Source organism: uncultured Polaribacter sp., from assembly GCF_947495205.1.
In the GTDB taxonomy this organism is placed as follows: domain Bacteria; phylum Bacteroidota; class Bacteroidia; order Flavobacteriales; family Flavobacteriaceae; genus Polaribacter.
The window spans coordinates 1-57,671 of record NZ_CANLXV010000004.1 but is presented as its reverse complement, the minus strand read 5'-3'; the positions used below and the strand labels follow the sequence as shown (position 1 = coordinate 57,671).

At 28.9% G+C, this 57,671-nt stretch carries 56 protein-coding genes and 2 tRNA genes; 37 read left to right on the top strand and 21 right to left on the bottom strand.

The window, feature by feature from the left end; all coding sequences use genetic code 11:
* Positions 1–14: 14 nt before the first annotated feature.
* Positions 15–482, top strand: a complete 468-nt coding sequence (locus tag Q0762_RS04845) for a DUF6495 family protein (RefSeq protein ID WP_298764267.1) — start codon at positions 15–17, stop codon at positions 480–482.
* Positions 483–577: 95 nt separating this feature from the next.
* Here the strand turns inward: Q0762_RS04845 and Q0762_RS04840 are convergent, their stop codons facing one another.
* Positions 578–1,258 (bottom strand): NAD-dependent deacylase, encoded by a 681-nt coding sequence (locus Q0762_RS04840; RefSeq protein ID WP_298764265.1) that lies wholly within the window; start codon positions 1,256–1,258, stop codon positions 578–580.
* Between the two features lie 55 nt (positions 1,259–1,313).
* Here Q0762_RS04840 and Q0762_RS04835 point away from each other — a divergent pair, with 55 nt between their 5' ends.
* The gene (locus Q0762_RS04835; protein WP_298764263.1) at positions 1,314–1,991 is read left to right on the top strand and encodes an RNA methyltransferase; all 678 of its coding nucleotides are present in this window, start codon (positions 1,314–1,316) and stop codon (positions 1,989–1,991) included.
* A 158-nt stretch (positions 1,992–2,149) separates the two neighbouring features.
* On the opposite strand, the gene Q0762_RS04830 is transcribed toward Q0762_RS04835, so the two are convergent.
* The 3 genes from Q0762_RS04830 to tsaE form a co-directional block, all read right to left on the bottom strand.
* On the bottom strand, positions 2,150–2,518 hold the full coding sequence (locus tag Q0762_RS04830; RefSeq protein WP_298764261.1) for a DUF4258 domain-containing protein: 369 nt from the start codon (positions 2,516–2,518) through the stop codon (positions 2,150–2,152).
* Positions 2,519–2,621: 103 nt separating this feature from the next.
* Positions 2,622–3,818: an alanine dehydrogenase gene (locus Q0762_RS04825; RefSeq protein ID WP_298764259.1), complete on the bottom strand. Its 1,197-nt coding sequence runs from the start codon at positions 3,816–3,818 to the stop codon at positions 2,622–2,624.
* Between the two features lie 7 nt (positions 3,819–3,825).
* Positions 3,826–4,233: a tRNA (adenosine(37)-N6)-threonylcarbamoyltransferase complex ATPase subunit type 1 TsaE gene (gene tsaE, locus Q0762_RS04820; protein ID WP_298764257.1), complete on the bottom strand. Its 408-nt coding sequence runs from the start codon at positions 4,231–4,233 to the stop codon at positions 3,826–3,828.
* A gap of 123 nt (positions 4,234–4,356) precedes the next feature.
* On the opposite strand from tsaE, the gene Q0762_RS04815 reads away from it, so the two are divergent.
* The 5 genes from Q0762_RS04815 to Q0762_RS04795 all read left to right on the top strand — a co-directional run bounded on the left by Q0762_RS04815 (position 4,357) and on the right by Q0762_RS04795 (position 8,295).
* A complete protein-coding gene (locus Q0762_RS04815; protein ID WP_298764255.1) occupies positions 4,357–4,545 on the top strand; it encodes a hypothetical protein in 189 nt (62 codons plus the stop codon).
* Positions 4,546–4,742: 197 nt separating this feature from the next.
* The gene (locus Q0762_RS04810) at positions 4,743–5,129 is read left to right on the top strand and encodes an alpha/beta hydrolase (RefSeq protein WP_298764252.1); all 387 of its coding nucleotides are present in this window, start codon (positions 4,743–4,745) and stop codon (positions 5,127–5,129) included.
* Positions 5,130–5,822: a LuxR family transcriptional regulator gene (locus tag Q0762_RS04805; RefSeq protein ID WP_298764250.1), complete on the top strand. Its 693-nt coding sequence runs from the start codon at positions 5,130–5,132 to the stop codon at positions 5,820–5,822.
* A gap of 110 nt (positions 5,823–5,932) precedes the next feature.
* Entirely contained in the window at positions 5,933–6,634 is a 702-nt protein-coding gene (locus Q0762_RS04800) for a hypothetical protein (protein WP_298764248.1), read from the top strand.
* A gap of 11 nt (positions 6,635–6,645) precedes the next feature.
* Entirely contained in the window at positions 6,646–8,295 is a 1,650-nt protein-coding gene (locus tag Q0762_RS04795) for a hypothetical protein (RefSeq protein ID WP_298764246.1), read from the top strand.
* A gap of 79 nt (positions 8,296–8,374) precedes the next feature.
* On the opposite strand, the gene Q0762_RS04790 is transcribed toward Q0762_RS04795, so the two are convergent.
* Complete coding sequence (locus tag Q0762_RS04790; protein WP_298764243.1) at positions 8,375–9,919, bottom strand: bifunctional response regulator/alkaline phosphatase family protein; 1,545 nt, start codon at positions 9,917–9,919, stop codon at positions 8,375–8,377.
* 193 nt (positions 9,920–10,112) lie between these two features.
* Between Q0762_RS04790 and Q0762_RS04785 the strand changes: the two genes are divergently transcribed.
* From Q0762_RS04785 to Q0762_RS04740, 10 genes are all read left to right on the top strand, one after another.
* Entirely contained in the window at positions 10,113–11,336 is a 1,224-nt protein-coding gene (locus Q0762_RS04785) for an HD domain-containing protein (RefSeq protein WP_298764241.1), read from the top strand.
* A gap of 72 nt (positions 11,337–11,408) precedes the next feature.
* Entirely contained in the window at positions 11,409–12,440 is a 1,032-nt protein-coding gene (gene lpxD, locus Q0762_RS04780; RefSeq protein ID WP_298764239.1) for a UDP-3-O-(3-hydroxymyristoyl)glucosamine N-acyltransferase, read from the top strand.
* A 2-nt stretch (positions 12,441–12,442) separates the two neighbouring features.
* The gene (locus Q0762_RS04775; protein WP_298764237.1) at positions 12,443–13,834 is read left to right on the top strand and encodes a bifunctional UDP-3-O-[3-hydroxymyristoyl] N-acetylglucosamine deacetylase/3-hydroxyacyl-ACP dehydratase; all 1,392 of its coding nucleotides are present in this window, start codon (positions 12,443–12,445) and stop codon (positions 13,832–13,834) included.
* 3 nt (positions 13,835–13,837) lie between these two features.
* Entirely contained in the window at positions 13,838–14,623 is a 786-nt protein-coding gene (gene lpxA / locus Q0762_RS04770) for an acyl-ACP--UDP-N-acetylglucosamine O-acyltransferase (RefSeq protein ID WP_298764234.1), read from the top strand.
* Between the two features lie 44 nt (positions 14,624–14,667).
* Positions 14,668–15,234: an elongation factor P gene (gene efp / locus Q0762_RS04765; RefSeq protein ID WP_298764231.1), complete on the top strand. Its 567-nt coding sequence runs from the start codon at positions 14,668–14,670 to the stop codon at positions 15,232–15,234.
* Between the two features lie 67 nt (positions 15,235–15,301).
* Complete coding sequence (locus Q0762_RS04760) at positions 15,302–16,225, top strand: UDP-3-O-(3-hydroxymyristoyl)glucosamine N-acyltransferase (RefSeq protein ID WP_298764229.1); 924 nt, start codon at positions 15,302–15,304, stop codon at positions 16,223–16,225.
* A 171-nt stretch (positions 16,226–16,396) separates the two neighbouring features.
* On the top strand, positions 16,397–17,269 hold the full coding sequence (gene sucD / locus Q0762_RS04755) for a succinate--CoA ligase subunit alpha (protein ID WP_298764227.1): 873 nt from the start codon (positions 16,397–16,399) through the stop codon (positions 17,267–17,269).
* A 146-nt stretch (positions 17,270–17,415) separates the two neighbouring features.
* Positions 17,416–18,162, top strand: a complete 747-nt coding sequence (gene fabG / locus Q0762_RS04750) for a 3-oxoacyl-[acyl-carrier-protein] reductase (protein ID WP_298764225.1) — start codon at positions 17,416–17,418, stop codon at positions 18,160–18,162.
* A gap of 129 nt (positions 18,163–18,291) precedes the next feature.
* A complete protein-coding gene (locus Q0762_RS04745) occupies positions 18,292–20,319 on the top strand; it encodes a VWA domain-containing protein (protein WP_298764223.1) in 2,028 nt (675 codons plus the stop codon).
* A gap of 87 nt (positions 20,320–20,406) precedes the next feature.
* On the top strand, positions 20,407–21,237 hold the full coding sequence (locus tag Q0762_RS04740) for a prohibitin family protein (RefSeq protein WP_298764221.1): 831 nt from the start codon (positions 20,407–20,409) through the stop codon (positions 21,235–21,237).
* 352 nt (positions 21,238–21,589) lie between these two features.
* Here Q0762_RS04740 and Q0762_RS04735 read toward each other — a convergent pair whose 3' ends face one another.
* The 3 genes from Q0762_RS04735 to Q0762_RS04725 all read right to left on the bottom strand — a co-directional run bounded on the left by Q0762_RS04735 (position 21,590) and on the right by Q0762_RS04725 (position 22,660).
* Positions 21,590–22,393 carry a carboxypeptidase-like regulatory domain-containing protein gene (locus Q0762_RS04735; RefSeq protein WP_298764217.1) on the bottom strand — a complete coding sequence of 268 codons (804 nt, stop codon included), beginning with the start codon at positions 22,391–22,393 and terminating at the stop codon, positions 21,590–21,592.
* Positions 22,394–22,455: 62 nt separating this feature from the next.
* Positions 22,456–22,539 (bottom strand) — tRNA-Leu (locus Q0762_RS04730).
* Between the two features lie 48 nt (positions 22,540–22,587).
* Positions 22,588–22,660 (bottom strand) — tRNA-Lys (locus tag Q0762_RS04725).
* A gap of 94 nt (positions 22,661–22,754) precedes the next feature.
* On the opposite strand from Q0762_RS04725, the gene Q0762_RS04720 reads away from it, so the two are divergent.
* Entirely contained in the window at positions 22,755–23,270 is a 516-nt protein-coding gene (locus Q0762_RS04720; RefSeq protein WP_298764215.1) for a shikimate kinase, read from the top strand.
* On the opposite strand, the gene Q0762_RS04715 is transcribed toward Q0762_RS04720, so the two are convergent.
* Together Q0762_RS04715 and Q0762_RS04710 are read right to left on the bottom strand one after the other, a co-directional pair.
* Complete coding sequence (locus tag Q0762_RS04715; protein ID WP_298764213.1) at positions 23,262–23,765, bottom strand: phosphoribosyltransferase domain-containing protein; 504 nt, start codon at positions 23,763–23,765, stop codon at positions 23,262–23,264. The genes Q0762_RS04720 and Q0762_RS04715 overlap by 9 nt on opposite strands.
* A gap of 62 nt (positions 23,766–23,827) precedes the next feature.
* Positions 23,828–24,211, bottom strand: a complete 384-nt coding sequence (locus Q0762_RS04710; protein ID WP_298764210.1) for a S4 domain-containing protein — start codon at positions 24,209–24,211, stop codon at positions 23,828–23,830.
* A 79-nt stretch (positions 24,212–24,290) separates the two neighbouring features.
* Here Q0762_RS04710 and Q0762_RS04705 point away from each other — a divergent pair, with 79 nt between their 5' ends.
* Positions 24,291–25,118: a peptidylprolyl isomerase gene (locus Q0762_RS04705; protein ID WP_298764207.1), complete on the top strand. Its 828-nt coding sequence runs from the start codon at positions 24,291–24,293 to the stop codon at positions 25,116–25,118.
* A 634-nt stretch (positions 25,119–25,752) separates the two neighbouring features.
* On the opposite strand, the gene Q0762_RS04700 is transcribed toward Q0762_RS04705, so the two are convergent.
* From Q0762_RS04700 to smpB, 5 genes are all read right to left on the bottom strand, one after another.
* Positions 25,753–26,361, bottom strand: a complete 609-nt coding sequence (locus Q0762_RS04700) for a porin family protein (protein ID WP_298764205.1) — start codon at positions 26,359–26,361, stop codon at positions 25,753–25,755.
* 40 nt (positions 26,362–26,401) lie between these two features.
* Positions 26,402–27,355 (bottom strand): transketolase family protein, encoded by a 954-nt coding sequence (locus Q0762_RS04695; RefSeq protein ID WP_298764202.1) that lies wholly within the window; start codon positions 27,353–27,355, stop codon positions 26,402–26,404.
* A 103-nt stretch (positions 27,356–27,458) separates the two neighbouring features.
* Complete coding sequence (locus Q0762_RS04690; RefSeq protein WP_298764199.1) at positions 27,459–28,046, bottom strand: Maf-like protein; 588 nt, start codon at positions 28,044–28,046, stop codon at positions 27,459–27,461.
* Positions 28,047–28,088: 42 nt separating this feature from the next.
* Complete coding sequence (locus tag Q0762_RS04685; RefSeq protein WP_298764197.1) at positions 28,089–28,964, bottom strand: geranylgeranylglycerol-phosphate geranylgeranyltransferase; 876 nt, start codon at positions 28,962–28,964, stop codon at positions 28,089–28,091.
* Between the two features lie 51 nt (positions 28,965–29,015).
* On the bottom strand, positions 29,016–29,477 hold the full coding sequence (smpB, locus tag Q0762_RS04680) for an SsrA-binding protein SmpB (protein WP_298764195.1): 462 nt from the start codon (positions 29,475–29,477) through the stop codon (positions 29,016–29,018).
* Positions 29,478–29,617: 140 nt separating this feature from the next.
* On the opposite strand from smpB, the gene Q0762_RS04675 reads away from it, so the two are divergent.
* Together Q0762_RS04675 and Q0762_RS04670 are read left to right on the top strand one after the other, a co-directional pair.
* On the top strand, positions 29,618–30,346 hold the full coding sequence (locus Q0762_RS04675; RefSeq protein WP_298764193.1) for a DUF6503 family protein: 729 nt from the start codon (positions 29,618–29,620) through the stop codon (positions 30,344–30,346).
* A 141-nt stretch (positions 30,347–30,487) separates the two neighbouring features.
* Complete coding sequence (locus Q0762_RS04670) at positions 30,488–31,309, top strand: class I SAM-dependent methyltransferase (RefSeq protein ID WP_298764190.1); 822 nt, start codon at positions 30,488–30,490, stop codon at positions 31,307–31,309.
* 99 nt (positions 31,310–31,408) lie between these two features.
* On the opposite strand, the gene Q0762_RS04665 is transcribed toward Q0762_RS04670, so the two are convergent.
* On the bottom strand, positions 31,409–31,909 hold the full coding sequence (locus Q0762_RS04665) for a histidine phosphatase family protein (RefSeq protein WP_298764187.1): 501 nt from the start codon (positions 31,907–31,909) through the stop codon (positions 31,409–31,411).
* 99 nt (positions 31,910–32,008) lie between these two features.
* Positions 32,009–34,621, bottom strand: a complete 2,613-nt coding sequence (gene clpB, locus Q0762_RS04660; protein WP_298764184.1) for an ATP-dependent chaperone ClpB — start codon at positions 34,619–34,621, stop codon at positions 32,009–32,011.
* 205 nt (positions 34,622–34,826) lie between these two features.
* Between clpB and ytxJ the strand changes: the two genes are divergently transcribed.
* The 7 genes from ytxJ to Q0762_RS04625 all read left to right on the top strand — a co-directional run bounded on the left by ytxJ (position 34,827) and on the right by Q0762_RS04625 (position 42,572).
* Positions 34,827–35,207, top strand: a complete 381-nt coding sequence (gene ytxJ, locus Q0762_RS04655) for a bacillithiol system redox-active protein YtxJ (RefSeq protein WP_298764182.1) — start codon at positions 34,827–34,829, stop codon at positions 35,205–35,207.
* 59 nt (positions 35,208–35,266) lie between these two features.
* The gene (locus tag Q0762_RS04650; RefSeq protein WP_298764179.1) at positions 35,267–36,811 is read left to right on the top strand and encodes a DEAD/DEAH box helicase family protein; all 1,545 of its coding nucleotides are present in this window, start codon (positions 35,267–35,269) and stop codon (positions 36,809–36,811) included.
* A gap of 370 nt (positions 36,812–37,181) precedes the next feature.
* The gene (locus tag Q0762_RS04645) at positions 37,182–38,636 is read left to right on the top strand and encodes an arginine decarboxylase (protein WP_298764177.1); all 1,455 of its coding nucleotides are present in this window, start codon (positions 37,182–37,184) and stop codon (positions 38,634–38,636) included.
* A gap of 21 nt (positions 38,637–38,657) precedes the next feature.
* The gene (gene speB / locus Q0762_RS04640; RefSeq protein ID WP_298764174.1) at positions 38,658–39,602 is read left to right on the top strand and encodes an agmatinase; all 945 of its coding nucleotides are present in this window, start codon (positions 38,658–38,660) and stop codon (positions 39,600–39,602) included.
* 9 nt (positions 39,603–39,611) lie between these two features.
* Entirely contained in the window at positions 39,612–41,144 is a 1,533-nt protein-coding gene (locus Q0762_RS04635; protein ID WP_298764171.1) for a bifunctional GNAT family N-acetyltransferase/carbon-nitrogen hydrolase family protein, read from the top strand.
* A 120-nt stretch (positions 41,145–41,264) separates the two neighbouring features.
* Positions 41,265–42,233 carry a deoxyhypusine synthase family protein gene (locus Q0762_RS04630; RefSeq protein ID WP_298764169.1) on the top strand — a complete coding sequence of 323 codons (969 nt, stop codon included), beginning with the start codon at positions 41,265–41,267 and terminating at the stop codon, positions 42,231–42,233.
* A gap of 63 nt (positions 42,234–42,296) precedes the next feature.
* Complete coding sequence (locus Q0762_RS04625; protein WP_298764166.1) at positions 42,297–42,572, top strand: hypothetical protein; 276 nt, start codon at positions 42,297–42,299, stop codon at positions 42,570–42,572.
* Positions 42,573–42,628: 56 nt separating this feature from the next.
* Here Q0762_RS04625 and Q0762_RS04620 read toward each other — a convergent pair whose 3' ends face one another.
* The 4 genes from Q0762_RS04620 to meaB form a co-directional block, all read right to left on the bottom strand.
* On the bottom strand, positions 42,629–43,864 hold the full coding sequence (locus Q0762_RS04620; RefSeq protein WP_298764165.1) for a DEAD/DEAH box helicase: 1,236 nt from the start codon (positions 43,862–43,864) through the stop codon (positions 42,629–42,631).
* Positions 43,865–43,945: 81 nt separating this feature from the next.
* The gene (locus Q0762_RS04615) at positions 43,946–44,491 is read right to left on the bottom strand and encodes a hypothetical protein (RefSeq protein ID WP_298764162.1); all 546 of its coding nucleotides are present in this window, start codon (positions 44,489–44,491) and stop codon (positions 43,946–43,948) included.
* Positions 44,492–44,501: 10 nt separating this feature from the next.
* Complete coding sequence (locus tag Q0762_RS04610) at positions 44,502–45,695, bottom strand: hypothetical protein (RefSeq protein ID WP_298764159.1); 1,194 nt, start codon at positions 45,693–45,695, stop codon at positions 44,502–44,504.
* A 150-nt stretch (positions 45,696–45,845) separates the two neighbouring features.
* The gene (gene meaB / locus Q0762_RS04605) at positions 45,846–46,913 is read right to left on the bottom strand and encodes a methylmalonyl Co-A mutase-associated GTPase MeaB (protein WP_298764157.1); all 1,068 of its coding nucleotides are present in this window, start codon (positions 46,911–46,913) and stop codon (positions 45,846–45,848) included.
* Between the two features lie 91 nt (positions 46,914–47,004).
* On the opposite strand from meaB, the gene Q0762_RS04600 reads away from it, so the two are divergent.
* From Q0762_RS04600 to Q0762_RS04560, 9 genes are all read left to right on the top strand, one after another.
* Complete coding sequence (locus Q0762_RS04600) at positions 47,005–47,559, top strand: sigma-70 family RNA polymerase sigma factor (protein ID WP_298764154.1); 555 nt, start codon at positions 47,005–47,007, stop codon at positions 47,557–47,559.
* Positions 47,543–48,124 (top strand): hypothetical protein, encoded by a 582-nt coding sequence (locus Q0762_RS04595; RefSeq protein ID WP_298764152.1) that lies wholly within the window; start codon positions 47,543–47,545, stop codon positions 48,122–48,124. Before Q0762_RS04600 ends, Q0762_RS04595 begins: the two co-directional genes overlap by 17 nt.
* Positions 48,105–49,508 (top strand): hypothetical protein, encoded by a 1,404-nt coding sequence (locus Q0762_RS04590; RefSeq protein ID WP_298764150.1) that lies wholly within the window; start codon positions 48,105–48,107, stop codon positions 49,506–49,508. The genes Q0762_RS04595 and Q0762_RS04590 overlap by 20 nt, the downstream gene beginning before the upstream one ends.
* Before the next feature lie 112 nt (positions 49,509–49,620).
* Entirely contained in the window at positions 49,621–51,099 is a 1,479-nt protein-coding gene (gene cysS / locus Q0762_RS04585; RefSeq protein ID WP_298764148.1) for a cysteine--tRNA ligase, read from the top strand.
* Between the two features lie 109 nt (positions 51,100–51,208).
* Positions 51,209–51,448 (top strand): membrane protein insertion efficiency factor YidD, encoded by a 240-nt coding sequence (gene yidD, locus Q0762_RS04580; RefSeq protein ID WP_298764146.1) that lies wholly within the window; start codon positions 51,209–51,211, stop codon positions 51,446–51,448.
* A 136-nt stretch (positions 51,449–51,584) separates the two neighbouring features.
* Positions 51,585–52,412 carry a prolipoprotein diacylglyceryl transferase gene (gene lgt, locus Q0762_RS04575; protein WP_298764143.1) on the top strand — a complete coding sequence of 276 codons (828 nt, stop codon included), beginning with the start codon at positions 51,585–51,587 and terminating at the stop codon, positions 52,410–52,412.
* Positions 52,413–52,507: 95 nt separating this feature from the next.
* A complete protein-coding gene (locus Q0762_RS04570; RefSeq protein ID WP_298764141.1) occupies positions 52,508–56,275 on the top strand; it encodes a T9SS type A sorting domain-containing protein in 3,768 nt (1,255 codons plus the stop codon).
* 40 nt (positions 56,276–56,315) lie between these two features.
* Positions 56,316–56,627 carry a DUF6787 family protein gene (locus Q0762_RS04565; RefSeq protein WP_298764139.1) on the top strand — a complete coding sequence of 104 codons (312 nt, stop codon included), beginning with the start codon at positions 56,316–56,318 and terminating at the stop codon, positions 56,625–56,627.
* A gap of 229 nt (positions 56,628–56,856) precedes the next feature.
* On the top strand, positions 56,857–57,671 hold an 815-nt coding region (locus Q0762_RS04560; RefSeq protein WP_298764137.1), incomplete at its 3' end, for a transposase.

Genomic DNA, 57,671 nt, shown 5'->3' with positions numbered 1-57,671 from the left:
ATTAAACCAGGCTTATGAAATACAGACAACTTACTAAAGAACAATTTGAAAGTTTACACAAAGAATTTGCACATTTTTTAGCTTCCCAAAGTATAGATGTAAAAGAATGGAACCAAATTAAAAAAGAAAAACCAGCAGTTGCAGAAGAAGAAATGAATGTTTTTTCTGATGTTGTTTGGGATGATGTTTTAAACAAAACCCAATATGTAGAACATTTTTCTAAAACATCTGCCAATTTGTTTAAGTGTGCAGATGAAGAAATACATAGAATTGCTATAAAAGTTACTTGGGATATTGATTTATTAGAACAAAAAGGTTTTGAGTGGTTAATGCAAAATCCTATGGATAATTCTGTAGAAATTTTTAGAGGAACCAAACCTTATCATTCAGAAAGAAATAAAGAAATTTTTGATTTAATAGAAAAAGGTAGTAACATTTCTAAAGGAGAAATTTACGAGTATTTCAATAATTTAATTTCGTAAAAACGAATAGTAAGTTTAATTAATTTCAAACTTGCAACTTATAAAACCTAACTATAATTGATAGCTTTTCTTTCATAAAAATCAAAAAAGATTAATTAAGATAATAATTCAAGCAACTGATTTGTTCCTGTACTGGCAACATTTTCTATAATGCTTAAATTATTAAAATCATTTTTTGATACAGAAGGTTTTGGGTCTATAAAATAAATTGGTGTATTGGGTTTTATATAATTAACCAAACTAGCTGCAGGATATACTTGCATAGAAGTACCAATTATCACTAAAATATCTGCAGTTTTGGTAATTTCTATGGCTTTATCTAACATGGGCACCATTTCGCCAAACCAAACAATGTGTGGTCTTAATTGGCTTCCATTTTTACATAAATCGCCTAAAACCAAGTCTTTTTTCCAGTCTAAAATTAGATTTTCATCTATAGTGCTTCTTACTTTTAAGAGTTCGCCATGTAAATGCGTTACGTTTTTACTTTTTGCTCTTTCATGCAAATCGTCTACATTTTGAGTAATAATTTCTACGTGAAAATTATGTTCTAACGTTTTTAAATTTAAATGTGCTAAGTTGGGTTGCACTTTTAACAACTGTTTTCTGCGTTGGTTGTAAAATTCTAACAACAATTCTGGGTTGTTTGCAAAACCTTGTGGAGTGGCAACTTCCATAACATCGTGGCCTTCCCATAAACCATCTGCATCTCTAAAGGTATTTATACCGCTTTCTGCAGAAATTCCTGCGCCTGTTAAAATTACTATTTTTTTCATTTAATTTATAAAAATCATTATTGGTTATAAAAATAATAATTTTAAGTTTGTAATTATGATTGATGCGCATTTATTAACTTATTTTGAAGGTTTTTTAACTGAAAAAAGAAAAGCACTTTTTAAAACTGTTTTAGAGCAAAGAACAAGGCATTTTACTGTGGTTTTAGAAGATATTTTTCAGCCACACAATGCAAGTGCAGTTGTGAGAACTGCTGATATTTTTGGTGTGCAAGATGTGCATGCAATTGAAAATAAATATACGAATAAAGTGTCTAGGCATGTGGCCAAAGGTTCTCAAAAATGGATAACATCTAAACGTTATAAAACAGATGGAGATAATACCAAAATTTGTTTGGATAGTTTAAAGGAAAAAGGGTATCAAATTATTGCAACTACGCCACATAATGATTCTTGTTTGTTACAAGATTTTGATATTACAAAAAAATCTGCTTTTGTTTTTGGAGTAGAAGCAGACGGTGTTTCTGATTATGTACTAGAAAATGCAGATGGTTTTTTAAAAATACCTATGGTTGGTTTTACAGAGAGTTTAAACATTTCTGTTGCTGCTGCTATTATTTTACAACACGTAACTACAAAATTGAGAAATTCTAATATAAACTGGCAATTATCTAAAAAAGAAAAAGAGGTTTTATATTTTGATTGGGTAAAAAAAACAATTAAAAATGTAGCTAAAATAGAAGAAAGATATTTAAATTCTCAAGAACTTAAGTAAATAATGCTAGCCCTGATTGCAACGGCATCCTTTTTATGCTTTTCTAAATTTTAAGATTGCTTATTTGGAATAAAAACAATTTTTAAAAATAACAAATGCTAAAACTAAAGGAGCATAAAAAGATATAGTGGAAAGCAGGAAATGGCTTCAAAAAACCATTATTGTTTGATAACTTTTTCTATGGTTGCAGAAGAATCACAACGTTTTACAAGTAAACTTATATTGTTTAATTCTTTTTTACCTGTAATAAAATAGTCTGCACAAGGTTTGTTTCTTGGGTTTCCTTTGCTAAAATCTACATCGCCAGTTTTTAGAATGGTACTAATTTTTGCGGTATCTATTTTAAAACGATCCATTGCTGTTTTTGCATCATTAGTAAACAAACGTTTTTTAATTCTGATGGTTTTTAATGTTCTAGCATCCATACCATAATCAAAACTTGCATTTTTCTTTTGCCAAAAGAAATAAACTCCTACAGAGCCCAAAGAAACTCCTATTAAATAATAAAAAATACGTTTTACAAGCATGGTAATAATTTAGTTTGCAAATTTAAGTTAATGCTGGTTAGCATTTATAGTTAAGAAAGATAATTTTGAAAAAATATTGCTAAAATTTAGGGATTATTTTTACTTAAAAGATTAGTAAATTAATGTCTCTAAATGGCAAATCGAACCAATTGGCTACTGTTTTGTTTGTTAAAATACCATGGTAAGCGTACATACCGTCTCTAAGGCTTTTGTTAAATCTTGCTGTATTTTCAAAGCCGCCTTCTTCTGCAATATGCAATAGGTAAGGGGTAAAAATATTACTAATAGATACAGATGCAGTTCTGGAATATCTTGCAGGAATATTAGGTACACAATAGTGTATAACACCATGTTTTACAAAAGTTGGTGTTTTGTGTGTGGTTACATTAGAAGTTTCAAAACAGCCACCTCTGTCTATAGCAACATCTACTAAAATTGCACCTTCTTTCATACGTTGTACCATTTCTTCTGTGGCACAAATAGGACTTCTGTTTTTACCACGAATGGCACCAATGGCAACATCACAGCGCATTAAAGCTTTTGCAATAGATTTTGGTTGCAATGTAGATGTGTAGATTGGGTAGTTTAAACAATCTTTTAACTTTCTTAGTTTACTTATAGAATTGTCAAAAACTTTTACTCTGGCACCCAAACCAATAGCCGTTTTTGCTGCATATTCACCAACTGTTCCTGCACCAAAAATAACCACACTAGTGGGTGGTACGCCACCAATGTTTCCAAATAATAAACCATTTCCCTTGTTTGTTCCGCTCATTAATTCTCCAGCAATTAATATAGAGGCTGTTCCTGCAATTTCGCTAAGCGATTTTACAACAGGATAGGAGTTATGGTCGTCTTTAATATAATCAAAAGCAATTGCTGTAATTTTCTTTTTTACTAAAGCTTCAAAATAGGTTTTAGATTGTGTTTTTAATTGTAAAGAAGAAATTAAAATGGTTTTTGGGTTTAGGTATTCAATTTCTTTTTCTGTTGGTGGTGCAACTTTTAATACAATATTGCATTTAAAAGCTTCTTCTGCATGATAAGAAATTTTTGCGCCAGCGTCTGAATATTCTTTATCGGTAAAATTTGCGCCATCTCCTGCACCTGTTTCTATGACAACTCTATGGCCATTTGCAGACAAAGCAGTAACAGCATCTGGTGTTAAACAAACTCTTTTTTCGCTTAAATAGGTTTCTTTAGGTAAGCCAATATAAAGTTCTCCTTTTTGTTTTTTAACTTCTAATTTTTCTTCTTGTGGAATTAATTCTTCTTTACTAAAGGGAGAAAACTGACTCATGTTAGGTTTATTTTAGTTGAATGTTTCGTTGACCATTTTCTAAAGTAGACAAATGGATTTCAACAGCATCTAAAGGTAATAAATTTTCTACATTTTGTGGCCATTCAATTAAACACCAGCAATTATTATATAAATAATCTTCTATTCCCATATCTAGAGCTTCATTTTCATCTGTGATTCTATAAAAATCGAAATGAAAAACGCTTTCTTTTGATTTGGTTTCATACTCGTTTACCAAAGAAAAAGTAGGAGAGGAGATATTGTCTAAAACACCTAATTGTTTGCAAATTTCTTTAATTAAGGTGGTTTTGCCAACACCCATTTCTCCATAAAATAATAAGGTTTTATATTTTACAGATGTAATTATTTCTTTTGCAATTTTTGGTAATTCTTGTAAAGAATAGGTTGTATTCATAATGCAAAAATAGTATTGTTTTTTTATTATATCAATAAAAATAAGCTAGTTCGTAACAAAAAGTTAATGTTTTTGAACATATTTTTTTGAAGAAACAAGAATATTTTGTTTTTTCGTATTGCTATGAAAAAAATAATAAAAAAAGGAGGTAAAGAAGGTGCAATAATTTTTCTACACGGCAATTCTTCTTCTAGTTCAGTTTTTGAACACGTACTTAACTCAGATCAGATTCAGCAAACAAAAATTGCAATAGATTTACCAGGACATGGTACAAGTGCAGACGACTATAAAAATCTAAAGAGTTTACTGTAGATTTTTTTAAAGAAAAATTAATTACTTATATCAATTCCATAGGTGAGCCTATTTTATTAGTTGGTAATTCTTTAGGTGGTCATTTAGCTATTGAAATAGCCAATAGCATTTATGAGCTAAAGGGTTTACTAATTTTTGGAACTCCGCCAGTAAAAAAGCCAATTAATTTTGAAGAAGCTTTTTTACCTGTACCAGCTTTGCAAACTTTTTTAACAGAACAACCATCTTTAAAAGAAGTTGAAACTGCTGCAGAAATTGCTGTTTTTAATAATAAAAATGCTGTTAATATTGTTACAGATTTCAAGCAAACAAATCCCATTGTTAGAAAATGTATTGCAGAAGACATTTTAGGAGATAAACTATCTAATGAATTTGAAATTTTCACAAAATTAAATATTCCTAAATTTATAATTGTTGGTGATGCAGATGCTTCTGTTAATTCTAATTATTTGGAGCATGTTTTGAATAATAGTGAGAATTATTGTGAGATATTTCGATTTAAAAATTGTGGGCATTATGCAAGTTTAGAAAAGCCAAACGAGTTTTTACTGAAGTTGCAAAGAATTGCGAAAAAAGTATTTTAGATGAAAAAATTTAGCGAAAAAGAATTTTTTACTCAAAACGAGCATTTCTCATTTCGTTTAAGAAATTTATATTTAGAAAATAAAGTTCAATTTTATCAATTGGCAGATTATTTACCAAACCCTATTTACATCAATAAAATAGAAAGTTGCGATCATATTTATTTTAGTGATTCGTTTTTCAGTTATGGCAAAGAAATTGAAAACTTATTTGAATTTGGTGGTAAGTATTTACCTTCTATTTCTGAACCTTTTTTATTAGAAAAAGCGAAGAAAAAAGCGAGGGAATTTCAAAAAACAAACGATCATAATTCTATTTGTAATTTCTTGCAATGTGTTTCCTTAAACAATACAATGACGCATTACTTAACCAACAAAGCTTTAATTGATAACGAAATATCTTTAAATACCACTTTATTTCCAGATCAAATGGGCGTCCTTTCTAAACTTTTTAATAGTATTGTGCCAGAGCATAAAAATTGTATGTTATTTTGGCAGCGTTTTCAAAGTTTAACCAAACAAGAGAAAGTTATTCTACAACTAGTTGTAAATGGAGCCAATAATAAACAGGTTGGGGAACATTTATTTATTTCTAAACATACTGTTATTACTCATAGAAAAAATATTTATAAAAAATTAGATGCTACTTCTTTAGCAGATTTAATTAAGTTTTCTATGGTTTTAGAGTTATTGTAATACTCAATTTCATAAAATTTACCTTTTAAAAAATACCTAGAAGTAGGTATTGTAGTTTTTATAAGTTCAAATTAATTTTGAACCGATAAAACTAACCTAAAATTAAAACTATGAAAAGAAACATTTATGCTTGTATTTTTTGTTTTTATTTTGTTTCAATATCATTTGGACAAAATAAGAAAGAAGAGATAGAAGATATTGAGCATCAAAAAGTAAGAAAAAATGCAATAGCAATTACTGGAGGAACCACAGGAATAGGGTTTGAGTATGCAAGGTATTTAACTCGTAAAATGACTTTAAGACTTAAATATAATAGTTTAAATGTAGAGAATTATGAAATTAATGATTTTGAATTAGATGGACAGAATACAGATTTTGTATTAAATCTAAAAAATAAAAGCTACGATTTTTTACTTGAATACAAACCTTTTAATTCTTCTTTTAAATTGGTTTTTGGAGCTGGTTATTTTACAGATTTTTCTATATCGGGTAATTTGTCTTTTGATAGCGAACAAAAAGTAGGAGATATTACTTTAACCAAAGAAGATTTTGGAGACATACAAATAGACGCAAACTGGAATAGTAGTTTTGCTCCATATCTAGGTTTAGGTTTTGGAAGAGCAATTCCTAATAAAAGGTTAGGTCTAGCATTAGAAGTTGGTGGTTATTTTATTGGAGAATCAGAGGCCACATTGGTAGGTACAAGATTACTAACACCTACAGAAGAAGAAAATAAAGAAACCATTAAAGATGGTTTTAGTAAATTAACCATAATACCAAATATTCAATTAAAATTAGCTTACAGTTTTTAAAATAAATAATTATGAAAAAAATAAAAAAATACAATGTAATATTATTAGGAACACTATTATTGTTTTCTTTTGTTTTAATAATATCTTGTGAGAATCCTTTAAAAGATTTTAAAGTAGCAGTAGATACCGCAGTTTTTGATAAAAATATTCAAATCACAGTTTTTGACCCTGTAAATCCAATAAATTTAGATGGTAGTAATAAATTAAATATAGAATTGTTAGGAGAAGATGCTACCAAAATTGTTTCTGATGGTGGATCTAAAACAAACTTTCCATTAATAGATGGTGTACTTCAATTAGCGGTAAATCCTGCCTATAATACAGAAGATTTAAGATTTATTGTTAGGGTAAGTGGTAAAGACTATCTAACAACAACAATACCAGTAAACATTAATCAAAATGATACTTTAGTAAATATATTTGCAAATATTGTGAATATTAAAGATACACCAAATGGAGTAAGTTTAATTGAATCTATAAAACCACTTAAAGATAATAAATTAAATGAAGATTTAATTGTAATTACAGACGATTCTGGAGAGAATGAATTTACACAGGTAGAAATTATAAAAGATACAGAATTTAGAGATGAAGCTGGAAATGAGCTTTCTAATTCAGGAGATTTAAAAGTTAGAGTGGTTAATTTTGATAGTCAAATAGATGAAAGTTTAAACTCTTTTCCTGGTGGTTTTTCTCCTGATTCTGTTGAGTTAGAAAACGGAGAAATTGACAATGAAGGCTCTTTTTCTACTGCTGGTTTTGTTTCTATAGATATGTTTGTAGGTGGGGTAGAAGTAAAAGAATTTTCTAAGCCTATAACTATTACTATGGAAGTTGACAGAGATGTTGTAAATCCAAATACAGGAGCAAAAGTAAAAATAGGAGATCTTTTACCTGTTTGGTCTTATAGTAAAGATGATGGTGTTTGGAAATATCATACAGAGACGATTATTCAAGAGAATAATCAAGGTAATTTATTTGTAAAATATACTACCACACATTTATCTTGGTATAATTTAGATTATTGGTTAAGAGGTTGTGATGATTATAGAAGGTTTGATGTGAAAATTTCTGCACCTGGTGTAACAAGAGAAAATGGTTATAGATTAGCGACATCTTTAGTTTATGCAGGGACTAATCAAAATGTTAGTTATAAATCAAATAGAACTGCAAATTTTTATGATGGTAAATCTTTTGGATATTATAGAACACCTAATACAAACCTGCAATTTGTTGTTTATGAGGGTAGCTCTACTTACGCTAAAGGAAAAGAAGTGTATCGTTCTAATATTTTTAATGGGTGTGATTTTAATCAAATAAGTATCAATTTAAATGATTTTAAAAATAATTTACCTCCACAGATTGTAAATGTAAATATAAATTTTTCTGGAGTGTGCGATTCTAGAATTATAAAACCATCTTCTTTCTTGTATATGTTAGAAGACTACACTAATTATAGAGGTCAAATTTACAAAAGAAGTAAATATGTTGGTTATATAAGAAGAGGGAAAATTACCTTATATAACATTACTTTAAACAAAGAATACGAATTTCAGACATATTATAAAGGAAGAGTATATAATCATAAATATACATTTACCTCTGAAAATGTGGATTTAGAAAACTTTGTTATTCCTGATGACTTATGCAACAGTATTTAAAAATATAAATCTAATTATTTGAGTTTGATTTAGTACCTAAGAAGGTAAATTGTCTTATACAATTTACCTTCTTTTAATTTTACTTAGGACTATAAACCGCACAAGGAATAATCATTTCTTCTAGAGAAACACCACCATGTTGGTAAGTGTTTTTAAAATATTTTACAAAGTGATTAAAGTTGTTAGGATAGGCAAAAAATAAATCTTCTTTAGCAAATACAAAAGGCGCATTCATAGCAACTGTTGGCAAAAAAATGTCTTTTGGGTTTCTTACAGCATACACATCTTTTTCTTCATAAGACAAACTTCTACCTGTTTTGTAGCGTAAATTAGAACTAATGTTTTTGTCGCCAATTACTTTTGAAGGTGCTTTGCAATTAATAGTACCATGATCTGTGGTAATAATTAATTTTTGTCCCAAACTTTGTGCTTTTTGTATAATTTCAAATAAAGGTGAGTTTTTAAACCAGCTTAAAGTTAAACTTCTATAAGCTTTATCATCTCCAGCCAATTCTTTAATTACTTCCATTTCTGTTTTAGAATGACTTAAAATATCTACAAAATTATAAACAACCGCAGTTAAATCGTTTTGTTTGGTACCATTGTAATTGTCTGCCAATTCTTTACCGCTTTTTAACGAAGAAATTTTATAATATTCGTGTTTAATATCTAAACTTAAACGTTTTATTTGAGCCGTTAAAAATTCGTTTTCAAATAAATTCATACCACCTTCATCGGTATCGTTTTTCCAAAAATTTGGATGTTTTTTCTCCATTTCTGAAGGCATTAAACCAGAAAAAATAGCATTTCTAGCATATTGCGTTGCTGTTGGTAAGATTGAGAAATAAGTATATTCTTCTTCTTTTTTATAATGATTATTAATTAATGGCTCTAAAATTCTGTATTGGTCATAACGTAAATTATCAATAACAACCCATAAAACACCTTGGTTTTTATTTAGTTCAGGAACTACATAATCTTTAAATAAAGTATGCGAAAATGTAGGCTTGTCATGGGCAGTTAAATAGTCTTCATAATTTTTTTTAATGAATTTAAAAAACTGAGAGTTTGCCTCTTGTTTTTGAGATTCTAAAATACCAAGCATTCCTGGGTCGCTTATGTTTTCTAGTTCTAATTCCCAATGAATTAGTTTTTTATACAAATCTATCCATTCTTCATAAGAATTTACCATTGCCAAATCCATAGAAATTTTTCTAAATTCTTGCTGATAGTTAGATGTTGTTTTTTCGGAAACCAAACGAGAATTGTCTAAGTTTTTCTTTAGACTTAACAAAATCTGACTCGGATTAACAGGTTTTATTAAATAATCTGCAATTTTAGAGCCAATGGCTTCTTCCATAATATACTCCTCTTCACTCTTTGTAATCATTACAACAGGTAAATTGGCTTGTTTTTGTTTAATTTCAGAAAGTGTTTCTAAACCAGATAAACCTGGCATGTTTTCATCCAAAAAAACAATATCAAAATTTGTTTCTTCTACTAGATTTATAGCGTCTGCACCATTGGTACAAGTGGTAACGTTGTAATTTTTTCGTTCTAAAAATAAAATATGCGGTTTTAATAATTCAATTTCATCATCAACCCATAAAATTTGTATGCTCATATTTATTGTATTTATTTCCTATAACGTTAAAATTAATTGTTTGTTTCTTTTAATAGATTTTAAAAGTGATAAAATATTCACAATTTTAAAATTATAAAAGAAATTAGAATTTATAAATTAAAAAATCCATTTAAAAACTAGCTTTCTGCTTATATAAATTTGTATTTTGCGTTAGATTGATAAATTTATTTTTTTGAGCACACAAACACCCAATAAACTAAAAATTTTAAACGACCCAATATACGGTTTTATACAAATACCAAACAGCTTACTTTTTGATATTATAGAGCATCCCTATTTTCAACGTTTGCGAAGAATTACACAAATGGGGCTGTCTAATTTGGTATATCCAGGTGCAAATCACACCCGTTTTCATCATGCAATTGGTTGTATGCATTTAATGCAAAAAGCCATACAAGTTTTACGTTTTAAGCAAATATTAATTTCTAATGATGAAGAAAATGCACTTTACATTGCTATTTTATTGCATGATATTGGGCATGGAGCGTACTCACATGCATTAGAGCACAGTATTGTAAATGGTATTTCTCATGAAGAAATTTCTTTAAAATTTATGCATAAATTAAATCAAGAATTTAATGGAAAATTAAGTTTAGCCATAGAAATTTTTGAAGGAAAAAATAAACGTAAATTTTTGTATCAATTAATTTCTAGCCAATTAGATATAGATCGTTTAGATTATTTAAAAAGAGATAGTTTTTATACAGGAGTAACAGAAGGCAATATATCTTCAGATCGTTTAATTGCAATGATGAATGTAAAAGATGATGAATTGGTAATTGAGAAAAAAGGTATTTATTCTGTAGAAAAATTCTTAATTGCCAGAAGATTAATGTATTGGCAAGTGTATTTGCATAAAACAGGTTTAGTTGCAGAAAATATGTTGGTAAATGTTTTAAAGAGAGCCAAAGAATTGGCAGAAACAGGTACCAATCTTTTTTGCAGTAAAGCTTTACATTATTTTTTGTATCAAAAAATTACATCAGCAAATTTTACTTCAGAAACATTAGAAATGTTCTCTAGATTAGATGATTATGATATTTTTTCTGCAATAAAAGAATGGATTAATCATGAAGATAAAGTTTTGTCTATTTTATCTAAAATGATCGTAAATAGGAAGTTGTTAAAAATTGAAATTCAAAAAGCACCTTTTCAAACAGAATATTTAGAAAATATAAAGAAAAAAATAGCGCAAAAGTTTGGCATTTCAGAAGACAAAACTAGTTTTTTTGTGTTTTCTCAAGAGATTAGAAACCAAGCCTATAATTTTAACAAACCTGTTTTGATTTTAAATAAAAAAGGAAAACTAAAAGATATTGCAAAAGCATCTGACCAATTAAATATACAAGCGCTTACCAAACCAGTTATAAAACATTTTATTTGCTATCCAAAATAATATTTTACAACGCATATATTGCAAAATGTTATTATTAGCCTAAACCGTATTATTTTTATATTTTTGCGCTTAATGAAATTTACAGCACAACAAATAGCAGATATTTTAGAAGGAGAGGTTTATGGAAATCCTGATGAAGAAGTTTTTAAACTTTCTAAAATAGAAGAAGGAGAAAAAGGTGCGCTTACTTTTTTATCTAATCCCAAGTACAATTCATATTTATATACTACAAATGCTTCTATTGCTATTGTAAATAAAAGTTTTGTGCCAGAAAATGAAGTAGAAACTACACTTATCAAAGTAGCAGATGCTTATGCTGCTTTTTCTAGATTATTAGAATTTTACAATGAGGTTAAAAATACTAAAGTAGGTAGAGAGTTACCTATTTTTATTTCAGATTCTGCTAAAATAGGTAAAGATGAATATATTGGGGCGTTTACTTATATTGGAGAAAATGTTTCAATTGGAGAAAATGTAAAAATTTACCCTAATTGTTACCTAGGCAATAACACAGTAATAGCAGATAATACCACTATTTTTGCTGGAGTAAAAATTTACTCAGAAACACAAATAGGCCAAAACTGTAAAATACACGCTGGCGCTGTAATTGGTTCTGATGGTTTTGGTTTTGCACCAAATGATAAAGGAGAATTTAAAGCAATACCCCAAATAGGTAATGTAATTATAGAAGATAATGTAGATATAGGAGCATCTTGTACCATAGATAGAGCTACTTTAGGTGCTACAATTATCAGGAAAGGCGTTAAATTAGACAATCAAATACAAATTGCGCATAATGTAGAAATCGGTAAAAATACAGTAATAGCATCTCAAACAGGTATTGCAGGTTCAACCAAAATTGGTGAAAACTGTATGATTGGTGGGCAAGTAGGTTTTGCTGGTCATTTAAAAATTGGCAATAATGTAAAAATTTCTGGACAAGCAGGTATTACTAAAAATATAAAAGATAATGAAACCTTGAATGGAAGTCCTGCTTTTAAAATTCAAGATTTTTCAAAGAGTTCTGTTCATTTTAGAAACTTACCAAAAATAGTTTCTAAACTTAATGAATTAGAAAAAGAAATAAAGACTCAAAAAAAATAAAAATGAGCAAAAAACAAAAAACAATTCAACAAGAAGTTAATTTATCTGGTGTAGGTTTACATACTGGAAATACAGTAAATATGGTTATTAAGCCAGCACCTGTAAATCACGGTTTTGCCTTTAAAAGAATAGATTTAGAGGGTGCACCAATAATTGAAGCCAAAGCGGAATATGTGGTAAATACCCAAAGAGGTACCAACCTAGAAAAAAATGGCGTACAAATACAAACTTCAGAACATGTTTTAGCAGCAGCTGTAGGTTTAGATATAGATAATTTACTAATAGAAATAGATGCTTCTGAACCTCCTATTATGGATGGTTCTTCTAAGTTTTTTGTTGAAGCTTTAGAAAAAGCAGGTATTAAAGAGCAAAATGCAGATATAGAAGAGTATGTTGTTAAAGAAATTATTTCTTATAAAGATGAAGAATCTGGAAGCGAAATTATTTTAATGCCTTCAGAGGATTATCAAATAACAACAATGGTAGATTTTGGAACCAAAATTTTAGGTACTCAAAATGCTACATTAAATTCTTTAACAGATTTTAAAGAAGAAATTGCGGCAGCAAGAACGTTTAGTTTTTTGCACGAAATAGAAATGTTATTAGAAAATGACTTAATTAAAGGTGGTGATTTAAATAATGCTATTGTTTATGTAGACAAAGAATTGTCTGATAGTACAATGGAAAAATTAAAAAAGGCTTTTAAGAAAGATGATATTAAAGTGAAATCTAACGGAATTTTAGATAATTTAACTTTGCATTGGGCTAATGAAGCTGCAAGACACAAATTATTAGACGTTATTGGAGATTTGGCTTTAGTAGGTACAAGAATAAAAGGTAAAGTTATTGCCAATAAACCAGGCCATTTAATTAATACAAATTTTGCTAAAAAATTAGCAAAAATTATTAAGCAAGAAAAAAGAAATAACGTACCCACATACGATCTTAATCAACCTCCATTATTAGATATTCATCAAATAATGGATATTTTACCTCACAGACCACCATTTTTGCTGATAGATAGAATTTTAGAGCTTTCAGACACGCACGTGGTTGGTATGAAAAATGTTACCATGAATGAAAACTTCTTTGTAGGACATTTTCCTGGAGCACCAGTAATGCCCGGTGTTTTACAGGTAGAAGCAATGGCACAATGTGGTGGCGTTTTGGTTTTAAACACTGTACCAGATCCAGAAAATTACTTAACCTATTTTATGAAAATGGATAATGTTAAGTTTAAACAAAAAGTAATTCCTGGAGATACAATAATTTTTAAAGCAGATTTAATTACACCAATTAGAAGAGGTATTTGCCATATGCAAGCTTACGCGTATGCCAATGGAAAATTGGTTGCAGAGGCAGAATTAATGGCGCAAATTGCAAAAAAGAGATAAATTATGAATCAACCATTAGCATATGTTCATCCACAGGCCAAAGTGGCAAGAAATGTAGTTATAGAGCCATTTACAACAATACATAATAACGTAATTATTGGTTCAGGAACTTGGATTGGTTCTAACGTAACAATCATGGAAGGTGCTAGAATTGGTGAAAATTGTAGAATTTTTCCTGGAGCTGTAATCTCTGCTATTCCTCAAGATTTAAAATTTAATGATGAGGAAACTACTGTAGAAATTGGTAATAATGTAACTATAAGAGAATGTGTTACAATTAATAGAGGAACTGCAGATAGAATGAAAACTAAAATTGGAGACAATTGTTTAATTATGGCGTATTGCCATGTTGCACACGATTGTTTTGTGGGCAATAACTGTATTTTTTCTAACAATTCTACCTTAGCAGGTCATGTAACTATTGGAGATAATGTGGTTTTAGCAGGTATGGTTGCTGTACATCAATTTGCATCTGTTGGTAAACATGCTTTTGTAACAGGCGGTTCTTTGGTAAGAAAAGATGTGCCACCTTACGTAAAAGCGGCTAGAGAGCCACTTTCTTATGTAGGAATAAACTCGGTTGGTTTAAGAAGACGCGGTTATACTACAGATAAAATTAGAGAAATACAGAATATTTATAGAATTTTATTTCAAAAAAATTACAATTATACGCAAGCAATAGATATTATTGAAGCAGAATTAGAAGCAACTCCAGAAAGAGACGAAATTATTCAGTTTATAAAAGATTCTCACAGAGGAATCATGAAAGGATATTTCAATTCAAATTAAAAACACTTTACTTCAAAAATTAAAATTTAAAAACATACATAGAAATGGCAACAACATCAGATATAAGAAACGGATTGTGTATTAAGTACAATAATGACATTTATAAAATTGTAGAATTTTTACATGTAAAACCAGGTAAAGGTCCTGCTTTTGTAAGAACAAAATTAAAAAGTGTTACCAACGGAAAAATTATAGATAACACCTTTCCTGCAGGCAGAAAAATAGAAGATGTTCGTGTAGAAACACATAAGTTTCAATATTTATATAATGAAGGAGAAACGTATCATTTTATGAATGAACAAGATTATTCTCAGATTCAATTACAAAAAAACGCTTTAGATACTCCAGAATTAATGAAAGAAGGAGAAGTGGTAACTATTATTATTAATTCTGAAGATGATATGCCGCTTTCTGTAGATATGCCAGCAAGTGTAATTTTAGAAGTAACACATACAGAACCTGGTGTAAAAGGAAATACGGCTACAAACGCAACAAAACCAGCTACTGTAGAAACTGGTGCTAGCGTTAATGTTCCTTTATTTATTAATGAAGGTGATAAAATAAAAATTGAAACAACAAAGGGTACATATCAAGAACGCATTAAAGAATAAGCATTAGTTTTTTTAATCAGTATTCAATCATTAAGAAAATTGGTTACTGAAAATTGCCCGATGAACTATGAAATTTAAAAAAAGTCAAACGCTTCAAGAAATTGCAAACTTAATTAGTGCAGAACCAATAGGTAACGCTAATTTTAAAATTTTAGGAATTAATGAAATTCACGTTGTAGAAAAAGGAGATATTGTCTTTGTAGATCATCCAAAATATTACGATAAAGCTTTACAATCTAAGGCAACAACAATTTTAATAAATAAAAAAGTTGATTGTCCAGAGGGTAAAGCTTTATTAATTTCAGACGATCCTTTTCGCGATTTTAATAAAATTACAACACATTTCAATCCGTTTATTGCATCAAAAACTACAATCTCAGAATCTGCTGTTATAGGCGAAGGAACAGTTGTTCAACCAAATGTATTTATTGGTAACAATGTTACCATTGGTAAAGATTGTTTAATTCACCCAAATGTTACTATTTATGATCATACAGTAATTGGTAATAATGTTACAATTCATGCAAATACAGTTTTAGGAGCAGATGCATTTTATTATAAAAATAGATCAACTGGTTTTGATAAACTAATTTCAGGCGGTAGAGTAGTACTAAAAGATCATGTAGATTTAGGAGCTTCTTGTACTATAGATAAAGGAGTTACAGGAGATACAACTATTGGCGAAGGAACAAAAATAGACAACCAAGTACATGTAGGGCACGATACAATTATTGGTGAAAAATGTTTAATTGCTTCACAAACAGGTATTGCAGGTTGTGTAATTATAGAAGATGAAGTAACTATTTGGGGACAAGTAGGTACAAATAGTGGAATTACAATTGGTAAAGGTGCTGTTATTTTAGGGCAAACAGGCGTTACTAAATCTGTTTCAGGAGGTAAAAGTTATTTTGGTACACCAATATCAGAATCTAGAGAAAAGTTAAAAGAATTGGCAACAATAAAACGAATTATAAAAGAGAGAGAAGCTTAACTATAAAATTTTAACTTTTTTTATAGTTTTCTTGGGCTAAGAAACCACATGTTTTTCTTTTTTAAAAACATACAATAAACTATTTTTGCCTAAGATAAAAATTAACTCCATATAATATTTATTTTAGGAAATTCTTTTCTCAAATAAACGGAATCAAAAAAAAGCAAAACAATGAGTGTTTTAGTAAATAAAAATTCAAAAATAATTGTACAAGGTTTTACAGGTAGTGAAGGTACTTTTCATGCAGGTCAAATGATAGATTATGGTACCAATGTTGTTGGTGGTGTAACACCTGGTAAAGGTGGTCAAGAGCACCTTGGTAAACCTGTTTTTAATACAGTTGTAGAAGCTGTAGAAAAAGTAGGTGCAGATACTTCAATTATTTTTGTACCACCAGCTTTTGCTGCAGATGCAATTATGGAGTCTGCAGATGCAGGAATTAAAGTAATTATTTGTATTACAGAAGGTATACCAACAGCAGATATGGTAAAGGTTAAAGCTTATATAGCTAATAAAGACTGTAGATTGGTAGGTCCTAATTGTCCAGGAGTTATTACACCAGACGAGGCTAAAGTTGGTATTATGCCAGGTTTTATTTTTAAAACTGGTAAAGTAGGTATTGTTTCTAAATCTGGAACATTAACTTATGAAGCTGCAGACCAAGTTGTAAAACAAGGTTTTGGTATTACTACAGCAATTGGTATTGGCGGAGATCCAATTATTGGAACAACTACAAAAGAAGCAGTTGAGTTGTTAATGAATGATCCAGCAACAGAAGCAATTGTAATGATTGGTGAAATTGGTGGAAATTTAGAAGCAGAAGCCGCACAATGGATTAAAGCAGATGGAAACAGAAAACCAGTTGTTGGTTTTATTGCAGGACAAACAGCACCAGCAGGTAGAACAATGGGACATGCAGGAGCAATTGTAGGTGGTGCAGATGATACTGCACAAGCGAAAATGAAAATTTTAGCTGAAAATGGAGTACATGTAGTTAGTTCTCCAGCTAAAATTGGTGAAATGGTAGCTAGCGTTTTAAAATAGAAAATACAGTCATTACAAATCATATTGTAGCAATTTCTACCTAAAGTGTAGAAAAAGTTCAAGTTTTTTGTAATGATGAATAAATATAATTCCCGTGAAAACGGGAATTTGTTTTTTATATTTAATTATCAACTAAAGAATAAAGTATGAAATTATTAGATAATAAATCGGCAATTGTTACTGGTGCAACCAGAGGAATTGGTAGAAGTATAGCTGTAGAATTTGCAAAACAAGGCGCAAATGTAGCATTTACATATAGTTCTTCTGTAGAGGCAGCAAAAGCATTAGAAGAAGAGTTAAAAACATATGGTGTTAATGCTATTGGTTACCAATCTAACGCGGCAGATTTTGATGCTGCTCAAGAATTGGCAAAAACGGTTCATAAAGAATTTGGTGCAATAGATATTTTGGTAAATAATGCAGGTATTACAAAAGATAATTTGTTAATGCGTATTTCTGAAGCAGATTTTGATAAAGTAATTGAAGTAAACTTAAAATCTGTTTTTAATTTAACAAAAGCAGTTATAAGACCAATGATGAAACAAAGAAGTGGTTCTATTATAAACATGAGTTCAGTAGTTGGGTTAAAAGGTAATGCAGGACAAGCAAATTATGCTGCCTCTAAAGCAGGTATTGTTGGTTTTTCTAAATCTGTAGCCTTAGAGTTAGGTTCTAGAAATGTAAGAAGTAATGTAATTGCTCCTGGATTTATAGAAACAGAAATGACAGACAAATTAGATGAAAAAACGGTGCAATCTTGGAGAGATGGTATACCTTTAAAAAGAGGAGGACAACCTTTAGATATTGCCAATGCATGTGTCTTTTTAGCTTCTGACATGAGTACATATATCACAGGGCAAACTTTGTCTGTAGATGGTGGTATGTTAACTTAAAAATTTACTTGAATTTATGCTGAACTAGTTTTAGAATCTAATCAAAATAAATCTAAACCTGTAACAATTTAACGTTACAGGTTTTCTTTTTTAAAAATCTTATTTATATCTTTCACAAAAATAAAAACATTGCAAACAACTACAATTTTATATATAATATTAGCACTCCTTATAAGTGTTGCCGTTGCATATTTTCAATATTTTTATAAAGCTAAAAGCAAAGCAAAAATTACAATACTACTTTTTTTCTTAAAAACTTTAGCGCTTTTTTTATTGCTGTTATTACTAATAAATCCTAAGATTAAAAGTGTTCAGTTAGAAAATACAAAGCCTGTTTTATCTTTATTAATAGACCATTCTAAATCGATTGATTTTTTTAAAGAAACCAAAAAAGTTATCGCTTTTAAAGAAACTGTTGCCAATAATAAAGATTTGCAAGAAAAATTTCATATAGAAACTTTTGTTTTTGATACCAATGTTAAAGTAACAGATACGCTAAAGTTTAATGGTAATGAAACAAATATTTTTAATGGAATTGCACAAATAAATAAACTTAATAATAAAAAGAATACTGCCATTGTATTGCTTACAGATGGCAACCAAACTATTGGTAACGATTATGAATATAGCAACAGTAGCCAGAAAGTTTACCCTGTAGTTTTTGGAGACACTACAATTTATAAAGATTTAAGTGTAACTAGAGTAAACGCCAACAAATACAGTTATATAAAAAATAAATTTCCTGTAGAGGTGCTATTAAATTACGTTGGCACAGAAACTATAAATACAAGATTTTCTATTTTTTCTTCAGGAAAAACTGTTTTCTCTAAAAAAATTCAGTTCTCTAAAGAAGAAAAATCTAAAATTATTACCACCAATTTAACATCAACTAAAGAAGGTTTAAATTATTATACAGCAGCTCTTCAAAATATTAAAGATGAAAAAAATATAAGAAATAATAAGAAAAACTTTTCTGTTGAAGTTATAGACGAACAAAGTAAAATTCTAATTTTAACAGATGTATTACATCCCGATTTAGGCGCATTTAAAAAAGCAATAGAAAGCAATAAACAACGCACGGTAACTGTTTTTAATATTGATAAATTTACAGGAGAATTAGAGGATTATCAGATGGTTATTTTATATCAACCCAACAAGAAGTTTGCTAAAGTTTTTTCTGATATTGAAACGGATCAATCAAATTTTCTATTGGTTACAGGAGCAACTACAGATTGGATTTTCATCAATAAAAAACAATTAGGTTTTGCTAAAAATGCTATCAATCAAACAGAAAATTATAGTGCTATTTATAACAATAATTTTTTAACTTTTTTACAGAAAGATATCGGTTTTAATCAGTTTGTGCCTTTAAAAGATAAATTTGGTCAACTTAATTTCACAAAAGATCATCAAGATGTATTGTATCAAAATATTAATGGTTTACAAACTACACAACCATTGCTGTCTGTTTTAGAAAAAAACAATCAAAAAATAGGGGTTTTGTTTGGAGAAGGTATTTGGAAGTGGAGAGCCAATAGCTTTTTAACCAATAATAGTTTTCAAGATTTTGATCAATTTATTGGAAATGTAATTCAATTTATTGCTTCAAAAAAGAAACGAAAACGATTAGAAGTAAATGCCGAAAATATATATCCTGCAAATTCAGCAATAAATATAACCGCATTTTATACTGATAAAAATTACAATTTTGATGCCCGAGCTTCTTTAGAAATTACGGTTACAAATAAAGCTACAAATGCAATACAAAAAAGACCATTTTCTTTAATAAATAATGCATACCAAACTAGTTTAGCAGATTTACCTTCTGGAGAGTATCGTTTTAAAGTAGCTGTTTTAGGTCAAAAGATAGTTACTTATGGTAATTTTAAAATTACAAATTATGTTATAGAAGAGCAATTTACAAATGCAAATGATGAGAAATTAAAAGTATTGGCAGACAAAACAGGAGGGAAGCGCTATTATAAAGATCAAGGTACTACATTAATTAAAGATTTATTAGCAAATAAAAGCTACTATACCACACAGAAATCTGTTACTAAAGACAAAAATCTAATAGATTTTAAATGGTTACTTTTTATAGCTTTATCATTTTTTACTGTAGAATGGTTTATTAGAAAATATTACGGCAAAATTTAAGATAAGTCTAACAATATTTAGATTGGTACAAATTGGTTTTGGTGCACTTATATTGTAAATTTGATAAAATTTAAAAACAATTTTAAAATGGCGAACAATCAATTAGATATTAAATTTCCAAAAGGTGGTGTATTCTTTATCGTTATAGCGGTAATTGCACTTATTATTTTTTCTAAATCTACAGTAACTATTGGTCCTGGTGAAGGAGGAGTTATTTTTGAAACCTTAGGAGATGGTATTAATACAGATAAAACGTATGGCGAAGGATTTCAAATTGTGGCACCTTGGAATAAAATGATTGTAAGAAAAGTGCGTCAGCAATCTATTTCTGATGAAATGAATGTACTTTCTGTAAATGGTTTAGAAGTAAAAGTAAACGGAACGATTTGGTATGAACCCGAATTTGCTAATTTAGGTAACCTTATAAAAACTAAAGGAGAAGATTACGAAAGAGAATTATTAGATCCTGCTGTAAATGCAGCTGCTAGAAGTGTTGTTGGTAGATATACCCCAGAGCAGTTGTATTCTAGTAAAAGAGATATTATTGAGCAAGAAATTTTAGAAGAATTACAAATGGTCTTAAAAGGGCAGTTTTTAATTGTAAAAAGAGTGCTTGTAGAAGATGTTAAATTACCAACTACCATTAGAACAGCAATTGAAACAAAGTTAAAGCAAGAACAAGAATCTCTAGAATACGAGTTTAGATTAGCAAAAGCGAAGAAAGAAGCAGAAAGACAAAAAATTGACGCAGAAGGTAAAGCGGTTGCAAACAAAATTTTAAGTGCTTCTTTAACTGATAAAATATTACAAGAAAAAGGTATTGAGGCTACATTAGAACTTTCTAAATCTCCTAATAGTAAGGTGGTTTTAATTGGTGCAGGTAAATCTGGTATGCCAATAATTTTAGGAAATCAATAAGAATTTATACTTTTAATTATAAAGAAAACTGGCTTTTAGCCAGTTTTTTTTGCTTATTATTAAGTAAAAAAGCGCACATACCACGAAATAATTATTTTATAGTAAGCGCTAAAAAGCTATGTTTTAACGATTATATACTCCAAGCATTACCTAATAAAAACTTTAGATTTAAAAATAAGAAAAGGAATAATCTACACTGTTTTGTTTAACAAAATACGTTTCAATTCTATGAGAAAATATTATATAAATAGATTACAGACTTCTTTTGACTTTTATAAAAGACTAACTTTAGCAACATAAAAAAGCCAGAAACAAAAAGTATCCGGCTTTATATTTATAAATAAGTAAAAATTTAGTTTTTTACGGGAATTTTATTCCTTTCAATTTTCCCCTTTTTTAAAGCTTTGTAATTTTCATAACAATCTAAAACAGCTTCAATCATTTGTAAATCAGAAGCTTTTTTAATAAAATAAGCAGAGTAATTGCAATCGGTAAGTAAATCGTTTAGCTCTTTTCTATCCATATCTAAATACTCCATCATTACTTCTCTATCAAATTTACCAGCTAACATTTTACGTAAATCGTCTTCTTTTTTTAGCTTTTGCAATTTTTTAAGTTGTTTGGGTTTTTTTCCAAAGAGGTTATAAAGAAAGTCTACAGGTTGAAACAGGGCAGCAATAGGAGAAGAAAAACTTTTTTTGGTGGGTGTACCAATTTCATAACTTTGAGGTAAACCATTAATGTGTATTCTTGTAAAACGATCTTTGGGTACCATTTTTACATCAATTTCTAAAACCCCAATTAATTCAGTAGAACGTATTACAACTTCTTTAACTTCTTCTGGTTTTTCATATAAAGCAATCTCAAGTTCGTTACCTTTTAATAAATCGTTTGTTACTTTAAGTTTAATAGATTCGTAGCCTAAATAAGAAACTAAAATAGTGTCATTAACTCTAGATGGCATTTCAAAGAAACCTTTATCATCTGTAATAGTACCTTGTACCGTATTTAAGTTTAAAATGTGAGCAGCACTTAAAGCATTGTTATTTACAGCATGTATTACTTGCCCTTTTAAAACTCGGGTTCTTAAACTGTCTATTTGAGAAAAACTGCTTATAGAAATAAATAAACAGCATATAAAAAGTATTCGTTGCATTTTACAATATTAGTGATATTCCGTTACAGTTTGGTTAATTTTTTGTGAAAGAAGAAAAAATGTGCGCACGAGAAGATTCGAACTTCCACTTTCTTACGAAAACAGCCCCCTCAAGGCTGCGCGTCTACCAATTTCGCCACGTGCGCGTTAATAATAAAAAAGAAAAGGTTAAGTAATAAAACTTAACCTTTTAGTGACCGGGCTGGGGCTCGAACCCAGGACCCTCTCCTTAAAAGGGAGATGCTCTACCAACTGAGCTACCAGGTCTTTCTTAAATCGGTTGCAAATATACTATCAATACTTGAAAGTATTCGCATAAAATTGAAGAAATTTTATCGATATTTGCATAAATTTAAAAAACATGCAAATTATTCTTTTAGGTTATATGGCTTCTGGAAAGTCAAGTATAGGTAAAAAACTAGCTAAAAACTTGTCTTTGAATTTCTTAGATTTAGATGATTATATTTCTGAACAGGAAAAAATGACAATTCCAGAAATTTTTAAAGTAAAAGGAGAAATTTATTTTAGAAAAATAGAGCACTTATATTTAAAAGAAATTTTAAAAAAAGAGGAAGATTTTTTATTAGCCTTAGGAGGAGGAACACCATGTTACGCAAATAACATGAACGAAATTAATAAAACTGATGCAATTTCTGTTTATCTTAATGGAAATACAAATACCATGATTGCTAGAGCTATAAAAAAGAAAGCAAAAAGGCCGATAATTGCTTCTTTAGAAGATGAAAAAATACCAGAATTTGTAGCAAAACATCTTTTTGAAAGACGTCCGTTTTATGAACAGGCTAAAATTACTATAAAGATAGATGATAAATCTAAAAAAGAAGTTGCTTTAGAATTAACAGAAATGTTAGGCTAAAAAAGCAACAGACTCCTCATTTTTAAAACTTACTTGCACGTGTTCTTTAATAGAAGTAGATAAAGAAATACCTTTAAAATCTGCTTTTACAGGGTATTTCTTATGGTTTCTATTTACTAAAACAGCAGTTTTAAAACGTTTTAATGGTACATCTAAAAAATGTTTAATACCGTAAATTAAGGTAGTTCCAGAGCTTAAAACATCATCAATTAAAACCAACGATTTATTTTTATATGCATTTACAGGTATAGAAGTGGTTATTTTTTCTAAAGGTTTCTTTTTGTTGATGTTTACTTCACAAAGTGTAACCGATAAATCTGAAATATCTTCTAAAACAAGCGCTATTTTTTTAGCAAAAATAAAACCATTACCTATAATACCAGCTATAATTACTTCTTTTTCAGAAGTATTGGTTTCATAAATTTGATAAGCAATTCTCTTAATTTTTTGATTAATTTGTTTTGTATTTAATATAATATTGTTTTCTGCAGTCATTCTATTTTAATTTTATGCTCATAATTTTTTAGGCTTAAACAAAATGTTTCAACCTAAAAATATTAGATGTTATCCTCTTCTGTACCTTCTTGAAAATTATCAATATCTCGTCTATCTTTTTTTGTTGGCCTTCCTACGCCCTTTTTTCTATAATAATCTTTTGCGAATTTAAGCAGCGCAGTTTTTTCAAATTCTTCTTTAGGTGTAATGTCTTTTCTGTATAAATCTACAATTTTAGCACCAACTCTGCTTTCTGGTAAACCTAAAACTTTTATTTTATAATTAATTTGATTTTTTCTAACCACAATAATTTCATCACCAAAGATATCTTTAGAAGGCTTTACAATTTTATCATCTATTTTTACTTGTCCTTTTTTACAAGCCGTAGTAGCAATGCTTCTGGTTTTAAAAATACGAATACACCATAAATATTTATCTATCCTCATAAAAAAAGTTAAAAAGTACTGTTTGTCTTTTTACAAAGATATAAAAATGGTAAATTGCACACTCAAATTTTAAGATTAAATGAATAGAATAAAAAACATTTTTTTACTACTAATTTTAGGGGTAGTTGTTATGATTTCCTGTGATGATGATAATGTTAATGGTTTTATAAACCCGTTTGAAGATGTAGATTATGAAGCTTTGGCTATTTCAGATAACGATTCTATAGTAAAATTTTTAAGCACACATTATTACGATACACTTAATGAAGAAGTAAGACTAATTGATGCTGGTCAAAGTTCTATGTTTTCGGATTCAGAAAATTTAAAAATTAAAGATGTTACATCAAATGATATAAATTATAAATTATACGTTTATATCACAAATATTGGCGAACCCAACTCTAGTAAAGGAAATCCAACAAAGGTTGATTCTGTTTTTATTTCTAGAAATGAATTACCACTTTTAAATAACAGTATCTCTTTTGATCCTTTAAAGGAAAACAACCAAGTTTGGTGGAATTTACTACCAACTTTTGATTTTGTGGAAGAAAATGAAAGACCTCTTTTAGGTGCAATTGAAGCTTTTCAATTTTTTAAACCCGGAGAGAATATTACAGATGATGGTCCAATAACATATCAAAATACAGGTAAAGGTTATATTTTTATGCCAAGTGGTATAGCATATCCTTCTATAAACTATGTTCCAAGACAACCTATTAATAGTCTTTTTGATTTAATAATCGTTTATAAAGTAGAGCTACTAGATTTTGTAGAAGATACAGATCATGATATTGATGGTACACCTTCTATAGAAGAAGATGCCAATGGAGATGAAAACCCTAGAAATGATTTTAGTGATCCTACAAATCCTAATTTACCCGATTATTTAAATCCTAATATAAGATAAAAGTAAATTAAAATTTGGCTTTATTTTAAGCTTGTTTTTATTTGCCTTAGAATTTTGCAAAGTATCATTTAAACTATTTTCAGAAATTAATCTTTCTAAAAATAGTTTGCTTCTTAATGATTTGGTTTTATAATATAATCTTATAAAATTGATTTAGTTTCGTCTTTTTCACAAACTATACGATTAAGTTGTGAGACTAAACTTTTCTGATACACAATTTACTTTGAATAGCTTTTTAAAAATATTAAAGATATTTTTATACAATGCTACTTTTAGTTTTTTCAATTACAAAAATGCTATAGTAGCTATTATTTTAATACTTACAAGATGTATAAGTTCGCTTTTGTTTTCCTTTTGGTGATTTTTTAATTTAAAGAGGCAGTTCCAATTATTCTTCTCAAATTTTACAACCATCATTTCCTAGTAGATTGTTTCGATGTATATTAGTTTGTCAATTTCTGTTGATAAGCTATATTTTCTAATGAATTTAGTAGTTGCTTTTATAAAGTAATTTTTAGCAATATTTTTGAGTGCAGAAATATCATTTTTATTCATATTTCTTTTTCTTGAAAACATAAAAAAAGCTCTTAAAATAATTATTTTAAGAGCTTTTTTAAAAATATAAAATAGGTATTTATATCTTTAGAGATAAACCAATTATTATTTGATTAACTCTAGTATCAAAATTATCTAATCCTGATTGCCCAACAAATCTAGACTCTACATCAGAAAAACCTCTTTCGTAACGTACATCTATACCAATTCTACCAAACTCAACCCCAGCACCAAATTGTAAGCCAACAGTAATATCATCCGTCTCTACATCTGGCACTTCACTAAAGGCAAAATCTGCATCTAAAATATATTGAAATGATGGACCTACAAATATATTTCCAAAACCAAATATTTTTTTTCCTATTAAAATAGGTAAATCTATTTTTTGTAAACTATAAGTAGTAGCTATTTGAGAACTATTAGGAAGTGAAACGGTAGCATCACTCTCTAAATTAGTATAAATTAATTCTGGTCTAATATATAAACCTAATATTGGTAGTTTACCTCTTAACCAAATACCTGCATGATAACCTGTTCTGCTATCTGCTCCTTCTATAACATCTTCACTAACTTCTTGTATAGATTCTGAGTTGTAGTTTATACCACCTTTTACACCAAATTGTATTTGAGCTTTACTTGCAAAACTAAACGCAAAAGCGCAGCACAATACTAAGATTACTTTTTTCATAATTTTAAGTTTTTATTTTAAGTTTTAAAGATAAACAAATTTATTTTCTTGAAATTACTTTTTTAACAGCTTTCATAACAGCATTGGCGTCTAAACCATATTTTGCCATTAATTCTTCTGGTGTTCCAGATTCTCCAAAAGTATCATTTGTTGCTACAAATTCTTGTGGCGTAGGCGTGTTTAAAGCTAATGTTCTGGCAACACTTTCACCTAAACCACCTAACTTATTATGTTCTTCTGCAGTAACTATACAACCTGTTTTTGCTACAGATTTTAAAATAATCTCTTCGTCTAAAGGTTTTATAGTATGTATGTTAATTACTTCTGCAGAAATACCAGCAGCATCTAATTGTTCTGCCGCTTGTAAAGATTCCCAAACTAAATGCCCAGTTGCAACAATGGTAACATCTGTACCTTCTGTTAACTGAATACCTTTACCAATTACAAATTCTTGATCTGTTGGCATATATACAGGCACTTTAGGTCTACCAAAACGCAAGTAAACAGGACCTTCAAAATTAGCAATAGCAATGGTTGCTGCTTTTGTTTGGTTATAATCACAAGGATTAATAACTGTCATTCCTGGTAACATTTTCATTAAACCAATATCTTCTAAGATTTGGTGTGTTGCGCCATCTTCTCCTAAAGTAACACCAGCATGCGAAGCACAAATTTTTACATTTTTATCTGAATACGCTACAGATTGTCTTATTTGATCGTAAACTCTACCAGTAGAAAAGTTTGCAAAAGTACCTGTAAACGGTATTTTACCTCCAATTGTTAAACCTGCAGCAATACCAATCATATTTGCTTCTGCAATACCTACTTGAAAAAATCTTTCTGGATTTTCTTTAATAAATTGATCCATTTTTAAAGAACCAATTAAATCGGCACATAAAGCAACTACGTTTGGGTTTGTTCTACCTAATTCCGTTAAACCATCACCAAAACCAGAACGTGTATCTTTTTTTTCTGTGTACGTGTATTTTTTCATTATAAAATTGTAAAAATGTTGTTGTATAATTTGCCGTAAAAATAACCTTTTATTTCACTTTAAAGAAGGGAAACAATAGAATAGTTTAACATTTTTTTATAATCTAATTTATTTCCAAATTAATGAGTGCTTTATACAATTTATGAACCGGTAAACCAACCACTGTAAAATAACTTCCTTCAATTTTTTCTATGCCAATAAAACCAATCCATTCTTGTATGCCATAAGCACCTGCTTTATCAAAAGGTTTATATGTAGTAACATAATACTCAATTTCTTCTGTGGTTAAATTTTTAAAAGTAACTTGGGTACTATCACTAATTATGTGCTTATAGTTTTTGCTTTTTAAACAAATAGACGTAATTACTTTATGACTTTTTCCAGATAAACTTTGTAACATTTTTATAGCATCAGCTTTGTCTTTTGGTTTGCCTAAAGCTTTATTTTCTAGCCAAACAATGGTGTCTGAAGTTACTAAAATATCCTTTTCTGATAAATCTGTAAATGCTTTCGACTTTAAATCTGCTAAATAATTGGTTATTTCTTCGGCTTTTAATGTTTTAGGGTAAATTTCTTTTACAGGTTTTAATTGTATTGTAAAATCAATAGCTAAATCTTTAAAAAATTGCTGCCTTCTTGGAGAGCCAGAGGCTAATATAATATTGTAATTTTTAAGTTTTTCTTTTAACATGTTATATCGTGTAAATGTTTATTTATGTATTTAGGTTAAAATTCAAAATAATGAAGTACCTAAAAATCTAAAAAACAACATAGATAAGATTCCAAAAAACATAATCGTTTTCATTAAGTTACTTAATCTAGAATACTGTTTTTTGGTTTCTGCATTCCATAATAAAAATAGAAAGTAGAGTAGTGGTAGCAGAATAAAAACAATTCCATAACTTAAAAAAAGTACTTCGTCTTTTAATAATTTTAAAACAATTGTTAGAAAAACTAATAAAACACATGCAAAGAAAAAAGCGACGTAAGAAGCTCTTTTTCTACCAATTACAATGGGTAATGTTTTTGCGTTAATTTTTAAATCTCCATTAACATCTTCTATATCTTTTATAATTTCTCTAATTAAGGTTGTTAAAAATGAAAACATAATATAAATATAAATTACGTTTTTAAGCAGTTTATCAAAAACCGAAAAAGTGTTACAACAGCCAGAAATAAAATGATATTTGTAAGTTAAATAAATCACATAAGATATCATTAAACTAATAATAATATTACCTAATAAAGGTGTTTTCTTTAGGTATTTAGAATAACAAAATAAAAATAATGTTGGTATTAAAAAATAGAAAAAATAATAGAATTTAAAAGACATTAAAAACCCTAAAAGCAAACCCATTAAGGTTAATATAAAGTAAATTTTAATGGCTTTTTTCTTACTAAAAATGGTTTTAATTAAAACCTTATTGTTTCTATTTATTTTATCAGTTTCAACATCAAAAATATCATTAATTATATAGCCACCAGCAGTAATTAAAATAACTGCTAAAGTTAAATATGTAAACTGTATATTCGAAAAAAACCAACTATTATTAAATACGTCATTATCAATTAAAGCATATTTTGTTAAAATCATTGTTAATAAAACCATCAATAGGTTTTTGTAACGAATCAATTTTAAAAAAGCAAGCATAAACAAAAATTACGAATTAAAACTCTTTTTAATTCTGGCCAAATCGCGTTTATTATCTCTATCTTTTAATGTATTTCGCTTATCGTGCGTTTGTTTACCTTTAGCCAAAGCAATTTCTAATTTGGCAAATCCTCTATCATTAATAAACAAACGTAAAGGCACAATTGTATTACCTTTAGCTTCTACATCTTTCTTTAAACTGCGCAATTCGCGTTTATTTAGCAACAATCTGCGTTCACTTTTTGGTTTGTGATTAAAATGATGCCCAAACATGTATTCTTGTATGTACATATTTACAATAAACAACTCACCACGCTCATTAAATTCACAAAAACTCTCTGTAATTCTTGCCTGACTTAACCTTATCGATTTTATTTCTGTGCCCGTTAACTGAATTCCAGCCACAAATTTGTCTAGAATTTCAAATTCAAAACGCGCCTTTTTATTCTGTATGTTTATGTTTTTCTGCAACCTTAGGTTGTTTTTTATGATTATTAAATTTCCAAAATTAAAATATATAGCCAATTATATTTTTAACAAATATACATTAATCAATTCGAGAAAGAAATGTAATTTTGATTTCTATTTCCGACAATAAAAAACAAAACTTCATGAAATATTTACCAATATTTATTTTACTACTTTTTTTAGCCTGTAAACCAGCGCAAAAAGAGCTTACGGCACAAGAAATTATAGACAAATCCATTTTAAAATCTGGAGTTCATAAATTGGCAAATGCACAAATTGCTTTTCATTTTAGAAATACATTATATAAAGCTAAAAGAGCACATGGAAATTTTACATTAACCAGAAAAAAAGATTCCATTACAGATATTTTAACCAATACTAATTTTAAAAGGTTAGTGCACAATCAAGAAGTAAAATTAACCGATAAAAATGCCAATATTTATAAAAATGCGGTTAATTCAGTGCATTATTTCTCAGTTTTACCATTTGGTTTAAATGATAAAGCAGTACATAAAAAGCTACTAAAATCTGCCACGATAAATCAAAAAGAATACCACAAAATACAAATTACATTTGCAAAAGAAGGTGGTGGCGAAGATTATAAGGACACCTTTATTTATTGGATTGGCAAAAAAGATTTTTTATTAGATTATTTGGCATATTCTTACCAAACCAACGGCGGTGGCAAACGTTTTAGAGCCTTAAAAAAAGAAACAATTGTAAACCAAATTAGATTTGTAGATTTTGATAATTACAAACCCAAAAACAAAAATATTCCGTTAGAAAATATAGACAAAGCTTTTGAAGAAAATGCGCTAGAAAAAATTTCTGAAATTATTTTAGAAAACATAAAAGTTACCCAATTTAATTAGTTTTTTTAGGAGCTTAATCGCGCTTTCAACACTCGCTTTTTTTGTTCAGAAAAAGAACAAAAAAGAGCTCAAACAAATGTTTCAATCCCGGCTAAACCTGTTTGCCAACCTTTAGCAAATTAAAAAAGTTCTTTACAATTTATGAACAAAAAATCACTCATTTCCAAAGAATTAGAAAATTTTTACAACAAAGCCTCAGAAGAAACTCGTTTAGATTCTGGTATGGGTTTTTTTGAGTTTGAGCGTATAAAATCTTTAATAGAAAGACACATAAAAAAACCTAAAATTACAATTGTAGATGTTGGTGGCGGAACAGGAAAATATTGCGAGTGGTTGGCACAAAATAATCACGAAGTTCATTTAATAGAACCTGTAGAAAAGCACATTAAATTAGCACAAAAAAGAGCAAGTAAACTAAAAAACCCGTTTACCGTAATTACAGGAGAAAGCAGAAACTTACCTTACCATAATGAAACTGCAGATTTGGTAATTCTTCACGGACCTTTATATCATTTACAAAAAAAGGAAGACCGTTTACAAACCATAAAAGAAGCCAAAAGAATACTTAAAAAAGGCGGATTAATTTTAGGTTTTGCAATTAACTCATCTGCAAGTACTGTGGCAGGTTTAATGCAAGGTTTGGTGCATAAAAAACCATTTTTAGAAATGTGTAAAACAGAGTTAACAACAGGTATTCATAATCCTCCAAAAGAATTTCCTTGGTTATTGGCAGACGGTTATTACCACAAACCCAAACAATTAAAAAAAGAATTTACCTCACAAAATTTAGAAATTATAAACCTTTATGCAGTAGAAGGTATGATTTGGTTAGACAATGAATATTTTGCAAACATGTTAAATCCAAAGAAAAAAGCAACGCTTTTAGAAATTTTAAAAACCACAGAATTAGACGAATCTATTTTGGCTTTTAGTCCTCATATGATGTTAGTGGCAAGAAAGTAGATTTGGTTGTTGGTACTTGGTTTTTGGTTTTTGGTTTTTGGTTTGTGGTTGTTGGTTTGTGGTTGTTGATGTTCATTTTGTAATTTAAAATTTAGATTGTTATAATTCAACTTTAATAATTTCACTTTTAACTTTTGTGGCAGTTAAAGTAACTTTATATAAACTAGAATTATCGTTATCTTTCATAAAAGTGTATTTTTTTTCTCCTAAAATTGCATTTGCAAAATCTGGCGTGGTATTGCTATGGCCAACAATTAAAACGGTTTTGCCTTTGGTATTTATTTTAAAAACAGAATCAAACAGTTTTGAAGGATTATAACTTAAGATTTCTAAATTTTTAAGTTCTGCAGTTGGTTTTGCAGTTTGCTGAGTTCTCTTATAATTTGTAGCATAAACAGCATCTAAATCAATATTTTTAAAGTAATCTGCCCATTTTTTAGCTCTTTCTAAACCTTTTTTATTCAAATTAGGATTTCTATTGCTTTTATCTGTTCTGTTTTTTTCTGCATGACGAATTAAATAATAGGTTGTAGTTTTATCTGAATTACAAGAAGTTATTATACTAAAAGCGAGAATAAAAAGAAAGAAATATTTTTTCATGTTTATTGTATTTGAATACGAAACTAAACAATTTTTTATACGAAAAGACCTCACAGATTTTAAAAATCTGTGAGGTGTAATACCTAAGTTAGCAAAAGATTACAATTCTTCCACCAAATCAGACTGGTTTCTAAACACCAATTTCTCATCAAAAGCATCTAATAAAATAATACTATCTGTAGTTATTTTACCTGCTAAAATTTCTTTAGAGAGTTGGTTTAAAACCTCTTTTTGAATTACTCTTTTTACAGGTCTTGCACCAAATTCTGGTTGATAACCTTTTTTAGCTAAATATTTAATGGCTTCATCTGTAGCATCTAGCGTAATATCTTGTTTTGCAGTTATTTTTCTAAGATGTTCTATTTGTAATTTTACAATTTCAAAGATATTTACTTCATTTAAAGGAGTAAACATTATTACATCATCTATTCTGTTTAAAAACTCTGGTCTTACAGATTGTTTTAATAAACCTAAAACTTCCACTTTTGCAAGTTCTGTAACAGCTTCTAAATCTGCTTTAGCATCTGCAAATTTTTCTTGAATAATATGGCTTCCCATATTAGATGTCATTATAATAATGGTGTTTTTAAAATCTGCAATTCTACCTTTATTATCTGTTAATCTACCTTCATCTAAAACTTGCAATAAAATATTAAATGTATCTGGATGCGCTTTTTCAATTTCATCTAAAAGCACAACAGAATACGGTCTTCTTCTAACTGCTTCTGTTAATTGGCCACCTTCATCATAACCCACATAACCAGGAGGTGCACCAACCAATCTACTAACTGCATGTTTCTCTTGATATTCACTCATATCAATTCTTGTCATTGCATTTTCATCATCAAATAAATATGCTGCCAAAGCTTTTGCTAATTCAGTTTTACCAACACCTGTAGTTCCTAAAAACAAAAAACTGCCAATGGGTTTATTTGGATTTTGTAAACCAGCTCTAGAACGCCTTACAGCATCAGAAACTGCAATTATTGCTTCTTCTTGTCCAACTACTCTTTTATGCAATTGTTGTTCTAATTTCAATAATTTTTCGCGTTCAGATTGTATCATTTTAGTAACAGGAATTCCTGTCCATTTTGCCACAACTTCTGCAATATCATCTAAAGTAACTTCCTCTTTAATTAAAGCACTGTTAGTAGCTTGTTGTTCTAAAAGTAGTAATTGTTGTGCTTCAAGTATTTCTTGTGCTTGTTTAATTTTACCATATCTAATTTCTGCAACTTTACCATAATTGCCTTCACGTTCTGCCTTTTCTGCTTCAATTTTATAGTTTTCTATATCAGATTTTGCATTTTGTATGTTATCTACAACCTCTTTTTCAGATTTCCATTTGGCATTAATTTCGTTCCGTTCTTCTTTAATATTTGCCAAGTCAGATCGTAAAGATTTTAGTTTTATTTCATCTTTTTCTCGTTTAATCGCCTCAATTTCAATTTCTAATTGCATTACTTTTCTATCTAAAACATCTAATTCTTCTGGTTTAGAATTAATTTCCATTCGTAATTTAGAGGCAGCTTCATCCATTAAATCTATGGCTTTGTCTGGTAAAAAACGATTGGTTATATAACGTTCAGATAGTTCTACAGCACCAATTATAGCTTCATCTTTAATACGAACTTTATGGTGTGCTTCATACTTTTCTTTAATTCCTCTTAAAATAGAAATCGCACTTTCTGTATCTGGCTCATTTACTTGTACTTTTTGAAAACGACGTTCTAAAGCTTTATCTTTTTCAAAGTATTTTTGATATTCATCTAAAGTTGTGGCACCAATTGCACGCAATTCTCCACGTGCCAAAGCTGGTTTTAAAATATTAGCTGCATCCATGGCTCCTTGGCCACCACCAGCGCCAACAAGCGTATGAATTTCATCAATAAAAAGTACAATATCACCATTAGCAGTAGTTACTTCTTTAATAACTGCTTTTAAACGTTCTTCAAACTCACCTTTATATTTTGCACCGGCAATTAAAGCGCCCATGTCTAAAGAAAAAATGAGTTTATCTTTTAGATTTTCTGGTACATCTCCGTCTACAATTCTGTGTGCTAAACCTTCTGCAATTGCCGTTTTACCAGTTCCTGGTTCACCAACCAAAATAGGATTGTTTTTGGTTCTTCGCGATAAAATTTGCAGTAATCTACGAATTTCTTCATCTCTACCAATTACAGGATCTAATTTACCATCTTGCGCCAATTGGTTTAAATTTTTCGCAAACTTGTTTAAAGAATTGTAGGTTTCTTCTTGAGATTGAGAAGTTACACGTTCGCCTTTTCTAAGTTCGTTTATAGCACTATTTAAGTGCTTTTCTGTAACACCTTGATCTTTTAAAACCTGAGCTATGTGAGATTTAGACTTAAAAATTGCCAAAATCAAATGTTCTATAGAAACATAATCGTCTTTGTTGTTTTTTGCAATAATAGCAGCTTCATTTAATGTTTTTCCGGCTTCTCTAGATAACACTAATGTTGCGCCAGAAACTTTAGGTAAGTTTTCTAATTGCTTGTCAACAATTTGATTTACAACAGCCAAATTAATATTTAATTTTTTTAATAAATAGGGCAGTACATTTTCATCAACTTTAATTAAAGCTTTAAAAATGTGTTCGTTTTCTATTTGATTATGATGAAAACCTTGCGCAATTTGTTGCGCCATTTGTATGGTTTCCTGAGATTTTGTGGTATAATTATTAAAATTCATTTTCTTTTTATTTTTTTTACAGAGGGTTTAAGTCCTTTGTTGTTGTAATTTAATTTTTTTCACAAACACTAAAGAGCAATTTCAATACCAATTTAAAAGTGATTAAAAAACAAGTCATAATGTCTTGTTAAACCTTGTTTTTACTGACTTTTTGACAATTGAAAGTTTCTTATATTTGTATCGACTATTCTATAAAACATAAATAATGGGCTTATTTGGCAATAAAAAAAAGAAAGAAGTGCAACCAAGTTTTTTAACATGGATTCCTTTAACTTCTAAAGCACAACTAGAAGAAATTAAGAAACAATCTAAAAATGAAGCAGTTTTTATTTTTAAACACTCTACAAGATGTGGCATAAGTAGCATGGTAATTAAGCAGTTTGAAAAACTGTTTACAGAAGAAACTAAAAATTTAAAGGTGTATTATTTAGATCTACTAAATTTTAGAGATATTTCTGATGAAGTTGGTTATGCTTTTCAAGTAATGCACCAATCACCACAGCTTATTGTAGTTAGAAATGAAACATCTGTGCACAGTGCTTCTCATTATGATATAACACAAATAAATTTATCGAGATTTGTATAACCTTTTTTGGGAAAAACCTATTTTAAGTCTTATTTTTGTTGCTTAAAATTTTTAAACTTTTGGCAGACACAAATACTCCACAACAAGTAGGTAAAGAATTATACGGTTATCAAAAAGATGCACTTCAAGAGATATTTCATCGCTTTGAAACGGCTCCTAAAGACTACCATTTATTGTATCAATTGCCAACTGGTGGTGGAAAAACAGTAATTTTTTCTGAAATAGTAAGACGTTATTTAGAAACTTTTAAAAAGAAAGTTTTAGTACTTACGCACAGAATTGAATTGAGTAAACAAACCTCTAGAATGCTAGATGAGTTTGGTGTGGCTAACAAAATTATTAATTCTACAGCTAAATTAGACGATCAAGACCAATTCAACTGTTTTGTTGCAATGGTAGAAACCTTAAAAAATCGTTTAAATGATGAAATATTAGACATTTCTGATATTGGATTGGTAATTGTAGATGAGGCACATTACAATTCTTTTACAAAAATCTTTAAATTTTTTGATGAATCTTTTGTTTTAGGAGTTACTGCAACCCCATTAAGTTCTAATATAAAATTACCAATGTATGAGAATTACCAAGAATTGTTTGTTGGTGAATCTATACAGCACCTTATAGATAATGGTTATTTGGCAAGAGCCAATTTATACTCTTATAATGTAGGTTTAACCTCTTTAGAAGTTGGTGCTAATGGAGATTACACTGTAAAATCTTCAGAAGATTTATACACCAATTCAGACATGCTGTCTAAATTATTAAGCGCTTATGAAGAAAGTGCAAAAGGTAAAAAAACACTGATATTTAACAACGGTATTAATACTTCTATACAGGTATTTCATGCGTTTAAAAAAGCAGGTTTTCCCATTGCACATTTAGATAATACGAATACAAAAAAAGAACGTGAATTAATTTTGCGTTGGTTTCATAAAACACCGGGTGCAATTATAACTTCTGTAAGTATTTTAACCACAGGTTTTGATGAACCTAGTATTGAAGCCATCATATTAAACAGAGCAACAAAATCGCTAACATTATATTACCAAATGATTGGGCGTGGTTCTCGTATTTATAAAAATACAACAGAATTTGATGTTATAGATTTAGGTAATAATTTTCATAGGTTTGGTGCTTGGGGAGCAGATTTAGACTGGCAAAAAATGTTTAGAGCGCCAGATTATTATTTAGATACCATTCTTTCTGATGAAGATATAGAAAGTACGTTTAGATATGAGCTACCTGCAAATGTAAAAAAAGAGTTTGCCAAAGCCACAGATACTTATTTCGATATGAAAAAAGTATACATAGACACTATAAAAGCAGGTGAATCTTCTAAACGAGTTTTGGAAAAATCAATAGTTCACCATGCAAAAATGTGTATAGAAAATTCTGAAGATGTTTTTGATGCTTTAATTTTAGCAAAAATGCTTGGAGAGGAGATAGACGATAGAATTAATAGATATGCTAAATGTATATCTAAAAGTACACACAATTTTGTTACTTGGTTAAAAGATGATTATAGGAAGAAATTAAACGCTTATTTAAGAGAAAATTTCGATAGAGATTTTGAAAAAATACATGGATATCCGCCAGAAGAGTAATATTTAAAGTAAAAATTAAAAGTGAAAATTATTTTCACTTTTTTTTTGTTTTTTATTTTTGTATTTAAAAAAAACATACATTTGCTTAACTTTTTTAAGTAAAATGTTTAGTTTTTCTTATTTCGGTAGTACAACTTTTTTGGAGAATAAAGTGTACACAGCATTTTGGAAATGCGACGAAAAAATTAAGGTTTCTCTTTCTTTTTATCTAAAAGAAATAATGCAACGCTACTTTAAGTTGCATGTTGTTTACTTGCAAATATTACAGTGATACTCTTTTTCTTATCGAATTAGATTTTTTTCTAAGCTAATTTTTATTTAAAAATTTAGCTAAGAAGTAATTATTGTATCATTTATTTAAAAAAACAACGTGAACACGAAATATAAAGATTTAATAGATCAAACTTTTGATTTTCCTCAGGAAGAATTCAACACAAAAAACAACAAACTTTTTTGGCATGGCATTAATTTAATGGAACTTATTGAAGCATATGGATCTCCGTTAAAATTCACCTACTTACCAAAAATTTCTGAAAACATAAATAGAGCGAAAGATTGGTTTCAAAAAAGCTTTGAAAAACATAATTACAAAGGCAAATATTTTTATAGTTATTGTACAAAAAGTTCTCATTTTAAACATGTTTTAAATGAAGCTTTAAAAAACGATATTCATATAGAAACATCTTCTGCTTTTGATATAGATATTGTAAATAACTTAAGAAAAGAAGGTAAAATAAAAGAAGATACTTTTGTAATTTGTAATGGTTTTAAAAGAGATCAATACATTAAAAATATTGGCGGTTTAATAGAATCTGGTCATAAAAACTGCATTCCTATTATAGATAATTATGAAGAATTGCCTTTACTTCAAAAAGAAACTTCTAAACCTTTTAAAGTAGGTATTAGAATTGCTTCTGAAGAAGAACCAAAGTTTGAATTTTATACCTCAAGATTAGGAATTGGTTATAAAAATATTGTTTCTTTTTACGAACGTGAAATTGCAGAAAACAAACAAGTAGATTTAAAAATGTTACATTTTTTTATCAATACAGGTATTAAAGACAATGCTTATTATTGGAACGAATTAATGAAATGTTTAACGGTATATATCAACTTAAAAAAAGTTTGCCCAACTTTAGATAGTTTAAACATTGGCGGCGGTTTTCCTATTAAAAACTCACTAGCTTTTGAGTATGATTATGCATATATGATTGATGAAATTGTTAATCAAATTCAACTTACTTGTGATGAAGCAGGTGTAGATGTACCAAACATTTTTACAGAGTTTGGTAGTTTTACGGTTGGTGAATCTGGAGCAGCTATTTATAAAGTATTGTATCAGAAAAAACAAAATGATAGAGAACGATGGAATATGATAAACTCTTCTTTTATAACAACTTTACCAGATTCTTGGGCAATTAATAAGCGTTTTATTATGCTGCCAATAAACAAATGGAACTCAAAGTACGAACGTGTTTTATTGGGTGGTTTAACTTGCGATAGTGATGATTATTACAATTCTGAACAACATGTAAACGGTATTTATTTGCCTGTTTATGAAAAAGAAAAGCCACTATACATTGGTTTCTTTAATACAGGTGCTTATCAAGAAACTATTGGCGGTTTTGGTGGTTTGCAGCATTGTTTAATACCAACTCCAAAACAGTTATTAATTGATAGAGAAAAAAATGGAGATCTTAAAATTACTATTTTTAAAGAACAACAAAAAAGTAGCGAATTACTCTCTATTTTAGGTTATGGAGAAACAAACGAACAAGAAAATAAAGAAGAAAAATTAATAAAAAAAGAGTTACAAGAGGTCTAAACCTTTTGAAAAATAAAAAAAATGAATACAAATAAAACATATGCAGGCATTCCACAAGAATTTGGAAACTTGTCAACTTCAAAAATAGTAATAATTCCAGTTCCTTATGATGGTACAAGCACTTGGCAAAAAGGTGCAGATAAAGGGCCACAAGCTTTTTTAGAGGCATCAGAAAATATGGAATTGTATGACATAGAAACAGATTCCGAAGTTTATAAAGAAGGTGTTTTTTTAGCAGATCCAATTACAGAAAATACTTCTCCAGAAGAAATGGTAGAAGCTGTGCATCAAGAAACTAAAAAGTACATTAATAGAAATAAATTTGTAACCGTTTTTGGTGGCGAACATTCAATTTCTATAGGAACCATTAGAGCTTTTAATGAATGTTTTAATGATTTAACAGTATTGCATATAGATGCTCATGCAGATTTACGCAAAGAATACGAAGGCTCTAAATGCAACCATGCTTGTGCAGTATACGAAGCAAATCAAAATACCAACTTGGTTCAAGTAGGTGTTAGAAGTATGGACATTTCTGAAAAAAGAGAAATGAATTCAGACAAAGTTTTTTTTGCGCATGAAATGGCTGTAAATGAAGACTGGATGGATGATGTAATTGATCAATTAAGTAAAAACGTTTTTATTACGTTCGATTTAGATGCCTTAGATCCATCAATAATGCCAAGTACAGGTACACCAGAACCAGGAGGTTTGTTTTACTATGAAACTTTAGAGTTTTTAAAAATGGTTTTTCAGCAAAAAAATGTTGTTGGTTTTGATATGGTAGAACTTTGTCCTAATGCCTCAGAAAAATCTTCAGATTTTTTAGCAGCAAAATTATTTTATAAAATGTTAAGCTACAAATTTGCTTCTAATGACGATTATTATGATAATGGAGAAGAAGATTCAGACAAAAATCCATTTGGTAAAATATCAAAATTTAAAAATAATGAGGACGATTTCTAGTCTTTTATCATGATAGAAAATATAGAAAACATAGAATTGCAGTATTTAACAATTGATGATTATCAAGAGTTAAAACAAGCAATGATAGAGATTTATACCAATATGGAAAACACCTATTGGGAAGAAGCTCAAATACAAGCTTTAATACATAAGTTTCCAGAAGGGCAAGTTGTTATTAAAATTAACGGACAGTTAGCAGGTTGTGCATTAGCTATAAAAGTAGATTATACAAAGTTTGATGAAACACATACTTATGAAGACATTACAGGAAATTTCACCTTTAACACGCATGATAAAGAAGGAGATGTTTTATACGGAATAGATGTTTTTATAAAATCTGAATTTAGAGGTTTACGTTTAGGAAGAAGATTGTATTATTATAGAAAAGAATTATGTGAAACCTTAAATTTAAAGGGAATTGTCTTTGGTGGAAGAATGCCAAATTATCACAAATTTGCGGCAGAAATTTCGCCAAAAGAGTATTTAGAAAAAGTAAAACGTAAAGAAATTTATGACCCTGTTTTAAATTTTCAGATTTCTAATGATTTTCATCCTTCTAAAATCTTAAAAGGATATTTAGAAGGCGATGTAAATTCTGGAGATTACGCTGTTTTATTAGAATGGGACAACATTTATTACGAAAAAAAGTCTAAAAAAGCAGCTATCACAAAAAAAGTGGTGCGTTTAGGATTAATTCAGTGGCAAATGCGTTTGTATAAAGATTTAGAAGAATTAATGGAACAAGCAGAGTTTTTTGTAGATTCTGTTTCTGCTTACAGAGCAGATTTTGCGTTATTTCCAGAATTTTTTAATGCGCCTTTAATGGCAGAATTTAACCATTTACCAGAATCTGAAGCAATTAGAGAATTGGCAAAATTTACACCACAAGTTGTAGAAAAGTTTTCTAAACTAGCCATTTCTTACAACATTAATATTATTACTGGTAGTATGCCAGAAATTAAAGACGGTTTGTTGTATAATGTTGGTTATATCTGTAAAAGAGATGGTACTTTAGATCGTTATGAAAAGCTGCATGTTACACCAAATGAAGCAAAAGTTTGGGGTTTACAAGGAGGTAATGAACTAAAAACGTTTGATACGGATTGTGGAAAAGTAGGAGTATTAATTTGTTACGATTCAGAATTTCCAGAATTAGGTAGGTTATTAGCAGAACAAGGTATGGATATTTTGTTTATTCCTTTTTTAACAGATACACAAAACGCATATTCTAGAGTTAGACATTGTGCACAAGCTAGAGCTATAGAAAATGAGTGTTATGTTGCCATTGCAGGTAGTGTTGGTAATTTACCAAAAGTAAATAATATGGACATTCAATATGCGCAATCTATGGTTTTTACTCCTTGTGATTTTTCTTTTCCAGCAAACGGTATTAAAGCAGAAGCAACCACAAACACAGAAATGATTTTAATTGCAGATGTAGATTTAGACTTGCTAAAAGATTTGAATCAGTTTGGAAGTGTTAGAAATTTAAAAGATAGAAGAACAGATATTTTTGAAGTGAAAAAGCTTAAAACTAAATAACATACATAGTACTAAATTTTTAAAATGAATACTGATAAAAAAATGTCAGTACGTGTGATTTTTCTTTTTTGAAAAATTGTATCGAGAATATTTTAGAAATGATATAAAAAATAAAAAAACATGAGCAAACCAATTACAAATTTTATAGAAAAATACTTTTTACACTTTAATGCAGCAGCTTTGGTTGATGCAGCAAAAGGGTATGAAGATCAATTGAAAAAAGGAAACAAAATGTTAGTTTCTTTAGCAGGAGCAATGAGTACAGCAGAGTTAGGTAAAATTTTTGCAGAAATGATTCGTAAAGATAAAGTACAAATTATTTCTTGTACTGGTGCTAATCTTGAAGAAGATATTATGAATTTGGTGGCACATTCTCATTATAAAAGAGTGCCAAATTATAGAGATTTAACACCACAGGATGAGTGGGATTTGTTAGAAAAAGGCTTAAACAGAGTTACAGATACTTGCATACCAGAAGAAGAAGCTTTTAGAAGAATACAAGAACATATTGTAAAAATTTGGAAAAATGCAGACGCAAATGGTGAGCGCTATTTGCCACATGAATATATGTACAAATTGCTACTTTCTGGAGTTTTAGAGCAATATTACGAAATCGATTTAAAAGATTCTTGGATGTATGCAGCAGCAGAAAAAAACTTACCAATAATTTGTCCTGGTTGGGAAGATTCTACCATGGGTAACATTTTTGCTTCTTATGTAATGAAAGGAGAGTTAAAAGCATCTACCATGAAATCTGGAATAGAATATATGACATTTTTGGCAGATTGGTATACAGAAAACTCAACAAACGGAATTGGATTTTTTCAAATAGGAGGAGGAATTGCAGGAGATTTTCCTATTTGTGTAGTGCCAATGTTATACCAAGATATGGAAAGAACAGATACACCATTTTGGAGTTATTTTTGTCAGATTTCAGACTCAACTACAAGTTATGGTTCTTATTCTGGTGCAGTACCCAATGAAAAAATTACTTGGGGTAAATTAGATATTAATACACCAAAGTTTATCATAGAAAGTGATGCAACCATTGTAGCGCCTTTAATATTTGCTTATTTATTAGAGATGTAATTTCTAAATAAAACTTTTTAGGCAATTTAGAAATCTAAAAAAAGTTTAATAAATTATTAAATTATGAAAAGAGTAATTGTAGAATATGCTAAGTTAACAACAGACATACTAGATATGTTAATTGATAAATATCCTGATGGTTATGATTATGAAGACATTATTTCATTTAAAAATGCCAAAGGAGAAACTGTAAAGGCTATAGAGGTAAAAACAGAAGATACTATTTACTTGGTAAAAATTAGTGAACGATTAGAAAATGCGATGGAAGAATATGCAGAAGATGAAGATTTCTTCGAAGGCAATGATGATTTTGATGCAAATTTACCAGATGAAGATTAAATTATAAAAAAACTTCAATCTATTTATTAGATTGAAGTTTTTGGTTTTTAAATTTGTTAATACCAACGTTTTTTCTTCTTTTTAGAAGCTTCAGATTTTCTACCTTTTTTATTTTTACTAATAGTATTTGGTTGCTTTTTAGTATGTTTTGGTTTGTGAATTACATAAGGATGATCTGCAATAACTTTAATCGATTTTTCAATTAAAGTTTCAATATCTTTTATATAATTATTTTCGTCTGGTGAACAAAAAGAAAACGAAATACCAGATTTACCTGCTCTACCAGTTCTACCAATTCTATGTACATAGGTTTCTGCAACATTTGGTATATCAAAATTAATAATAGCATCTACATTTGTAATATCTATACCTCTTGCAGCAACGTCTGTAGCAATTAAAATAGTTGCTTTTTTACTTTTGAAATCTTCAATTGCCTTATTTCTAATTATTTGTGTTTTATCTCCATGAATACTTGTAACTAAATATCCATTTTTTAAAAGCGTTTGCTCTAATTTATCTACCCCAAATTTTGTGCGTCTAAAAATAATTATTTTACCGTTTATGGTGTTTCTTAAAAGGTGTAAACATAAATCGGTTTTATTTTTCTTTGGCAAATAATATAATAATTGACCAATATTTTTTGCTGTAGTTTCTTCTGGTTCAATAACAATAGATACAGGATTTTTTAAAGTAGTTTTTGCCAATGCTACAATTTTATCTGGCATTGTTGCAGAAAAAAGTAAAGTTTGCTTTTTCTTTGGACAAAGACTTTCTATCAATTTTACATCTTTAATAAAACCCATGTCTAACATTAAATCGGCTTCATCTAAAACAAAAACTTCAACAGCATCTAAAGCAATATTACCTTGTTTTTGTAAATCTATTAATCTACCAGGAGTTGCTATTAAAATATCTACGCCTTTTGCTAAAACCTCTTTTTGAGGCTCTAGAGAAACTCCACCAAAAACAGCTGTTGTTCTTAAATTAGTGTATTTGCTAAAATCTTTACAATTTTCAAAAATTTGAATAGCCAATTCTCTTGTTGGTGTTACAATAACTGCTTTAATTAGCTTTTTAGCTTTTTCTGTATCTTGTTTTTCAAACAGATTTTCTAAAATAGGTAAGGTAAAAGCTGCGGTTTTACCAGTACCTGTATTTGCTGCAACAATTACATTTTTCTTTTTTAAAATTTCTGGAATCGCCTTTTCTTGCACCAAAGTTGGTTTGTGAAAACGTTGTTCTGCAACGGCTTTTAAAATAGATGTATTGGTTAGTAATTCTGAAAAATGCATTGTTTAATTTTTATGCAAATGTAGTTTAAAAGATACTAGCTTTTTTTTTATTCTCTACTTAGGTGTAATTTATCTAAAAAGCTAGTCCCTACTTAACTTCATCATTGCCTTAGAGACGCTTAATGCTGATTTATCATATTTTTCATGACCATAACCATATTTTTCATTTAATTCATAAAAATCTCGATAAATTTCAAAGGGATTTTGGGAATCACCAACCCATTTAATAATTATATCTAATAATTCATTCATAACTGGCTGAAATGTCATTCTTCCATCACCTCCACGAATTCCATTATTATCGGATTTTCTTTTACCAAGGTTTAGAAAAATATTCTTTTCATCATAAATAATTTCTCTAACTTCTTTAAATTCTTTTCCTTTAGGTAAAAAATCCATTAGAAGTTTTCGAATTCCTTTATAATAAATGTTATACTTTTCTTCTGGATTTTCAAACTCTTTACCAACAATTTCTCTCAATTCATCAAACTCTTCTAAGTTACCTGAATTTGTATTAATAGATAATTGCTTGCCTACTTTTTTGTTCGCTTTTTGTAATAATTCTAATCTTTCAATATCGGCTTCTGAAAGTTCAACATCTTTTTTAGTTTTTTTGTTCTTTGACATATTTTATTTATTATCTAATTTCTAAAATTTTTTTTATTCTTTCCCCAGCAGTTTTAATACTATCTTCTTTCCAAGATAGTGGACTTAGTTTTTTTAAAGAAACTTTATAGTCTGGATAAAACTCTTTAAAAGCTCCGTAATATTTTTTACTATATATCTTATCCTGATACCAAGTAAAAAAGGAATAGACCATAGATATATGTATTTCATTTTCATAAGCAAATTTTGATACTATGTATGGATTTTTAATATATTTTTTTATGAAATGAAATTTTTCTTCAGACATATAAAAATTTCGAGCGAATGAATCTGCTTTTTCCTCAATTAAAAATAGATCAGCATCACCAGTAAGATGAAAACTATTATTTTTAATTAAATCAAAATCAAATAAAACATGATGTAGCTCATGCAATAAAGTAAACCAGAGTGTTGGATAAATTTTACCGAAGTTAGTCAATACAATACAAGGTTTATCATTAATAATGAAGGTTGCTCCTTTAATTTGTGTCGTTGTTAAATAATCTTGAAAAACCACTGTTACACCAATATTATATAATGCTTTACAAACAGTAAAAAGACCATTCTCTAAATCTTGTGAATAAGGTTTTACTTTTACGATTAAATCCTTAAGTCTGTTTCTATCATAATCATTTGGATTATCAATTATTTTAAAAGTTTGAAAAGCCGATTTAATCCAAAAATCTTTCATTTTATCTGAAAAATTTCTTTTCACACTGCTGTAAAGAGGTTTATCTAGTTCTAATTCATAATCTTTAATAGATTTAAATCCAAAGAAGGATAATACTTTATTAACTAAATCATCTGTATTAGATTTGCTTTTAAAGAATCCGAATTTAGTCAATATTTTGACATCAAAGTTATTCAATAAAAATGTGGCGTTTTTAGCTTTTTCAATTGAACTAATATTTTCTACACTTTGATTTTTAAGAACTACTTCAATAAATTTATTAATTGGTATATTTAAAAAATCAGCAATTTTAATTATATGAATTAAGTTTGGTTGTTTAGCTGTTCCATTAATTATTTGTTCGAAAACGTCTTTATCAATTTTAAGTAAACTTAAAACTTTAGTTTTACTAACATTTAAAGTTTCCAATTTCTCATTAAACATTTCCCTTATATTTAAGGAATTATCATTTGAAAATATAGAGCTTAATAATTTATCGATATCTGATTCTTTCATAAAAAAGAGAATTTACCCTGCAAATATAATCAATATTTTAATTTACATGTGAGTTTGAGGGAAATTACCCTTAAAAATATTGCATTTTATAAAGTAAATATTTAAAACAACTCAACAAACCATTTCTAATTAAGAAAGGTTCGTCTAGATTTATAGTTTTAACAACCTTTCTGCAGCCGCAAAAGGAGTGGATTTATTATTTTTTAAATTTGAAATCTCTTTTTCCAATGCATGTTTAATGATAGGGTTTTCAAAAAAATTCTTTTTTAATTGTTGCTCAATAGTAGATAATAACCAAAACGTATTTTGCTCGTTTCGTTTTTGCTGAAAATAACCGTTTTTATAAGTTATAGCAATGTAATTATTAATCATTTCAATTATCTTTATAATTCCTAAATTATGTAAAGCGCTTGCTGTAAGTACTTTTGGTTGCCATTTGCTTTCTTTTAAAGGATATAAATGCAAAGCTCTATTAAATTCAACTTTAGCAATTTTGGCATTTTTTTCATTATCGCCATCAGCTTTATTAATTACAATAGCGTCTGCCATTTCTATAATTCCGCGTTTAATCCCTTGTAATTCGTCTCCAGCTCCCGCCAACTTCAACAGTAAAAAGAAATCTACCATAGAATGTACCACCGTTTCAGATTGTCCAACACCAACTGTTTCAATTATAATCGTATCAAAACCAGCAGCTTCACATAAAATAATACTTTCGCGCGTTTTTTGAGCAACACCACCTAAAGAAGTTCCAGAAGGAGAAGGTCTAATAAAGGCATTTTTATCGGTTACTAATTGCTCCATTCTAGTTTTATCTCCTAAAATAGAACCTTTATTTACAGAACTACTAGGATCTACAGCCAAAACAGCTACCTTTTTATTTTGGTTGGTTAAGTGTTTACCAAAAGCTTCTATAAAAGTACTTTTTCCAACACCAGGCACTCCTGTAATACCAATTCTTACAGATTTATTTGCATAAGGTAAACAACGTTCTAAAATTTTGTTTGCTTTTTGTTGATGCTTTGTGTTAGTGCTTTCAACCAAAGTAATTGCTCTACTTAAATAAGCAATATTTCCTTTTAAAATTTGAGAAACAAAGGCATCAACAGAATTTTGTTTGGCTCTATTTTTTTTAATTATTTCTGCAGCGGTTTTACTGGTGTTTTCTGGTTTAAAAACACCTTTTTTTTCTTGTAATGCTGATGATTTTTTGTTCATTTTAAAACTTAATATGTAAATTTAAAGATAATTAATTACAAATTTTGCAACATTCAAAAAAAACCATCGTCTTTAGAGTAAGAAAGTTTTAATGAAATTAACCAACCAACTACATCAACCCATAATAGATAAGTGCAAAAATAATTGTGCAAAGTCGCAAATGCAATTGTACAATTTGTATTGTAAAGCAATGATAATTGTTGCAAATAGATATGTAAAAGATAGTTTTTTGGCAGAAGATGTTATGCAAGATGCATTTATTAAAGCTTTTAAAAATATTGATTCCTATAAAAATGAAGTTGCTTTTGGTGTATGGTTAAAAAAAATAGTAATTAATCAAAGTATAGATTATTTAAAGAAAAATAGGTTAGAATTAGTTGCTATAGATGATGAAATTATAACAAATACAGAAGATGATTGGCAAATAGAAAGCACAATTTCTATAGATATAATTTTAGAAACAATTCATAATTTAAAAGAAAAATACAGATTGGTTTTAACGATGTATTTGTTGGAAGGTTTTGACCATCAAGAAATTGCAGAAGTTTTAAATATATCAGAAAATACCTCTAGAACACATTTGTTTAGAGGCAAAAAAATATTAAAAGAACAGTTACAAAACACGAGTTATGCAGGAAGATATTAGAGATTTATTAAAAAATCATAAAGAAAAGGAAGTAGCTTTATCTAAAAAGCATTCTCATAAGTTTAAAGCTTTGTTGCAGCAAGAAATGCATCAACAAAAACCAAAAAAGCAAAACTTTAAGTGGTTGTCTGTTGCTGCTTCAATTGTGTTAATAATAAGTTTAGCTATTCAGTTTTATCCCATAAAAGAAGCAGACAAAAATACGTTAATTAAAAATACAGAAACAAATTCTGCACAAAAGGAAATAAGTTTAGGAAGTATTTCTCCAGAATTTAAATTGATAGAGAAATATTACAAAAACAGTATTAATTTAGAAATTAGTCAGTTAGAATTAACTGAAGAAAACAAAGAAATTATAGATGGTTATTTATTAAAAATAGCAGAACTAACAAAAGAGTATAAATCATTAACCCAAGAGCTCAATAAAAACGGTGTTAATGATGCTACAATAGATGCACTAATTAGTAATTTACAATTGCGCTTACAGCTGTTAAAACGTTTAAAAAAACAATTAAAACAACTTACAAATTTAAACAAAACACAAAATGAAAATCAAGTTATATAAACAAATATGTATGCTTTTTGCCATTGGTTTTTTAGGAACCACATTTGCGCAAAAATTTGATAAAAAATTTACAGAAAAATTTAAAGTAAATAAAGATGTAGAAGTTGCAATTAATGCTTCTAATACAGATATTAATGTAACCACTTGGAATAAAAATGAAGTTCTAGTTGAGGCTTTTATAGAAATTGAAGGATTGTCTAAAAAAGACGCAGAAAATTATTTTAAAGATTGGAAATTTGAAGCTTTAGGCAATAAAAGTAAAGTTCAAATAACAGCCAAAGGAAGTAATTCTTTCCGTTTTAAGAATGATTTTATTATATTTAATGATACAGATTTTACGTTTCCTGAAATAGAAATTCCCAACATTGAAACCATTGCAATGCCAGGAATGGATTTTGATTTTGACTTTGATGTGGAAAACATTTTTGTAGATTTAGAAGACTTTGATAATTATCTTATTAAAGATGGAAAATATGCTTTTGAATGGGATGATGGAGAAGATAAAATTAGTATTAAATCTAAAAAAGAGTGGTTAGCTTTTAAGAAAACAAAAAAGTATAAAGAACTTAAGGAAAAAATGAAAGTCAAAAAATTAAAATCAAGAAAAAGCTTTCTAGTTTCTAAAGAAAAGATGAAAAAAGAGTTGGCGAAAGCCAAAATAGCAATTAAAAACATTGATAAAGAAAAAATTAAAAGAGAACTCGAAAAAGCAAAAAAACATATTATGAAAATGAAGTTGAATTACAACTCAAATTCAGATAATATTGTTATTAATGGAAAGAAAATTAAAATAAAAAAACGGTTAGAAATTAAAGTTCCTAAAAAAGCAACTTTTAATTTAAATACACGCCATTGTAAAGTAAAGTTACCTAATACAAAAGCTTCTGGTAAAGTAAGTTATGGTGGTTTTAATGCAGATTTTTTAAACGGAGGAAAACTAACCATAGATTATTCTAAAGTTTCTATAAATGATTTAAACGGATGTAATTTATTCTTAAATAATGTAACTGATGCAAAAATTGCATCAGTTACAAATACCACAATGTCAAGTAATTCTTCCGGGTTGTTCATCAATTTAGTGAATGAAAATGTAGATTTACGCCATAAGTTTGGAGAGTTAACAATAGATAAAATTACACCCAATTATCAATCATTTAAACTTTTGTTAGATTATTCAGATGCAAACGTTAACCTTTCAAATATCTCAGATAATTTAGTGTTTGTTATTGGCAATAAATCTTCACTTTACCCAAATAAAGCTTCCATGAAATTTAATTTGTTAGATGCAAATGCTAAAGATATAAACGGAAACTTTATCATCAAAACAAATGATGAATCTGTATTAATTCAAGGAAAATATAGCCAAATTAAAATTAAAAAGTAAGCTTTAAAATTAACATACTTTTTTAAAAAATCAATAAACTTCTCTCAATTTCCATTTCTCTATTCTTAATAAAGTAACTATCTTTATCCACTGCAAATAGTAACTTTTTTTAATGGAACGCTACAAAGAAAATCAATTAAAAGTATACAATTCACTTTCTAAAAAGAAAGAAAATTTTAAGTCTATAACAGACGGTTATGTTGGTATGTACGTCTGTGGACCAACCGTTTACAGTAATGCACATTTAGGAAATTTAAGAACTTTTATGTTTTTTGATGTTGTGTATAGATATCTTTTACATTTAGGTTATAAAGTACGTTATGTGCGTAATATTACAGATGCTGGTCATTTAGAAAATGATGCAGACGAAGGTGAAGATAAAATTGCTCAAAAAGCACGTTTAGAACAAATAGAACCAATGGAAGTTGTACAAAAATATACCGTAGATTTTCATGATGTTTTAAAAAATTACAACTTTTTACCACCAAGTATAGAGCCAACAGCAACTGGACATATTGTAGAACAAATAGAAATGATTAAAGAAATCATAGAAAAAGGTTTTGCTTATGAAGTTAATGGTTCTGTATATTTTGACGTGCACGAGTATAATAAAAAAGAAAATTACGGTATTCTTTCTGGAAGAAAAGTAGAAGACCTCTTGAATAATACAAGAACTTTAGACGGACAATCAGACAAGAAAAATCCGCAAGATTTTGCACTTTGGAAAAAAGCAGACGAACGCCATATCATGCGTTGGCCTTCTCCTTGGAGCGATGGTTTTCCTGGTTGGCATTTAGAATGTTCTGTAATGAGCACCAAGTATTTAGGTGAAAGTTTTGATATTCATGGTGGTGGTATGGATTTAAAATTTCCACATCATGAGTGTGAAATTGCACAATCTAAAACCTGTTCTGGTGTTACACCTGTAAATTATTGGATGCATACCAATATGCTTTCTTTAAACGGGCAAAGAATGGCAAAATCTACAGGTAATTTTATTTTACCAAATCAAATTTTATCCGGAGAAAATAACATTTTACCTAAAGCATTCTCTGCATCTGTGGTTCGTTTTTTTAATATGCAAGCCAATTATAGAAGTATCTTAGATTTTTCTGGAGAAGCATTAGAAGCTTCAGAAAAAGGACACGCAAAATTAATGGATGCAGTTAATTTTTTAGATAAAATTACAGCAAAAAACAACTCTTCTTTTAATGTGTTAAAATGGAAACAAGATTGTTATGCAGCCATGAATGACGATTTTAACACACCAATTTTAATAGCTCATTTGTTTGAAGCTGTAAAAATTATCAATCAAATAAAAGAAGAAAAAGCAAGTTTAACAACAGAAGATTTAATCATTTTAAAAGAAACGTTACATGCATTTGTTTTTGATGTTTTAGGGCTAATGAATGAAAACTCACAAGACAATTCAGAAAAAATAAATGGAGTAGTGGAGCTTTTGATTAAATTAAGAAAAGAAGCAAGAGAAAATAAAGATTGGGCATTATCTGATCAAATTAGAGACGAATTAATTGAACTCGGAATTCAATTAAAAGATGGTAAAGAAGGCACAACGTTTTCATTAAATTAATAATTAATTACGAATTGTAAATTATGGATTATGAGTTTGTCAGTTCGAGTGATTTCGATTTTTCATTGAAATTATATCGAGAACATTTAGAAATAAAAAAGCTTGTTTTTTGAAAAAAATACTTTCATTTCCTTTTATTTTAATAGTTCGTTTTTATCAAATGGCAATATCACCTTTTACACCAGCAACTTGTAGATATAGTCCAACTTGTTCTCATTACACCATAGAAGCTTTGCAAAAACACGGTGTATTTTCAGGAGGTTGGTTGGCTTTAAAAAGAATATTTAGTTGTCATCCTTGGGGCGGCAGTGGTTATGATCCTGTTCCAGAAAAAGAGCAAAGAAAATAGAGTAAAGAAAAAAGAAGAAAGAGTAAAAAACAAAAAGTAAAGACATGTGAGAAGATAGCAAAGGGAAAAATTTATACTTCCTTTTATGCAAAACTTGCAACTTTAAACTTAAATTTAAAACATTGAATATCAAAATATGAATTTTTTAGCAATAGAGTGGAACCCTTCCATAGGGATAGATTTAGGTTTTTTTGTAATACGTTGGTACAGTTTAATGTTTGTTGCCGCATTTTTGTTGGGTTTACACCTAATGAAAAAAATCTACAGAGAAGATAAAATTCCAGTAGAAAAAATGGATCCTCTTTTTATGTATGTGTTTGTATCTATGTTAATTGGTATGCGTTTAGGAGATGTTTTCTTTTACAGTTGGGATTATTACCAAAACCATCTTTTAGAAATTATTTTACCTTTTAAAAAATCTGCAGAAGGTTGGAAATTTACGGGTTTCACAGGTTTTGCAAGTCATGGTGCAGCCATTGGTATACCCATAGCTATGTATTTTTATGCAAAAAAACATTTACAAAAACCTTGGTTATTTATTTTAGACAGATTAGCTATAATGGTTGCATTAGCCGGTTTTTTTATCCGTTTTGGTAACTTTTTTAATTCAGAAATTTACGGCAAAGAAACAGGTTCTAATTTTGGAGTTATTTTTAAGGCCGCAGGAGAAACTGCAGCTAGGCATCCAACACAGTTATATGAAGCCTTTAGTTATATGATTCTATTTTTCGCTATGTGGTATTTGTATTGGAAAACAGATAAGAAAAATCAAACGGGTTTTCTTTTTGGTTTGTTCATGTTAGTTTTATGGTCTTTACGCTTTGTAATTGAGTTTTTAAAAGAACCACAAGTGCAACAAAGAGGTCAAGAATGGTTTTTTAGCCCTTTAAATACTGGTCAAGTTTTAAGTATACCTTTAGTTTTAATTGGTGTTTGGCTAATGCTTAGAAAACCTAAGAACTAAATTTTAAGAATTAATTAACTTGTTGTATTTTTTATTTTTTACTTAAAACGATATAATGATTTGATAATTAAACCTCCGAATTTAATTTTTAAATTATGAAATTAATAAAAAATATTTTAATACTATTAATTGTTTTTCTTGAAACAACGTATTTAGCTCAAAGTTTAGATTACTCTGGACCAAATTCTTTTAATATTACATCTCCTAATTTTGTAGATGCTATTCCTGTAACATCTCACGAAGCTTCGCCAACAGGAATGGAGTTTGGCGATAGTGGTACTAAATTTTATACAGTTGGTACTGCTGGAGATTTTGTAATACAACACAATTTATCTGTAGCATATGATTTATCAACAATTTCTGGTATTGATAGGTTTATATCTGTAGAGGCACAAGATACAAACGCACATGACGTAACATTTAACAATACAGGTTCAAAAATGTATATTACTGGAGATACAGGTAATGATATTACGGAATATAATTTAACTACAAATTGGGATGTATCCACTGCAACTGTTAATGATGTTTTTGATTTTGAAGCTGCCGTTTTTGCTTTTGACGGTACAACTGCAACTAGACCACAAGGAATGGCATTTAATAATGCTGGCTCAAAATTATACGTGGTTGATAGAAGTGTAGATCGTGTTTATGAATTTAATTTGTCCATAAATTATGACGTATCTACAGCTGCCATTGGAGGTGTAATAAATGAATTAAGTATTAATGCTTTTGAAAGCAACCCTAGAGGAATAACTTTTAATAATGATGGTAGTGAAATGTACATTATTGGGGCTAATGGTGATGAAGTAAACATTTTTACTTTTTCTCCAGGAAATGAATTCGATTTATCAGCTGCTTCACATTCATCTAATTTTTCTATTGCTACAGAAGAAATATTACCACAAGACATACTTTTTAATGATACAGGTAGCAAATTTTATATTATTGGGACTGATGGAGATGATATAAATGAATACACATTATCAAATAATTTTGATTTTACTTCAACAGTTTCTTTAATAGATACTCATAAAGTACTTTCTTTTGATAAAAGTCCGCAAGATTTTCTATTTAATAATGATGGTACAAAAATGTATGTTGTTGGAGATAATTTTAATAAAATTGCGCAATATATAGTTCCAATACCTTACGACATAAGTAGTGCTGTTTTTGATGATTCTTTCTCAGTATTAGATCAAGAAGCAAACCCAAGAGGTATGACGTTTAACAACACAGGTTCTATATTTTATATTGTGGGTACTGCAGGAGACGAAGTAAATGAATATTCTCTTTCTGTGCCTTATGATTTAACTTCAACTGTAACAAATTTAGGTAATTTTAGTATATTTTCAGATGATGATAATTCTACAAGTATTACATTTAATAATGACGGAACTTTGTTATTTATTCTTGGTAATCAGACAGATGATGTTATTGTTTATACATTAACTCCAGGTTATGATTTATCTGATATTGCTTTAGGACCTACAGGAAGATTTTCTATAACTCCACAAGATAATGCACCACTAGGAATGACTTTTAGCAACGATGGACTTTCTCTTTTTGTATTAGGAAATCAAGGAAATGACATTAATGAATATGCATTAGATGCTCCTTTTGATTTACTAACAATAACCCCAACTTTTGTTCAAAATATACCTGTAAACACGCAAGATGTTACACCATCAGGAATTGTGTTTAACAATAGTGGTTCTAAGTTTTTTATTTCAGGAAATCAACGAAATAATATTTATGAATATACAACAACAGGTCTTTTTCAAGAAACACCAAATGATGGAACTATAGATTTGTCAGCGCCTTTAGTAATAACTTTAACAGGAGATACGTTTGCAGATGCAGATGGTGATAATTTGTTAGATGTAGATACAGAATTTATAATAGATAATCTGCCACCTGGTTTAATACCAGTTTTTAATTTATCTAGCGGAGATACAGTAGCAACACTAACATTTACAGGAAAACCAAATAGTCACCTAAATAGTGATGAAGCTGCAGCTAATTTAGAATTTACATTTACAGATTCAGCTTTTACAGCCTCAAATGCTGTTGATGTAGATTTTGCTGTAGGTTATACAGATTTTTTAGGTTTTGATTTTATAGAATGTTCTGATAATGAAATTGTTTACAACGGAAGTTGGACAGGAGGTAATAATGCAGGAGTACCAGATGATAGTGCAACAGATTTATTATTAGGTATTCGTGTACAACAAAACATTACAATAACAGCAAATACAAATTGTGATTGTTTACATGTAGAAAGCGGCCAAACATTAACAATAGCAGATGGCGTAGAATTAACAGTTGCAAATGCTTTAGAATTAGAAGGAGATTTACGTTTATTAGGTACATCACAATTAAAACAAACACATATAGATATTGGCAATGTTTCTGGGAATGGTAACTTATTTAAAGACATACAAGGTACTTTAACTAATGTTTTTCAAAGTGGTTTTTGGGGTTCTCCGGTTACTTCTAGTGAAGGAACCTACACAATAGCTGGAGTCTTAAAAGACGGAACAACAGCATTAACAGAATCAAATACTCCACCAGATATAACTTTTTCTTCTGCATTTAACGGAGACCATACAACAACTCCAATAACTTTAAGCACAAGGTGGTTGGCAAAATTTACCAATGCAACAGATTTTACAAGATTTTTAGGAGAAAATTCTCCATTAAACCCAACAGAAGGTTTTAATAAAAAAAGTACAGGAAGTCCTACTGGACAGAATTACACATTTGTTGGAAAACCTAATGATGGTGATTATACAACTGAAATAGATCCCTTTGGCTCAGGAATTTATAGTCTACTAGCAAATCCATATCCATCTCCAATAAATGCAGATACTTTTATTTTAGACAATGCTACAACTGCAAATAGTATTGTAGGTACTTTATATTTTTACGAATCTGGTGAAGATGTATCCCATGTAAGATCTCAATATTTAGGTGGTTATGCTACCAGAGTTTCTGGTATGGGAGCACCAGCAAGCGAAATTGGTATAACTGGTAAAGTACCCGGACAAAATATAGATATTGGCCAAGGTTTCTTTGTACAAGCCTCTGCAACAGGTGGTGCCATAACTTTTAATAATGCGCAAAGAGTTTTTGATATAGCAAATACAAACACTGTTTTTTTTGGAAAAAACATTTCTAATAAAAAAGCAATAGACTTTCCAATATTAAGAATTGGTTTTGAGTTTCCTTTAGAAAACGAAATTTTCCATAGGCAATTAGCTATTGGGTTTAGAGGCCTTACAAATAATTTCGAAAATGGTTTTGATGCCGTAATGTGGGATTATAAACCAACAGATATCGCCTTAAAAGTGCAAGATTCAGAAGCACCTTTTGTAATTGTAGGTATTGAAGATTTTAATAATAATTTACAGATACCTTTAAAATTTAAAAGCGATTTAGATAGAACTGTAACTTTTAAAATAGACGAAAGCAATTTAAATACAGATAGCTTTTTGTATGATGCGTTCACAGATAATTATTATATTTTAGATAAAAAAGGAGTAAGTTTAGCTATTAATGCTGGTAATTACGATAACAGATTTTTTATTGTTTTTAAAACCCAAACACTCTCTTTAGATATAACAGAGATTGATGAAAATTATTTTTACAATAATAATGGGATTTTAACAATTAGAATGGCTAATGAAAATATCGAGAATATAAAAATTTATAATGCCATTGGTCAACAAATAAAACACAATTCAAAAAACATAAACTCTAAAGAAACAATAATTACAACCACAAATTTTAAAAACGGTTTGTATTTTGTGAAAGTGAAAACAGAAAAAAAAACAATATCTAAAAAAATAATTATAAACTAAATTTCCTTTATTCATTTGCTAATTGTAATTTTGTTCTAGAATGAAGAAATTAAAACAACGTTGGGAAATAGAAAGTAACTGGTCTTTAGTAGCCATATTTGTAGTTTTCGCAATAAATGGCTCTTTTGCAGCTTGGGTTGCAAAACCAATAACCGCTTTTTTAGGTTTAAATCCAGAAACCATTTCTGGTTGGCTATATTATCCGTTGAGAATTTTATTAATATTTCCAATCTACCAATTAACTTTGCCAATTGTTGGCTGGTTATTTGGGCAATTTAAATTCTTTTGGGCCTTTGAAAAGAAATTTTTAAGCAGATTAGGTTTAGGATTCCTTTTTAAAACAGGAAATTAATTTTTTGGGCGTTTTAACAGGCTTTCCACTATATCTTTTTATGCAATATTTAGAATAATAACTCATTTATTAATTTCGAAAACATTTTTTTCTTAGAACTTAATTTATTTAGGCGCTTTCAGAAGTAGATAAAAACTTGTTTATCAGCTAAATAAGTTGTATTTTAGATAAAAATAAACCCCGAAAACGAGCCGTACACTCAAAAAACGGGGTTTTAATCTATCTATGTATGACTAAAATACGAAGAATCTCCGAATTTCAGCATGAATTTTCATTTTTAAGTGCTAGCGAAAACTTTTACCTTTATTTTAATCAATTTTTGTTAAGTGATTTAGGGAAAATTTATCTCGCAATTCCTTGGGATGACCTGGTATCTGTTTTTAAGATTAAAGAATCCGTTAAAGGGACAAAAAATTATTTTAGTCCCAAAGGTAAAATAGCACTTATGTTTTTAAAACATTATGCTTGTTGTTCAGATAAAAAATTAATAGAACAACTCAATGCAAATATTGATTATCAGTTTTTCTGTGACCTGCATTTAGGACATCATCGTTTAACGAATTACAAAATTGTGAGTCAAATACGTTGTGAGTTAGCTCAAAATTTAGCTATAGAAAAAGTAGAAAAAACTTTATTCAATCATTGGTCTAGTTTTATAAAAGAGCAATCGGCTGTTTTTACAGATGCTACTTGCTATGAGAGTGAGGTTCGCTATCCAACAAATCAAAAGTTACTTTGGGAATCTGTTCATTGGAGTCATCATCAAATGAAAATAATTTGCAAAATAGTGTCCTTAAAATTACCACGCACTAAATATTTAAAATGGAAAAAGCGGTATATCAGTTACAGCAAGATGCGAAGAAAAACCAATAAGAAGCGTGTCCCTTTAACAAGATCCTTACTTCATTTATTGAAAAAAATTAATAAGATATTAGACAACTTAGAAAAGCAATATGATTTAGAATTGCCTTCTAATTATTATAAACGAAGAGCTACTATAAAAAAGATAAGTGTTCAACAAGAACTTCTTTTTATTAAAGCAGA

Bases quoted from the DNA above. Each gene is read 5' to 3' on its own strand.
- Q0762_RS04845 (WP_298764267.1), top strand. From the start codon at position 15: ATGAAATACAGACAACTTACTAAAGAACAATTTGAAAGTTTACACAAA.
- Q0762_RS04840 (WP_298764265.1), bottom strand. From the start codon at position 1,258: ATGAAAAAAATAGTAATTTTAACAGGCGCAGGAATTTCTGCAGAAAGC.
- Q0762_RS04835 (WP_298764263.1), top strand. From the start codon at position 1,314: ATGATTGATGCGCATTTATTAACTTATTTTGAAGGTTTTTTAACTGAA.
- Q0762_RS04830 (WP_298764261.1), bottom strand. From the start codon at position 2,518: ATGCTTGTAAAACGTATTTTTTATTATTTAATAGGAGTTTCTTTGGGC.
- Q0762_RS04825 (WP_298764259.1), bottom strand. From the start codon at position 3,818: ATGAGTCAGTTTTCTCCCTTTAGTAAAGAAGAATTAATTCCACAAGAA.
- tsaE (WP_298764257.1), bottom strand. From the start codon at position 4,233: ATGAATACAACCTATTCTTTACAAGAATTACCAAAAATTGCAAAAGAA.
- Q0762_RS04815 (WP_298764255.1), top strand. From the start codon at position 4,357: ATGAAAAAAATAATAAAAAAAGGAGGTAAAGAAGGTGCAATAATTTTT.
- Q0762_RS04805 (WP_298764250.1), top strand. From the start codon at position 5,130: ATGAAAAAATTTAGCGAAAAAGAATTTTTTACTCAAAACGAGCATTTC.
- Q0762_RS04800 (WP_298764248.1), top strand. From the start codon at position 5,933: ATGAAAAGAAACATTTATGCTTGTATTTTTTGTTTTTATTTTGTTTCA.
- Q0762_RS04795 (WP_298764246.1), top strand. From the start codon at position 6,646: ATGAAAAAAATAAAAAAATACAATGTAATATTATTAGGAACACTATTA.
- Q0762_RS04790 (WP_298764243.1), bottom strand. From the start codon at position 9,919: ATGAGCATACAAATTTTATGGGTTGATGATGAAATTGAATTATTAAAA.
- lpxD (WP_298764239.1), top strand. From the start codon at position 11,409: ATGAAATTTACAGCACAACAAATAGCAGATATTTTAGAAGGAGAGGTT.
- Q0762_RS04775 (WP_298764237.1), top strand. From the start codon at position 12,443: ATGAGCAAAAAACAAAAAACAATTCAACAAGAAGTTAATTTATCTGGT.
- lpxA (WP_298764234.1), top strand. From the start codon at position 13,838: ATGAATCAACCATTAGCATATGTTCATCCACAGGCCAAAGTGGCAAGA.
- efp (WP_298764231.1), top strand. From the start codon at position 14,668: ATGGCAACAACATCAGATATAAGAAACGGATTGTGTATTAAGTACAAT.
- Q0762_RS04760 (WP_298764229.1), top strand. From the start codon at position 15,302: ATGAAATTTAAAAAAAGTCAAACGCTTCAAGAAATTGCAAACTTAATT.
- sucD (WP_298764227.1), top strand. From the start codon at position 16,397: ATGAGTGTTTTAGTAAATAAAAATTCAAAAATAATTGTACAAGGTTTT.
- fabG (WP_298764225.1), top strand. From the start codon at position 17,416: ATGAAATTATTAGATAATAAATCGGCAATTGTTACTGGTGCAACCAGA.
- Q0762_RS04740 (WP_298764221.1), top strand. From the start codon at position 20,407: ATGGCGAACAATCAATTAGATATTAAATTTCCAAAAGGTGGTGTATTC.
- Q0762_RS04735 (WP_298764217.1), bottom strand. From the start codon at position 22,393: ATGCAACGAATACTTTTTATATGCTGTTTATTTATTTCTATAAGCAGT.
- Q0762_RS04720 (WP_298764215.1), top strand. From the start codon at position 22,755: ATGCAAATTATTCTTTTAGGTTATATGGCTTCTGGAAAGTCAAGTATA.
- Q0762_RS04715 (WP_298764213.1), bottom strand. From the start codon at position 23,765: ATGACTGCAGAAAACAATATTATATTAAATACAAAACAAATTAATCAA.
- Q0762_RS04710 (WP_298764210.1), bottom strand. From the start codon at position 24,211: ATGAGGATAGATAAATATTTATGGTGTATTCGTATTTTTAAAACCAGA.
- Q0762_RS04705 (WP_298764207.1), top strand. From the start codon at position 24,291: ATGAATAGAATAAAAAACATTTTTTTACTACTAATTTTAGGGGTAGTT.
- Q0762_RS04700 (WP_298764205.1), bottom strand. From the start codon at position 26,361: ATGAAAAAAGTAATCTTAGTATTGTGCTGCGCTTTTGCGTTTAGTTTT.
- Q0762_RS04695 (WP_298764202.1), bottom strand. From the start codon at position 27,355: ATGAAAAAATACACGTACACAGAAAAAAAAGATACACGTTCTGGTTTT.
- Q0762_RS04690 (WP_298764199.1), bottom strand. From the start codon at position 28,046: ATGTTAAAAGAAAAACTTAAAAATTACAATATTATATTAGCCTCTGGC.
- Q0762_RS04685 (WP_298764197.1), bottom strand. From the start codon at position 28,964: ATGGTTTTATTAACAATGATTTTAACAAAATATGCTTTAATTGATAAT.
- Q0762_RS04675 (WP_298764193.1), top strand. From the start codon at position 29,618: ATGAAATATTTACCAATATTTATTTTACTACTTTTTTTAGCCTGTAAA.
- Q0762_RS04670 (WP_298764190.1), top strand. From the start codon at position 30,488: ATGAACAAAAAATCACTCATTTCCAAAGAATTAGAAAATTTTTACAAC.
- Q0762_RS04665 (WP_298764187.1), bottom strand. From the start codon at position 31,909: ATGAAAAAATATTTCTTTCTTTTTATTCTCGCTTTTAGTATAATAACT.
- clpB (WP_298764184.1), bottom strand. From the start codon at position 34,621: ATGAATTTTAATAATTATACCACAAAATCTCAGGAAACCATACAAATG.
- ytxJ (WP_298764182.1), top strand. From the start codon at position 34,827: ATGGGCTTATTTGGCAATAAAAAAAAGAAAGAAGTGCAACCAAGTTTT.
- speB (WP_298764174.1), top strand. From the start codon at position 38,658: ATGAATACAAATAAAACATATGCAGGCATTCCACAAGAATTTGGAAAC.
- Q0762_RS04635 (WP_298764171.1), top strand. From the start codon at position 39,612: ATGATAGAAAATATAGAAAACATAGAATTGCAGTATTTAACAATTGAT.
- Q0762_RS04630 (WP_298764169.1), top strand. From the start codon at position 41,265: ATGAGCAAACCAATTACAAATTTTATAGAAAAATACTTTTTACACTTT.
- Q0762_RS04625 (WP_298764166.1), top strand. From the start codon at position 42,297: ATGAAAAGAGTAATTGTAGAATATGCTAAGTTAACAACAGACATACTA.
- Q0762_RS04620 (WP_298764165.1), bottom strand. From the start codon at position 43,864: ATGCATTTTTCAGAATTACTAACCAATACATCTATTTTAAAAGCCGTT.
- Q0762_RS04615 (WP_298764162.1), bottom strand. From the start codon at position 44,491: ATGTCAAAGAACAAAAAAACTAAAAAAGATGTTGAACTTTCAGAAGCC.
- Q0762_RS04610 (WP_298764159.1), bottom strand. From the start codon at position 45,695: ATGAAAGAATCAGATATCGATAAATTATTAAGCTCTATATTTTCAAAT.
- meaB (WP_298764157.1), bottom strand. From the start codon at position 46,913: ATGAACAAAAAATCATCAGCATTACAAGAAAAAAAAGGTGTTTTTAAA.
- Q0762_RS04600 (WP_298764154.1), top strand. From the start codon at position 47,005: ATGAAATTAACCAACCAACTACATCAACCCATAATAGATAAGTGCAAA.
- Q0762_RS04595 (WP_298764152.1), top strand. From the start codon at position 47,543: ATGCAGGAAGATATTAGAGATTTATTAAAAAATCATAAAGAAAAGGAA.
- Q0762_RS04590 (WP_298764150.1), top strand. From the start codon at position 48,105: ATGAAAATCAAGTTATATAAACAAATATGTATGCTTTTTGCCATTGGT.
- cysS (WP_298764148.1), top strand. From the start codon at position 49,621: ATGGAACGCTACAAAGAAAATCAATTAAAAGTATACAATTCACTTTCT.
- lgt (WP_298764143.1), top strand. From the start codon at position 51,585: ATGAATTTTTTAGCAATAGAGTGGAACCCTTCCATAGGGATAGATTTA.
- Q0762_RS04570 (WP_298764141.1), top strand. From the start codon at position 52,508: ATGAAATTAATAAAAAATATTTTAATACTATTAATTGTTTTTCTTGAA.
- Q0762_RS04565 (WP_298764139.1), top strand. From the start codon at position 56,316: ATGAAGAAATTAAAACAACGTTGGGAAATAGAAAGTAACTGGTCTTTA.